Here is a 56,796-nt window from a genome sequence, read left to right on the forward strand (position 1 = left end):
TCAAGGCGCTGCGCCGGGTCAGCTTGTGCCCCTGGCGCATCGGCGCCATCACCGCCGCCGCCCTCGTCCTGCTCCACCACATGCACGACCGCACTACGTGATCAACCGGCCGGCGGACCCGCTACTGGGAAAGGCTCAGTGTCAACCTCACATGGAGTGGAGAGGCGATATGACCAAGGATGGTCGCCAGGGGCAACATTGTCGGCGACCCAGAGGCCGCCCGAGTTTTCTGCTGCGTATGCAGCAGTCAGTGCGCTAGGTGCGAAATTCACGTCCGGGCATACTCGACGTCCGCAGTTTGTGTCGCTGGCGGATGCGGCAGGAGTTGCCAGTGAGGCTGCTATGCAAGCTGCAATCAAACATATAACCACTCGCGAGATTGACGATCTCATTCGAAAGATAGTCCGCTCATTAGCCAAGTGTCTCGACCCTCATCCCATACCACTGTGGCGCTTCCACTTAGGTTGCGGTATGCCTCGGAGGAGAGTTCGCTGTTCACTTCTCCTGCCGAGTCGATGACTCGTAGTGGGTCTTGATCGACCCTGATGGCCATTTCGGCTCGGGTGTCGGAGATCAACGGCTGCGTCGCCTCCGTTATGACGATCTCACCACCGCCGTACCTAAGCCCTGCCGAATGATCTGCCTCCGTGTTGCTGGCGATCCGGTCGCACTCCTGGCACCCGCTGCTGAACTCGCGGAGGGGGGCGGCGTCCATCACCGTCGACGTCCGGTTGATGAGCGCGATGTAGTACCGCACGAAGGCTTGCGCCCCGGCGGCGTCCTGGGTGCGCGCCTCGTCGGGCATGGGCAGGTCCGCGGGCCCGAGCGGCTCGAGCGCTGCCTCGGTTTCCGGCGCGGAGGGGCTCACCTCGGGCAGCGTCCCGCTGGCCGGCTGCCCGCCCGAGCAGCCGCCGAGCAGTGCCGAGCCCACCAGCAGGCAGGCGGCCACCCGCCGCGTGCCGCGCAGAGTCACGTCGTCCCACCCCCGTGCCGCCCACCTGGTCGCCGGGAGACTACGGAGAGTCGGCGCTCCGAGCACGGACCCCTGTGGACAGGTCACCCGATCGCATGGGCGGCGGGCCCCGCGTCAGATCCGGAGGTGCGGGAGCGGCGGTCGGACCTCGCTGCCGTCGGGCCGCCGGGTGTGCCAGGTGCTGGTGCGCGGGTCGCGGCTGACGCTGAAGCCGCCCTCGTGGCAGGCGGTGTGGTGCCGTTCGCAGAGCAGGGCGCCGTTGTCGCAGGAGGTCGGCCCGCCGAACGCCCAGTGGATGACGTGGTGCACGTCGCACCACTCGGGTGGGGCGTCGCAGCCGGCGAAGACGCAGTGCCCGTCGCGCAGTTCGACGGCGCGGCGGATGGCGGCGGTGGCGGTGCGCTGGGCGCGGCCGACGTCGAGGGGCAGCCCGTCGGGGCCGGTGATGATGCGGACGACCTGTGCGTCGCAGGCCAGCCGGCGGGCCGTCTCGGGGTTGATCGGACCGGCCCAGCCGAGCTCGCCGCCGGCCACGCCGGGGGTGCCGCGGGCCGCGCACAGGGCCTGCCAGTCGATGGTGACGCGCACGTGCGCTCGTTCGCCGCGCACCGCGGGCAGCGCGCCGCCGTCGAGCGCACCGCGAGCGAGGGCGACCAGGGCGTCGGCCTGCCGCTCGGCGTGCCCGCGCAGGTCTCCGGCCGGGCGGTCGCCGTTCATGAGGGCGGTCAGCGCGGTGCGCACGACCTCCCCGCCGACCGCGTCGAGCTCACCGCGCAGGTGGACCCGCCCGTCGGTGCCGGCGGCGAGGGAGAGCCGGCGGCGGGTGTCGGCGGCGTCGTCGAGGGTGCCGTCGGGGTCGACGCCGGCCACCCAGCGGGCCACGCCCTGGGCCGTCTCGCCGGGACCCGTCCGGCGGGCGAGCTCGGCCAGGATGCGGTCGGTGACGGTGTGGTCGATGCCGGCCTCGGCCGCCTTGGCGACCCGGCGCGGGGTCATGGCCTTGGTGATCACCCGGGCGTGCGCGGCGGTGATCTCGCCGGCGGCGAAGGCGGCCGCGGTGGCGGGCATGCCGGCCAGGCGCCGGCCGGTGGAGACGATCGCGGCGGCGTCGGAGGGCGCCAGCCGGCACTGCCCGCGCAGCCAGGCCCGCATCGACACCGCGCCGTCGCGGCGGTGGGCCTCGCGGCGGTCGGCCGCGCGCACCGCGGTGGTGAGGGCGGCGGCGACCCGGTTGGCCGCGGTCACCAGCTCGCCGACCAGCTCCAGCAGCGGCCCGTCGGCCAGCTCGTCGAGGTCGAGGCCGGTCAGCTCATCGAGGGCGGAACCCAGCTCGGACATCCCGCCTCCCTCCTCCGGACTGCCACCGGTCGACCTGCCGACACGCCCACGGTAGGGGAGGGGTACGACAGAAACGCGCAGGTCAGAAGCGTGATCGGGGACCGGGGGACCGGGGGACCGGGGGACCGGGGGGCCGGGGGACCGGGGACCGGGGCCGCGGCGTCCGGGGCGGGAGGCGCCTCGCGGGAACTGCGCACCCGTCCACCTCTCGACGGGGCCGGAGGCCTGGCGGAGCGCGCACCGCAGCCGGCCCCGCGGCGCCGGGTCCCGCAGCCCGGCAGGACCGGCAGCCGGGGCCCAGCCGCTCAGGTCGCGCCCCAGCGCGGCCCCAGCGCGGCGCAAGCGCGCCCCGCGAACCTCCTCCCGACGGAACGGACCCCACGGGGCGGACACGGGAGAAGGACATGGACTCGGGCAACTGGTACGTGCGGCGGGGCCGGATCGGCCGCAGGACCTACTGGCTGCACTACGTGCTGCCGATCGCCGCGGCGTCGCTCGTCGCCGCGGTGCTGGACTTCCAGCTCGGGCTGGCGTGGTACACGACGAGCTACACCTCCGACGGCTCGTCGTTCGACTTCTCGGCCACCAGCAGCGGCGGCCCGATCCTGCTGGCGACGAACCTGCTGCTGCTCGCGCCCTCGTGGAGCGCCACCGTCACCCGGCTGCACGACCGCGGGCACTCGGCCTGGTGGCTGCTGTGGGGGCTCGTCCCGATCGTCGGCCCGCTCGTCCTCCTGATCACGGTCGGCTTCCTGGAGGGCGAGCAGGGGATCAACGTCTACGGTCGGCCACCGTGGCTCCGGGACGTCCCGGCGGCGCGGCCGCACCCGCAACCGGTCCTCCGCTGACGCAAGCGCGTCAGGCGCCCAGCCGGTCGGCCAGCTCCTCGAAGGAGGGGACCGACAGGTCGGCGTCCGGGTCCTCGGCGGGCGGCACCGGCCGCCCGCCGAACTCGTCGGGCCGGTGCACGTAGGCGGTGCGCAGCCCGCGGGCGCGCGCGGCGGCGAGGTCGTCGCCGTGCGCGGCCACCATCAGGACGGCGGACGGCGGCACCGCCAGCAGCCGCGGCACCGAGTCGTAGACCGCCGGGTCGGGTTTGTACCGCCCGGCGATCTCCGCGCCGAGCACGAGGTCCCACGGCAGGCCCGCCCGGCGGGCCAGGTCGACCAGCAGCGCCACGTTGCCGTTGGACAGCGGCGCCAGCACGAACCGGCGGCGCAGCCGCGCGAGCCCGGGGAGGACGTCGGGCCAGGGGTCGAGCCGGTGCCAGGCCAGCACCAGCTCCTCGCGGACGGCCGGCGGGGTGCCGGCCGACCCGGCGGCGGTGAGGACGGCGTCCAGGGACTCGCGGTGCAGGACGTCGAGCGGGGCGAACGGCCGCCGTCCGGACCGCACCTCCTCCAGGGAAGGCTGGTAGCGCCCGCGCCAGTCGTCGGCCAGGGCGAACGGGTCGACGGCGTCCCCCAGCAGCCGCGCGGCCTCCCGCGCGACCCCGCCGCGCCAGTCGACCACCGTGCCGAACACGTCGAAGACCAGCGCCCGGACCTCCACCGCTACAGCCCCAGCGCCGCCGACATCTCGGCCCGCAGCTGGTCCAGCTCGTCGGCGCCGCGGCCGCGCGCGGCGAGGACGCCGGCGTCGTCGTGCACGGGCACCACCGTCTCCAGGTAGGCCTTGAGCTTCGGCTCGGTGCCGCTGGGCCGCACCACGACCCGCACGCCGTCCCCGAGCAGCCGGACGGCGTCCACCGGCGGGTCCTCGTCGCGCAGGTCGGCCGCGGCCACCTCCCGGCCGAGCAGGCGGGACGGCGGCGCGGCCCGCAGCCGCTCCATCGCCGCGGAGATCAGCGAGAGGTCCTCCACCCGCACCGACAGCTGCCCGGTGGCGAACAGCCCGTGCTCCACCGCCAGCTCGTCGAGCCGGTCGAGCAAGGTGCGCCCGGTCGCCCGCAGCTCGGCGGCCAGCAGGACGAGCGCCAGCGCGGCGGAGATGCCGTCCTTGTCCCGGACCACCTCCGGGGCGACGGCGTACCCCAGCGCCTCCTCGTAGCCGAACACCAGCGGCTGCTCCGGCACCCCGGCGCGGATGATCCACTTGAACCCGGTCGGGGTCTCGGCGAACCGCACCCCGTGGGCGCCGGCGAGGGCGTGCAGCAGCGAACCGCTGACCAGGGACGCCGCGTAGGTGCCGCGCACGCCGCGGCGCAGCAGCCAGTCGGCCAGCAGGGCGCCCACCTCGTCGCCGGTCAGCCGCCGGCCCTCGCACACCACCGCGCAGCGGTCGGCGTCCGGGTCCTGGGCGATGGCGACGTCGGCGCCGACCCGCTCGGCGAGCGCGGTCAGCAGGTCGACCGCGCCGGGCTCCTCCGGGTTGGGGAACGCGACGGTCGGGAAGGCCGGGTCGGGTCCGTCCTGCTGCTCGACCGGGGAGGGCGCGGCGAACCCGGCTGCGGCGAGCACCGCGCGGGTGGTGTCGGCGCCCACGCCGTGCATCGCGGTGTAGGCCACGGTCAGCGCGGCGCGGTCGGCGGCCGGCACCCGGCCCGGGTCGAGGGCCCGCACCACCGCGGCCACGTAGTCGTCGCGGACGTCGTCCCCGAGGGTGCCCCAGTCGTCGGAGAGCGGGACCTCCCGCGCCGGGCCGACCGCGGCGATCGCGGCCTCGATCTTCCGGTCGGCCGGGGGCACCAGCTGTGCGCCGTCGGCCAGGTAGACCTTGTAGCCGTTGTCCTCGGGCGGGTTGTGGCTGGCGGTGACCATCACGCCGGCCGCGCAGCCCAGGTGCCGCACCGCGAAGGCCAGCACCGGCGTGGGCAGCGGCCGGGGGAGCACCTGCACCGCGAACCCGGCGCCGGCCAGCACGGCCGCCGACACGTGCGCGAACTCGTCCGAGCGGCGCCGGGCGTCGTAGCCGATCACCACGCCGCCCCCGGCGTGCCCGGCCCGGGCCAGCCACGCGGCCAGGCCGGCGGCGGCCCGGGTGACGACGGCGGCGTTCATCCCGGCCGGCCCGGCGCGCAGCGGCCCGCGCAGCCCGGCGGTGCCGAACGTCAGCGGGCCGGCGAACCGGCGCGCGAGCTCGTCGAGGTCCTCGGACCCGATCAGCGCCTCGATCTCGGCCCGGTCGCCGGGATGGGGGTCGGCGTCGGCCCAGTCGCGGGCACGGGCCAGCAGACTCACGAGAAGTGCTCCGCGTCGAACTCCGGCAGCGTGTACTGCCCGCCGACCAGCCGGTGCACCGGGTCGGCGGGATCGGGCGCGCCGTGCGCCTCGACGAGCGCCTCGGCGAAGACCTCCGCGTCGTCGGCCGGTTCGTAGCCCAGCGCGCGGGCGGCGGTGAGGTCCCACCAGTTGCGGGTGTTGGCCGACACGCCCCACACGACCGCGAAGCCGGGGGACGGCGCCCGCAGCGCCGCGTCGACCAGTCCGACCTGGTCGCCCGGGGAGAGCCAGGTGGCCAGCATCCGCACCGTCGTCGGCTCGGGGAAGGCGCTGCCGATCCGCAGGCAGACGACGTCCATCCCGTACCGGTCGGCGTACAGCGAGCCGAGCGCCTCCATCGCCACCTTCGACACCCCGTAGTAGGTGTCGGGCCGCGGCGGGGCGTCGACCTCGCGCAGCAGCCCGCCGTCCGGGCGCGGGGTGTAGCCGGTCGCGTGGTTGCTCGACGCGAGCACCACCCGCTCGACGCCCGCCCGCCGGGCGGCCTCCAGGGCGCAGTAGGTGCCCTCGATGTTCGCGTGCGAGATCACCGGCCACGTGCTCTCGCCGGAGACGCCGGCCAGGTGGACGACCGCCGAGGCGCCCGCGACGGCGTCGAGCACGGCGGCCAGGTCGGTGACGTCGGCGACGACCTCCTCCTCACCGGGCCGGACGTCGGTCAGCGGGGCCACGTCGAGGCTGCGCAGCGCCCAGCCGCGCTCGGGCAGCCCGCCGCGCAGGACCGTGCCGATCCGCCCTCCGGCGCCGGTCAGCAGGACCGGCCCGCTCACGGCAGCCGCCCGATCACGCGCACCAGGTACTCGCCCAGCCGGCCGGCCGCGGCCTTCCCGGCCGCCAGCACCTCCGCGTGGTCCAGCGCCTCCCCGGTGATCCCGGCGGCGGCGTTGGTGACCATGGACAGCGCCAGCACCTCGCACCCGGCGGCCCGGGCGGCGATCGCCTCCAGCGCCGTGGACATGCCGACCAGGTCCGCGCCGAGCGCCCGCAGCATCCGGATCTCGGCCGGCGTCTCGTAGTGCGGGCCGGGCAACGCGGCGTACACGCCCTCGGTCAGCGACGGGTCGAGCTCCCGGGCCAGGTCGCGCAGCCGGGCCGAGTAGAGGTCGGTGAGGTCGACGAACGTGGCGCCGACCAGGGGCGACCGGGCGGTCAGGTTGAGGTGGTCGCTCACCAGCACGGCCTGCCCGACGCGGTGCTCGGCGGCCAGCCCGCCGGCGGCGTTGGTGAGGACGACGGTGCGCACGCCCGCCGCGGCCGCCGTCCGCACGCCGTGCACGACGGCCGCCACGCCGTGCCCCTCGTAGAGGTGGGTGCGGCCGAGGAAGAGCAGCACCCGGCGCTCGCCCACCCGCACCGAGCGGATCTCCCCGCCGTGCCCCACCGCGGTCGGAGCGGCGAAACCGGGCAGGTCGCCGATCGCGACGGTGGCCGCGGGCTCGCCGAAGGCGTCGGCCGCCGGGGCCCACCCGGAGCCCATGACGACGGCGACGTCGTGCCCGTCACCGAGGGCGGTCGTGAGGTCCTCGGCCGCGCGGGCGGCGAGGGCGGCGGGGTCGGCGGGGAGGGACTCGTCCACGCCCGGACGCTAACGCAGCACCGGCCGGGCGCATCCCGGGCCGGCGCCGTCACCGCTGGTGTGAGGCAGTGCCTCACACCAGCGGCCGGACAGGTCATGGACGCCGCCGGCCGCCGGGTCGAGGCTCGGCGCACCGGATGCCGACGAGGAGGTCGCCATGACGCTCGCACCCGAACGCCCCGACAGCACCCCGATGCCCACCCCCGTCGAGTCGCCGGGCGCGGTGCACGCCCGGTTCGGCACGACCTTCGCCGACGGCTCGGAGCTGGTGCACGCCGGCGACGTGCCGTGGACGCCGTGGGGGATGCCGGGCACCCACTTCAAGCTGCTGCACGTCGACGACGACAGCTCGCTCATGGTCTTCCTGCTGCGGGTCGAGCCCGGCACCGTGGCGGCGTTGCACAAGCACTACGGCGCCGCGCACGCCTTCACGCTGCAGGGCTGGTGGGGCTACGACGACCGCTACGTCGGCGAGGGCGAGTACATCAAGGAGGCCGGCGGGATCACGCACATGCCCGTGGTCAGCCCGGAGGGCACCACGATGCTGGCCTTCGGCTACGGCCCGATCGCCGGCGTCGACGAGGACGGCACCGTGCTCGGCGTCATCGACATCGACTGGATGTACGAGGCGGCGAAGGCCAACGGCGCGGCCGACCACATCAGGCGCACGGGCGCGGCGGCGGGCTGATCGCCGTCCCCGCCCCCGGGGGCGCCCGCAGCTCGCGCACCGCCCCGAGCAGGCAGTCCACGAGCGGGTTCCGGTGGGGGTGCGGGACGACGAGGGCCACCGCCGTGGGCTCGACGTCGACGATCGGCGTGAACACCAGGTCGGCGCGCGGGTACACGTGCCGGACCGACTCCGCGGTGATGGCGACGACGTCGGAGACCGCGACCGCCTCGAGCATCTCCTCGATGCCGTGCACCGTCGGGCCGAACCGGGCGCGCGAGCCGTCGGGGCCCGGGTCCACCGACCACCAGCGCACCCACTCGGGCGGTGCCGCGTCGGTCCACGGCTGGACCACCCCGGCCAGGTCGGCGATGCGCAGCGACGCGCGCCCGGCCAGCGGGTGCCCGGCGCGCACGACCGCGACCCGGGGCTCGGCCAACACCGGCTCGACGAGCACGCCGTCCGCGGCCGGCAGGGGTGGGCGGGCGAAGGCCGCGTCCACCCGGCCGCTGACCACCGCCGCCACCTGGTCGCCCCAGCCGAGGGCGACCAGCTCGACCGATGTACCCGGGGCCCGCTCCGCCAGCCGGTCGAGGATCGGCCGGGTGAGCGGGCCGGCGACCCCGGTGAGGAACCCCACGCGCAGCACCGCCCGCCGGGCGCGGCGGTGCCGCCGGGTGACGGCGAGGGCGCGGTCCTGCACGGCCAGCAGCTCGCGGGCCAGCGGCAGGAACTCCTCGCCGGCCGCGGTGAGCCGGGCGCCGCGGTGGTCCCGCTCGAAGAGCACGCAGCCCAGCTGCTGCTCGAACCGGCGGATCTGCTGCGACAGCGACGGGGTGGCCACGTGCAGGGCGGCGGCCGCGCGCCCGTAGGTGCCCGCGTCGGCGATCGCCACGACGTAGCGCACCAGCCGCAGGTCGACGTCCACCCGGCCAGCATGCGGCGCGCGGCCCCGCCCGGGAAAGGTTCTCCCCGGGGCCCGGGACACGACCCGGCGGTCCCGGGCCGCCGAACCTAGACTCGTGGGGTGCAGATCCCCTTCCACTCCTCCGAACGCGCCAGCCTCGGCGTCGAGTGGGAGCTGCAGCTCGTCGACCGGGAGACCCGGGAGCTGACCGCCGGAGCGGTGGAGATCCTCCGCGAGATGACGCCGGAGGGGGCCGCGGAGCACCCCAAGGCCAAGCACGAGCTGCTGCAGTCGACCGTCGAGATCATCACCGGCATCTGCACCACCGTGGCCGAGGCCAAGGCCGACCTCGCGGGCACCCTCGCCGAGGTGTGCGCGGCGGCCGAGGCCCGCGGCCTCGGCGTGATGTGCGCCGGCACCCACCCCCTCACCGACTGGCAGACCCAGCAGATCTCGCCCAAGGAGCGGTACCTGCAGCTGGTGGAGAAGATGCAGTGGCTCGCGCGGCGGCTGCAGATCTTCGGGGTGCACGTGCACGTCGGCGTCCGGGCGCCGGAGAAGGCGATCCCGATCGTCAACGCGCTCACCCAGTTCGTGCCGCACTTCCTCGCCCTCTCGGCGTCCTCCCCGTACTGGGTGGGTGCCGACACCGGCCTGGCCAGCGCCCGGTCCAAGGTCTTCGAGGGGATGCCGACCGCCGGGCTGCCCTACCAGCTCTCCGGCTGGGACCGCTTCGAGAAGTACATGGACACCCTGATCAGCACGCACACCATCGAGAGCGTGCGCGAGGTGTGGTGGGACATCCGCCCGCACCCGGACTTCGGCACCGTGGAGCTGCGCATCTGCGACGGGCTGCCGACCCTCGACGAGGTCGGTGCGGTCGCGGCGCTCTCCCAGTGCCTGGTCGAGCAGTTCGACACCCAGCTCGACCGCGGCTACACCCTGCCGACGCCGGCCGACTGGGTGCTGCGCGAGAACAAGTGGCGGGCGGCCCGCTACGGCCTGGACGCCGACATCGTCGTCGACGAGAAGGGCACCGTCCGCCCGGTCCGGCAGGCGATCTCCGACCTGGTCGAGGACCTCGCCCCCACCGCCCGCCGGCTGGGCTGCTCGGCCGAGCTGGCCGACGTGGAGCGCATCCTGGCCGTCGGCGCCTCCTACCAGCGGCAGCGGGCGGCGGCGGCCGCGGCCGGCGGCGACCTGCACGCCGTCGTGGACAGCCTGCTGGCGGAGCTGCGGGGCGGCCTGCCGTCGGGGCCGGTCGCCGTCCCGTCCGGCCCGGTCAGCGGCACGGCCGGCTGCGCCGAGGGGCGAACGGCATGAGCGCCGGGGGGCGAACGGCATGACGGCCGGGGGGCAATGGGCATGACACCGGTCGTCGACAAGCTCGGCGCCGCGGTCGACGAGTGGGTCGGGGAACGGCACGCGAAGCTGGTCACCGTCCGGCGGCACCTGCACGCGCACCCCGAGCTGGCCTTCGCGGAGTTCGAGACCACGTCCTTCCTCGAGCAGAAGCTGCGCGACGCCGGGCTCGCCCCGCGCCGGCTGCCCACCGGGACCGGCCTGGTGGTGGAGGTGGGGGACGGCGACCCGGTCGTCGTGCTCCGCGCCGACATCGACGCGCTGCCCCTGGCCGATCTCAAGGACGTCCCGTACGCCTCGACCCGCGAGGGCATGTGCCACGCCTGCGGGCACGACGTGCACACCACCGTCGTCCTCGGGGCGCTCCTGGCCCTCGCCGCGCTGGACGACCTGCCGGGAACGGTGCGCTGCGTGTTCCAGCCGGCGGAGGAGACGGTGCCCGGCGGGGCGACCGAGGTGGTGGCCGCCGGCGTGCTCGACGGCGCCTCCCGCGCGTTCGCGCTGCACTGCGACCCGTCGATCCCGGTCGGCACCGTGGGGCTGCGGACCGGTGCGATCACCGCCGCCTGCGACCGGATGGACGTCGTCCTCACCGGGCCCGGGGGGCACACCGCCCGACCGCAGCTCACCGTCGACCTCGTCGACGCCCTGGGGCGGCTGATCACCGACCTGCCGGCCCTGCTCTCCCGCCAGGTCGACCCGCGGGCGGGGATGTCCCTCGTGTGGGGGGCGGTCAGCGCCGGGGTGGCGGCCAACGCCATCCCGCAGCGCGGCCAGCTCCGCGGCACCGTCCGCGTGCTGGACCGCAGCACCTGGCAGGACGCCGAGACGCTGCTGCGCGGTCTGGTCGAGCGGGTGGCGGCCACCACCGGCGCCCGGTGCGAGGTCGACTACGTGCGCGGCGTCCCCCCGGTGGTCAACGACCCGCGGTCGGTGGCGCTCATGCGGGCGGCCGCGCTGGAGACCGTCGGCAGCGAGTCGGTGCGGCTGTCCCCGCAGAGCATGGGCGGTGAGGACTTCGGCTGGTTCGCCGACGTCATGCCGATCTCCCTGGCCCGGCTGGGCACCAACGGCAAGGGCGCCCCGCTGGACCTGCACCGCGGCACCTTCGACGTCGACGAGCAGGCCATCTCCGTCGGCGTCCGGCTGCTGGCCCGGACCGCGCTGCACGCCCTCGCCGCCGACGCCGGTTCCCCGCCGCCCGGCCCCTCGCCGCACCCCGGGCGCACCGGGCGCCCCGGGCGGCGGTAGACACTCCGGGAAGACACCGCTGCCTCGCCCCGGGAGCCAACGATGACGAGCCCGCCCGAGACGGCCGGTCCCGGCGACGCCGAGGTGCCGGCCGAGCACGAGATCCCCGACGAGCTGCGGCTGGCCGACGGGTTCCCGGCCGCCACCCGCGACCGGTGGCGGGAGCTGGTGGCCGGCGTGCTGCGCAAGGCGGGTCGCGACGAGCTGCCCGACCCGGTGGAGGACGCGCTGCGGCGCACCGTGGCCACCGGTGTGAGCGTGGGCCCGCTCTACACCGCCGAGGACGCCGGTGACCTGCCGACCGCCGCCGGCGTGCCGGGCCTGGCGCCCTTCGTCCGCGGTGCCCGCCCGGGCACGGCGGACGGCGGCGTGCCCGCCGGCTGGGACGTCCGGCAGCGGCACGCCCACCCGGACGTGGCGGTCACGCGGGAGGCGGTGCACGCCGACCTGGAGAACGGCGTCACCTCGCTGTGGCTGGTGCTGGGCGAGGGCGCCGTCCCGGTCGGGGCGCTGCGGGACGTGCTCGACGGGGTGTACCTCGACCTGGCCCCCGTCGGCGTCTCCGGCGGGGTGCCGGCGGCCGAGGCGCTGCTGGCCCTGGTCGAGGGGCGCACCGACCTGGCGCCGGGCGGCTCGCTGGGGCTGGACCCGCTGGGCGAGCGGGCCGCGTCGGGCCAGGAGCGGGACCTCACCGGCCTGGCCGGCCTCGCCCGCCGCGCTCCCGCGGGCTGGCGGACCGTCGTCGTCGACGCGACCGTGTACGCCGACGCCGGGGCCTCGGCGGTGGAGGAGCTGGGCTGCTCGCTGGCCGCGGGCGTGGCCTACCTGCGGGCGCTGACCGACGGCGGCCTGGGCGTGGACGAGGCCTTCGCCGCGCTGGAGTTCCGGTACGCGGCCACCGCCGACCAGTTCACCACGATCGCCGCGCTGCGCGCCGCCCGCCGGCTGTGGGACCGGGTGGGGGAGGCCAGCGGCGCCTCCCCGCAGGCGCGGGCGCAGCGGCAGCACGCGGTCACCTCCTCGGTGATGACCACCCGGCGCGACCCGTGGGTGAACATGCTGCGCACGACGGTGGCCTGCTTCGCCGCCGGGGTGGGGGGTGCCGGCGTGGTCACCGTGCAGCCCTTCGACGCCGCGCTCGGCCTGCCCGACGCCTTCTCCCGCCGGATCGCCCGCAACACGCAGAGCCTGCTGGTGGAGGAGGGCTCGCTGGCCCGGGTGCTCGACCCGGCCGGGGGCTCCTGGTACGTCGAGCGGCTCACCGAGGACCTCGCCCGGGCCGCGTGGGCGTGGTTCACCGAGATCGAGCGGGCCGGCGGGCTGGCCGCGGCGCTGGGCTCCGGGCTGGTGGGCGACCGGATCGCCGCGGCCTGGGCGGCGCGGGCGAGCCGGCTGGCCCGGCGCGCCGACGCGATCACCGGGGTCAGCGAGTTCCCGAACCTCGCCGAGACGCTGCCGCAGCGCACGCCGGCGGCCGACCTGCGCCCCTCCGGGGGGCTGCCGCGGGTGCGCGCCGCGCAGGCCTTCGAGGAGCTGCGCGACGCCGCCGATTCCGCCGCGTCGGCGGGCACGCGGCCCGCGGTCTACCTGGCGACCCTCGGGCCCGCAGCCAGGCACACCGCCCGGGCCACGTTCGCGGCGAACCTGTTCCAGGCCGGCGGCCTGGCCACCCCGGCCGGCGACGGGGCGGGCGGGCTGGCCGGGGCCGGGACGGCGGTGGCCTGCATCTGCGGCACCGACGCCGACTACGCCGAGTCCGCCGCCGGGCTGGCCGGCCAGCTGCGGGCCGCCGGCGCGACCTCGGTCTGGCTGGCCGGCAGGCCCGGCCTCGCCGTCGACGGCGTCGACGGGTACGCCTACGCCGGGTGCGACGCCCTGGACGTGCTCCGCACCGTGCACGAGCAGCTGGGAGTGAGCCGATGAGCAGCATCCCCGACTTCGGGAACCTCGAGCTGGGCCGGCCGTCTGCCGGGGCGGCGGGCGAGGACTGGGCGAAGGCGTTCGAGGCGGCGACCGGCCGGAGCGCGGCCGAGGCGGCCTGGGAGACCCCCGAGGGCATCGTCGTCCCGCCGCTGTTCACCCCCGCCGACCTCGACGGGCTGGACTTCCTCGGCACCTACCCGGGCCTCGCGCCGTTCCTGCGCGGGCCCTACCCGACGATGTACACGACCCAGCCGTGGACGGTCCGGCAGTACGCCGGGTTCTCCACCGCCGCTGCGTCCAACGCCTTCTACCGGCGCAACCTGGCCGCCGGGCAGAAGGGCCTGTCGATCGCCTTCGACCTGCCCACCCACCGCGGGTACGACTCCGACCACCCGCGCGTGGTGGGCGACGTCGGCATGGCCGGCGTGGCGATCGACTCGATCCTGGACATGCGCCAGCTCTTCGACGGCATCCCGCTGGACCGGATGACCGTGTCGATGACCATGAACGGCGCCGTCCTGCCGGTGATGGCGCTCTACGTGCTGGCCGCCGAGGAGCAGGGCGTCGCGCCCGAGCAGCTGGCCGGGACCATCCAGAACGACATCCTCAAGGAGTTCATGGTCCGCAACACCTACATCTACCCGCCGAAGCCGTCGATGCAGATCGTCAGCGACATCTTCGCGTTCACCTCGCAGCGGATGCCGCGGTTCAACTCGATCTCCATCTCCGGCTACCACATCCAGGAGGCCGGGGCGACCGCCGACCTGGAGCTGGCCTACACGCTGGCCGACGGGGTGGAGTACGTGCGCGCGGGCAAGGCCGCCGGGCTGGACGTCGACGCGTTCGCCCCGCGGCTGAGCTTCTTCTGGGCCATCGGCATGAACTTCTTCATGGAGGTCGCCAAGCTGCGCGCCGCCCGCCTGCTGTGGGCCCGGCTCATGCGGGAGGCCGGCGCCATCGACCCGAAGTCGATGTCGCTGCGCACCCACTCGCAGACCTCCGGCTGGTCGCTCACGGCGCAGGACGTCTACAACAACGTCGTCCGCACCTGCCTGGAGGCGATGGCCGCCACCCAGGGGCACACCCAGTCGCTGCACACCAACGCCCTCGACGAGGCGCTCGCGCTGCCCACCGACTTCTCCGCGCGGATCGCCCGCAACACCCAGCTGCTGCTGCAGCAGGAGTCGGGCACCACGCGGGTCATCGACCCGTGGGGCGGGTCGGCCTACGTGGAGAAGCTGACCTACGACCTGGCCCGCCGGGCGTGGGCGCACATCGAGGAGGTCGCCGAGCACGGCGGCATGGCCCAGGCGATCGACGACGGCATCCCCAAGCTGCGCATCGAGGAGGCCGCCGCCCGCACCCAGGCCCGCATCGACTCCGGCCGCCAGCCGGTGATCGGGGTCAACAAGTACCGGGTGGACGCCGACGAGGCCATCGAGGTGCTCCGCGTCGACAACGCCCAGGTGCTCGCCGAGCAGCGGGCCAAGCTGGAGCAGCTGCGCGCCGCCCGGGACGGCGCGGCCGTCCGCGAGGCCCTGGACCGGCTCACCGACGCCGCGCGGGCCGCCGCCGAGGGGCGCCGCGGCAACGACCTGGAGGCCAACCTGCTGAAGCTGGCCGTCGACGCCGCCCGGGCCCAGGCCACCGTCGGGGAGATCTCCGACGCGCTGGAGGCCGTCTACGGGCGGCACGCCGGCCAGGTGCGCACCATCTCCGGGGTGTACCGCGACGAGGCCGGCGGCGCGGGACCGGTCGAGGAGACCCGCCGCCTGGCCGAGGCGTTCGAGGAGGCCGAGGGACGGCGCCCCCGCATCCTGGTGGCCAAGATGGGCCAGGACGGCCACGACCGCGGCCAGAAGGTCATCGCCACCGCCTTCGCCGACCTCGGCTTCGACGTCGACGTCGGCCCGCTGTTCCAGACCCCGGAGGAGGTCGCCCGGCAGGCGGTCGAGGCCGACGTGCATGTCGTCGGCGTCTCCTCGCTGGCCGCCGGCCACCTCACCCTGGTGCCGGCGCTCAAGCAGGCGCTGGCCGGCTCCGGCGCCGACGACGTGCTCGTCGTGGTCGGCGGCGTCATCCCGCCCGACGACGTCCCCACGCTGCGCGAGATGGGCGCGGCCGCGGTCTTCCCGCCCGGCACCGTCATCGCCGAGGCCGCCCAGGAGCTGCTGCGCACCCTGTCGTCCGGCCTCGGCCACGCGTGAGCCGTCCCGTCGACCTCCCGGCGCTGGCCGAGGGGGTGGTGGCCGGCGAGCGGCGCGCGGTCTCGCGCGCCATCACGCTGGTCGAGTCCCGGCGCGCCGACCACCGGGAGCGGGCGCAGGAGCTGCTCGTCGAGCTGCTGCCGCACACCGGGGGAGCGCGCCGGGTCGGCATCAGCGGCGTCCCCGGCGTCGGCAAGTCGACGTTCATCGACACGCTCGGGGTCACCCTCACCGGGCAGGGGCACCGGGTCGCGGTGCTCGCCGTCGACCCGTCGTCGGCCCGCTCCGGCGGGTCCATCCTCGGGGACAAGACCCGCATGAGCCGCCTGGCGGTCGACCCCGCGGCCTTCATCCGGCCCGCCCCGACCGCGGGCACCCTCGGCGGCGTGGCCCAGGCGACGCGGGAGTCGATGGTGGTGGTCGAGGCCGCCGGCCACGACGTCGTCCTGGTGGAGACCGTCGGCGTCGGGCAGTCGGAGACCGCCGTCGCCGAGATGGTCGACTCCTTCCTGTTCCTCACGCTGGCCCGCACCGGTGACCAGCTGCAGGGCATCAAGCGGGGCATCCTCGAGCTGGCCGACGTCATCGCGGTGAACAAGGCCGACGGTCCGGCCGCGACCGACGCCCGCAAGGCCGCCCGCGAGCTGGCCGGCGCCATCCGGATGCTGCGCGGCCACGACGAGAACTGGGACGTGCCGGTGCTGACCTGCTCCGGGCTCTCCGGCGCGGGGCTCGACGAGGTGTGGGCGAAGCTCGTCGAGCACCAGGAGCGGTCCCGGGCCTCCGGGGCGTTCGCGGAGCGGCGGCGGGCCCAGCAGGTGCGCTGGACCTGGCAGCTGGTCCGCGACGGCCTCGAGCACCGGCTGCGGTCGCACCCCGGCGTCCGGTCGGCCGCGCCGGAGCTGGAGAAGGCGGTGCTGGCCGGGGAGCTCACCCCCGCGCTGGCGGCCCGGCAGCTGCTGGAGACCTTCCTCGCCGCGCCGGAGGGCCCGCCTCTGCCGCGATCTTGAAGTCCGGGAGGCGACGCACCGGTCCGGCCCGGGGTGTCGCCTCCCGGACTCCATGATCGCCGCGGCGTCCGCAGGACCAGGGGCGGCGCCACCGCCGCCGGGGGACCCTGGTCGCGCCGGACCAACAGCCCTGGCCTGGGCTCCTGCCGGTCGGTGACCATGGCGGCACGGGCGGACACGGGGCACCCCGCGGCCGGCGCCCGTGGGGGAGATGGCCGCCATGCCGGCTCGCGCGCGCACCCGGCCGTTCCTGCTCGTCGCCGTCCTCGCGGCCGCCCTCCTGGCCGCGCCGCCCGCGCGGGCCGTGGTGTGCACGGAGACCGACCCGATCGCCCGGCTCTACTGCGAACTCGGGGGGACGGCGTCGATCCTGGGGACGCCCGTGGGCACCCCGTACGCCGTGGCCGGTGGGCGGGCCCAGGAGTACACCGCCGGCACCGTCTACTGGTCGGCGGCGACCGGGGCGCACGAGGTCCACGGCTGGGTCCGGGACACCTACCGCCGGCTCGGGGGGCCGACGGGCTTCCTGGGCTTCCCGGTCACCGACGAGCAGGCGGCGGCGGACGGGGTCGGGGCGTTCAGCCACTTCCAGGGCGGGTCGGTCTACTCGACGCCGGGCACCGGGGCGCACGAGGTGCACGGCTGGATCCGGGACCGGTGGACCGGGCTGGGCGGGGCGCGCGGGTTCCTGGGGTACCCGCTGACCGACGAGCGGCCGACCGCCGACCTGATCGGTGCCTACAGCCACTTCCAGGGCGGCTCGGTGTACTCCTCGCCGGGCACCGGGGCGCACGAGATGCACGGCGCGATCCGCGAGCGCTGGGCCGCGCAGGGCTGGGAGGGCGGCCCGCTCGGGTACCCGATCACCGACGAGTACCCGGTCACCGGCGGCCGGCAGAGCGACTTCCAGTACGGCTTCCTCCGCTGGACCGCGGCCACCGGTGCCGTGCGCACCGCGCTGCTCGCGCCCTACGAGCACGCGGGCACCTGGGTCACCCGGTTCCGGTTCAGCCGCGAGTACGGCGGGGCCACCCCGGCCGTCCCGCCGTCCGCGGTCGACGCCATGGCCGACGCCGGGGTGCGCACGCTCTACCTGCAGGCGGCCGCCGACGACCCCGCCCACCCGGAACTGCTCAGCCCGGACCTGCTCGGGCAGTTCCTCACCCGGGCGCACGCCCGCGGTCTCCGGGTCGTCGCCTGGTACCTGCCGCACTTCACCGACGTCGCCGCGGACCTGCGCCGGCTGCGGGCGATGGCCGACTTCCGGGCGTCCGGGCAAGCCTTCGACGCCATCGCCGTCGACATCGAGGACCGGACCGTGGCCGACGTCCCCACCCGCAACGCCCGGCTGGTGGACCTCTCCGCGCGGCTGGCCGCGGCCCTGCCCGACGTGACGCTCGGCGCCATCGTGCTGCCCCCGGTGGTCACCGACGTGCTCAGCCCCGCCTACTGGCCGGACTTCCCGTGGCGGCAGATCAGCGGGTACTACCAGGTCTGGCTGCCGATGGCCTACTGGACCAACCGCACCGCCGAGTCGGGGTGGCGCGACCCGTACCGGTACACCGCCGAGAACGTCGCCCGCGTGCGGGCCAACCTGGGCGAACCCTGCGCGGCCGTGGCGGTGATCGGGGGCTACGGGAGCACGGTGAGCGCCGCGGACCACCAGCAGATGGCCCGGGCCGCCGCGGACCTGGGCGCCATCGGCGTCTCCGTCTTCGACTGGACGACGACGCCCGCGGCCTCGTGGCCTCCGCTGCGCGGCTACGACGTCCGCGGCTGCTGATCGCACCGGCCCGGACCGGCCGCGATCCGGGCCGGCCGCGATCACGAAGTCCGGGAACCGCCACGCCGGTCGCGCCCGGTGTGTGGCATCCCGGACCTGGTGATCGTCGCGGCGTCCACAGGCCCAGGCCGGGTCCACAGGTCGCTCGCCGGGCCGCCGGTGCACCGGCCCGGCTCCGAGGCTGCCCGCCGTGGACTTCGCGTTCTACCGCCTCGTCGCCGCCCAGGGCGGGGTCTTCTCGACCGCGCAGGCGCTCGACCACTGCGGTGACACCGAGGTCCGTCGGCTCGTGAGGTCCGGCCGGTGGCGCCGGAGCCGGTGGCGCGGCGTCCTGGTGGACGGCGAGCTGCCCGACTCGCCGGCGCTGACGGTCCGGGCAGCGGCGCTGGCGGTCGGTGGCGACCTGGTCGCCTGCCACTCGACGGCGGCGTCCGTCCGGGGCTTCGACGTGCTCGGGAACCCGACGCTGCACTTCCTCGGGCCGGCGGCGCTCGTCAACCGGCGGCTGCCCGGGATCCAGGTGCACCCCTCCTCGCTCGGTACGGACGACGCCGTCCTCGTCGACGGGGTCTGGTGCACGCCGGCGGCCCGGACCGCGTGCGACGTCGTCCGCCTGACCCCGCCGATCGACGGGCTGGCCACCCTGGACGCCGCCCTCCGGTCGGGGACCTGCACGAAGGACCAGCTCACCGCGGCAGCGCAGGCGCAGGGCGGGCTCCGGCAGGTGGTCCGGCTTCGTGGTCTGGTGCCGTACGCGGACCCGCGGGTCGACTCCCCGATGGAGTCGCGCATGCGGTGGCGGTTCCTCGACGCCCGGCTGCCGCCGCCGGACCTGCAGGTGGCGGTCCCGGTGGGTGGCCGCAGCCGGTACCTGGACGTCGGCTGGGAACGAGAGCAGGTGGGCGCCGAGTTCGACGGCCAGGAGGCGCACATGACGCCGGAGCAGCTCCGGGACGACCGGCGCCGGCACAACTGGCTGACCGAGCACGGGTGGACGCTGCTGCACTTCACCGGTTACGACGTCTACCGCGCGCACCGGGAGATGGTGGCGGTCACCGCCCGGGCTCTGGGTCTGCCGCCCGGCTCGTGGCGATCATGAAGTCCGGGAACCGACACGCCGCTCCTGCCCGGTGTGTCGCTTCCCGGACTTCATGATGGCGGAGACGAGGCTGTGAGGTGGCGGAGGGGGTCAGGGGCCGGTCGAGCGGCACTCCCGGGTCCGCAGCTCCTCCAGGTAGTCGTCCGGGGCACCGGCGGACTCCGCGGCGTCGGCCAGCGCCCCCAGGTAGCGGGCCGAGGGCAGCCCGCCCTCGAAGGCGTCGAGCGCGTAGACGTACGCCACCAGGTCGCCGCCGAGGGTGTGCACCCGCAGGTGCAGCTTCCGGTACAGGCCCAGGTCGGCGCCCTCCCAGGCGTCGAGGGCCCGCTCGTCGGCCTCGGTCAGGTCGTAGAGCGCGACGAACACGCCGGGGACCTCGACGTCGTGCGGCGGCCGGTCGTCGGGGACCAGGGTGGCCAGGGCCCCCTCCCAGCCGTACTCCTCGGCGCCGAACGTCAGCCGCCACCCGCGGATCCAGCCGGTGCCGGTGTGCGGCGAGGCCGGGCAGCGCCGGCGCATCTGCGCGGGGTCCATGTTCGACCCGTAGGCGGCGTAGAGGCCCATCGCCGCCGAGCCTACGGGCGTGTGTCCGGGGGAACCCCGCCGGTGGCCGACGTCCGCCGCGCCGTGCGGGGAGAATGGGCGGCGCACCCGTACCCGCAGCAGCGCAAAGGACCCCCATGACCCGCATCGTGATCATCGGCGGCGGCCCCGCCGGCTACGAGGCCGCCCTGGTGGCCGCATCGCTCGGTGCGCAGGTCACCGTCGTCGAGCGGGACGGCCTCGGTGGCGCCAGCGTGCTCACCGACTGCGTGCCCTCCAAGACCTTCATCGCCTCCGCCGGCGCCATGACCGCCGTCCGCGACTCGACGTCCCTCGGCGTGCAGGGCGCGGAGCCGGCCACCGTCGGCCTGGACCTCGCCGCGGTCAACTCGCGGGTCAAGGGCCTGGCCGTCGCCCAGTCCGCCGACATCAAGGCGCGGCTGGTCGCCGAGGGCGTGCGGGTGGTCGCCGGGCAGGGCCGGCTGGCCGACGACGTCCGGGGCCTGGTGGAGCACCGCGTCGAGGTCGTCGACCGGGACGGCGCGGTGACCGGGACGCTGACCACGGACGTCGTCCTCGTCGCGACGGGGGCCGACCCGCGGGTGCTCCCCGGCGCCGAGCCCGACCACGAGCGGATCCTGGACTGGCGCGACGTCTACGACCTCGACGAGATGCCCGAGCACCTGGTGGTCGTCGGCTCGGGTGTCACGGGCGCCGAGTTCGCCTCCGGGTACCTGGAGGCCGGCGTGCCCGTCACGCTCGTCTCCTCCCGCGACCGCGTCCTGCCCGGGGAGGACTCCGACGCCGCCGAGGTGCTCGAGCAGGTGTTCCAGTCCCGCGGCGGGCGGATCGCCGAGCGCGGCCGCGCGGCCGCGGTCCGGCGCACGGAGAAGGGCGTCGTCGTCGAGCTCACCGACGGGCGCACCGTGGAGGGCTCGCACGCGCTCATGACCGTCGGCACGGTGCCGAACACCGCGGGGCTGAACCTGGAGCGCTGCGGGGTCGAGCTCACCGAAAGCGGCCACGTGGTCGTCGACCGCGTCTCCCGGACGACGGTGCCCGGCGTCTACGCCGCCGGGGACGTCACCGGGGTCTTCCAGCTCGCCTCGGTCGCCGCGATGCAGGGCCGGATCGCCATGTGGCACGCGCTGGGCGAGGCCGTCCAGCCGATCCGCCTCAAGACCGTGGCGGCCAACGTCTTCACCCACCCGGAGATCGCCACCGTCGGGGTCCAGGAGAAGTCGCTGCCCGAGGACATGCCGATCGACGTCGTCCAGCTGCCGCTGGCCACCAACGCGCGGGCCAAGATGAGCGACCTGCGGGACGGCTTCGTCAAGCTCTTCGCCCGCCAGGCCACCGGGGTGGTCGTCGGAGGGGTCGTGGTCGCCCCGGGCGCCTCGGAGCTGGTCCTGCCGATCGCGCTGGCGGTCACCAAGGGGCTGACGGTGACCGACCTGGCGCACACCTTCGCGATCTACCCCTCGCTGTCGGGGTCGATCACCGAGGCCGGCCGGCGGCTGATGGGGGCCGACGCCCTCGCCTGAAGAGGACCCCTCTGCCCCCCGCCCCTCGCAGGCTCGCGGCCGGCCCCCGCAGCGGGGCCGCCCGGGGCTGACGGGGGCCGTGCGACGGGTGTGACGGCGGGTTCGGCTGGAGTCGGGGGCGCCGGTGCCGACGGGCGCGCGGCCCGCCGATGCCAGGGGGGATGCGCACCTCCCCGACGCCCCGCCGCCGGCGCCCCCTGGGGGCCCTCGTGCTGGCCGCCGCCGTCCCGGTCGTCCTGGCCCCGGCCGGTGCGCGGGCCGACCAGGCCGAGACGGTGGTCGGCGAGGTCGTGCAGGTGTGGGCCGACACGGCCCACGACGCCGACGCCGGGGAGGGCCACGCGCACGCCGCCGAGACGCCGCTGACCTGGGTCGCGACCGAGGACGGCGGCGCGGTCCGGCTGCCCGGCGAGGCCGCCGGGCAGCTCCCGGTCGGCGCCACGGTCGCGGTCAGCGTGGGCGGGGAGGTCGCCGACGAGGCGGCCGGCGACGGCTACGAGCCGGCGCGCGACCTGCTGGCCGCCGACGTGCTGGCGGCCGCCCCGGAGGCCCCGGTCCGCACGGCCGCGGTGACCAACGAGGTGACCGTGGTGCGGGCCGTGCCGCCCGGCGGCGCGGCCGACGCCACCACGGTCCGCGAGCTGGTCGACGCGGTCGACGGCCCGGTCGCCGAGTTCTGGGCCGGCGAGACCGGCGGGGCCCTGCGCTTCGGGGTCACCGCCGCCGTCGCGGACTGGGTCCACACCAGAGCCGGCTGCGCCAGCCCGACCGCGCTGTGGGACGAGGTCGCCGCGGCCGTCGGCTTCTCCGCCGCGCCCGGCCGGCACCTGCTGGTCCACCTCGGCGGCGCGGCCGCGGCCGGCTGCAGCTGGGCCATGGCCGAGGTGGGTGCGGGGCCGGCGGCCGGTGGCCGGCTCTACATCAGCGAGGTGCTGCCCTCGGTCATCGCCCACGAGCTCGGCCACAACCTCGGCCTCGGGCACTCCTCGGCCCGGCAGTGCGACGGCGAGGTGGAGGCCGGCTCGTGCCGCACCGCGGCCTACCGCGACTACTACGACGTCATGGGCGCCTCGTGGAGCCGGCTCGGCTCGCTCAACGCCGTCCAGGCCGCCGCCCTGGGGGTGCTGCCGGACGCGGCGGTCGCCGCGGTCACCGGGGCCTCCTCCACCACGCTCACCCTCGCGCCGTGGTCCGGGGAGTCGGGCACGCGGGCCGCGCGGCTCACCGACCCGGAGGGCGTCACGTACTGGCTGGAGCACCGCGCGGCGACCGGCCGGGACGCGTGGCTCGGGACCCCGGCGGACCCGTTCGGCCTCCAGCCCGGCGTCCTGCTGCGCCGCGCGGGCCCGATGCCCGACACCTCGCTGCTGCTCGACGGCACCCCGTCGGCCGCCACCGGGTGGGACGCCGACCTGCACACCGCCCTCCCCGTGGGGGTTCCGGTGCCGGTCTCCGGCGGCGACCTCACCGTGACGGTGCAGGAGGTCGACGCCGCCGGGGCCACGGTCACCGTGACCGGCGCCCCCGTCGCCGACCCGACCACCCCGCTGCCGGAACCGGCGCCGGCCGGCCCCTCCGTGCTGGCCGCGGTCCCCGACGCGGTGGCGGCACCGGCCGCGCCCGGCGGGGGGACCGCACCCGCGGCCGGGCCGGGGCCGGCCGCGGGCACGGCCGCCGGGTCGGCCGAGGACCCCGCCGCCGGGGCGGCGGAGGACCCCGCCACCGGGGCGGCGGAGGACCGGGCCGGCGTGGACGCGGTGGCGGCCGGGGTGGCCGCCCGCGGGCCCGTGCCGGTGGAGCCGGCCGCCCTCGCCGACCCGGCGGGCGGGACCGGCCGGACGGCCCTGCTCGCCGCGGTATCGGCGCTGGCCGGCGCAGCGGTGCTGTCCGCGGTGCTCCGCACGGCCCGTCGGCGGCGCTGAGTCACAGCAAGGTCACTGCCCGTGTGTCGGACCGGCTGGATCCGGAAGTGCGGGGAGAGGGTGGCGCGGGAGCCGAGACGGGGGGCGGAGCGGTGCGGTCGTGCGGTCGACGGGGGCTGTCCGTCGGGCGGGGCGTGCTGGTCGTGGTGCTGTGCGCACTGGCGCTGAGCGGGCTGGCGGCGGTGCGCGCGGCGCCCGCGGCGGCCGGTGACCTCCCCCGCGTGGCGTGGCAGGGGGCCAACCCGTACGTGTTCGCCATCGGCGACTCGCTGCTCGAGCAGTGCCGCCAGGACTTCGGCATGGGCTGGCGCTCCCTCGGCTACATCGCCTGGCCGGGTGCGACCGCCGGGGACATGCGCGGGAGGCTGGACGGCACGGGGTCGGGCTGGCCGCGCTGGACGGTCACCGAGTCCTCCGTCGAGGAGGAGCGGCTCTGGTTCCGCGACGCCGGGTCGCTGGTCCTCGCGCTCGGCACCAACGATGTCAAGTTCGTCTCGGTGGCCGAGTGGCGGGACAACGTCGACTGGTTCATGCAGCAGTCGCGGGGCCGGCCGGTGCAGTGGTTCACCATCCACAACCCGCCCCACCAGGGCATGGTCGACGCGTTCAACCTGGAGCTGCGGCTGGCGACCGACCGCTGGCCCAACCTCAAGCTCATCGACTGGGAGGCCTTCTCGCGGGCCGACCCCGGCGTCCTGCTCTCCGACGGCGTGCACCTGGCCACCTACCGCGAGGGGTGCCAGATGGCCCGCAACCGGTTGATCCAGACCGGCGCGCCGGCCGTGCCCGGGAGCACGGCCCCGGTGGGCTGGTGGTACGAGGACACGCGCCGGACCGGCCCGGTCCGGCTCGACGGCTGGGGCGCCGGGCGCGTACCGCACCCGCAGGCGCCGGTGGCGGTCAACGTGCGCGTCGACTGGCGGCACCACGCCCGCGTGCCGGTGGACCGGCCCAGCGCCGACATCTGGGCGCAGACGGCGTCCGGCCGGGCCTTCAGCCACACCATCGGCGCCGAGCACCGCGGGCGCGTCGTGTGCCTCGACCTCGTGGACAGCCGGGGCCAGTTCACCGCGCTGGGGTGCCGCTGGGTCTGAGGAGGCCCGGCCGGCGGGGGTGCGGGGCGCGCCCCGGACTGCCGATGACGCAGCAGCCCCTTCGCACAGGAGTCCGCGTGCCCTTCCCCCGTCGCTCCCGCCCGCACCGCGCCCGGGCAGTGCTCGCCGTCCCGGCGGCCGTCCTGCTCGTGCTCACCGCACCGGCCACGGCGTCCGCCGGGGACGAGACCCCCGCGCCCACGGCCCCGCCCTCGTCCGCCCCGGCGGAGGAGGCCGCGACCGGCGGCGGGGACGCCGGGGACCCCACCGGGGCCACGACCCCCTCGTCCGCCGCGCCCGCGCCCACGGAGGCCCCGGGCGCCGCCGACCCCGCGCCCACCGCGGACCCCGCGCCCACCGCGGACCCCGCCCCGGCCGCGGACCCCGCCCCGGCCGCGGACCCCACCCCGACCGCCGGGGTGACCGAGGCCGGCGGTCCCGCCGGGACGCCGACCGTGCCGAGCGCGCCGGGGACGACGGTCGTGGGCGAGCTGGTCGTGGCCTGGCCCGAGCACGAGGACCCCGACGAGGCCCGCGAGCACGCCCACGAGGGGCCGCTCACCTGGGTCGAGACGCCCGCGGGTGCCAGCGTGCGGCTCCCGGTCGACGACCTCGCCGGCTTCGTCGGGGAGGAGGCCACCGCGGCGGCGGAGACCGGGCCCGCGCTGCCGGCCGGGGCCACCGTCGAGGTGGTGCTCGGCCGGGAGGTGACCGACGAGCCGGCCCGGGAGGACGGGCTGGCCCCGGCCCGGGACGTCCTGGCCGCCGAGGTCGTGCAGGAGGCGGAGCCGGCGCCGCAGGAGCCGGTGCTGCCCGCCGCCACCGTCACCAACGAGGTGACAGTGGCGATGGTCGTGCCGGCCGGGGGCCAGCAGGACGCCATGACGCTGGACCGGGTGGTGGCCGCCGTCGACGGGCCCGTGGCCGACTTCTGGGCCGAGCAGAGCAGCGGGGCGATCCGGCTCGGGGTCACCGCCCAGCACACCTGGCGGGAGGCCGACGCCGGGTGCTCGACGCCGTCCGCGCTGTGGGCCGAGGTCGCCGCCGCCGTCGGCTTCACCGAGGGCCCCGGCAAGCACCTGCTGCTCTACGTCAGCAGCACCCCGGCCACCCAGTCCAGCTGCGCCTACGGTCTGGCCACCGTCGGGAGCTCGCCGGCCTCGGGCGGCCGCCTCTACGTGCGGGGAACGGGCACCTCCGTGCTCGCCCACGAGTTCGGCCACAACTTCGGGCTCGGGCACTCCTCGGCCCTGCAGTGCGACGCCGCGGTCGAGAGCGGCCGGTGCGAGCTGCAGGGTTACCGCGACCTCTGGGACGTCATGGGCGTCTCCTGGGACGAGCTCGGCTCGCTCAACGCCGCGCAGGCCGCGCGGCTCGGGCTCCTGCCGGCCGAGGCCCAGCAGTCCCTCGCGGTCCCCTCCTCGCCGGTCGCGCTGACCCTGGCCCCGCTGGCCGGGGGCACGGGGACCCGCGCCGTGCGGCTGACCGACGAGAAGGGCGTGGCCTACTGGCTGGAGCACCGGGCGCCCACCGGCCGGGACGCCTGGCTGGCCACCGCCGCCAACCGCTACGGCCTCGACTCCGGGGTGCAGCTGCGGCGCGCGGCCGGTCAGCCGGACACCTCGGTCCTGCTCGACGGCACGCCGTCGGCCTACGCCGGGTGGACGGGGGACACGCGCGTCGCCCTGCCGGTCGGCCGCGCGGTGGACGTCTCCGGCGGCGACCTGCGGATCACCGTCGAGGGCGTGTCGGCCGCCGGGGCCCGGGTGCGCATCACCCGCGGGGTGCCCCCGACGGTCCCGGCCACGGCGATCAGCACCGCCTACGACCGCTCCGGGGGGCCGGACGGCCCGCTCGGGTACCCGACGTCCGCGGAGAGCTGCGGGCTGGCCGGTGACGGCTGCCGCCGCACGTTCGAGCGCGGCGCGATCTTCTGGTCACCGCGCACCGGGGCGCGACTGGTGCACGGCGCGATCCACGACGAGTGGAAGCGCCGCGGCGCCCACCGCAGCGCCGTGGGCTACCCCGTGACCGACACGCTGTGCGGGCTGGTCGCCGACGGCTGCTACCAGGGCTTCCAGAAAGGGTGGTTCTTCACGAGCAGGGACACCGCGCCGGCGGTCGTCCTGGGCGGCATCCGGGAGCGGTGGCAGGCCCTGCGCTCGGAGAACGGGGTTCTGGGCTACCCGACGGGTGACGAGCGCTGCGGCCTGGCCGGCGGGGGCTGCTGGCAGAGCTTCACCGGCGGCGCACTGGTCTGGTCCCCGGCGACCGGGGCGCGCGTCGTGCGCGCGGGCATCCTGCCCCGCTGGACGAGCTCCCGGACCGCGGCCGCCGGCTACCCGGTGAGCGACACGATGTGCGGGTTGCCCGACCGGGGGTGCTACCAGGTCTTCCAGGGCGGCTCGCTGTACGCCAGCGCCGGGTCCGCGGCCAGCGTCGTGCGCGGCGGCATCCGGGAGCACTGGCAGCGCACCGGGTCCGAGTACGGGCCGCTGGGCTACCCGGCCGGCGACGAGCGGTGCGGGCTGCGCGGCGGAGGCTGCCGGCAGCAGTTCACCGGCGGGGCGGTCGTCTGGTCGCCGGTGCTCGGCGCCCGGGCCCTGCGCGGCGGGGTCCTCACCCACTGGGACGCCACCGGCGGCCTGGCCGGCGTCGGCCACCCGCTCACCGACACCACCTGCGGCCTGCGCGACGGCGGGTGCTACCAACTCTTCGAGCGGGGCTCGATCTACGACAGCGCCCGCACCCCGCCGGCCGTCGTCCGCGGCGCCGTCCGCGCGCGCTGGGAGGCGGCGCGGCTGGAGAACGGGCCGCTGGGCTACCCGACGGGTGACGAGCGGTGCGGGCTGCGCGGCGGGGGCTGCCTGCAGGACTTCAGCGGCGGCACGGTCGCCTGGTCACCGGCGGCCGGGGCGCACTCGGTCACCGGGGAGATCCGGTCCTCCTGGCTGGCGGCCGGCGGCCAGGACGGGAGCCTGGCCTACCCGGTCGGGCAGCCGTTCCGCTCGGGGGACGACGTCGTCGTCCAGCACTTCCAGGGCGGCACCCTCACCTGGTCGCTGGGGGAGGGGCTGGTCCGCCGCACCTGACGGGCGGGGGCGCGGGGGACGGCGGTGCGGTGACGCCGTCCCCCGCGCCGGTCAGCCCTCGTCGCCGATGGTGCAGATGACCGCGCCGCTGCCGACGGTGGCGCCGACCTCGGCGGACAGCCCGGTCACCGTCCCGGCCTTGTGCGCGGTGATGGGCTGCTCCATCTTCATCGCCTCGAGCACGACCACGAGGTCGCCGGCCTCGACGCTGGCGCCGTCCTCGACGGCGACCTTGACGATGGTGCCCTGCATCGGGGAGGTCAACGCGTCGCCGGAGGCCGCCGAGCCGCCGTGGCCGCCGCCGCGCCTGCGCGCCGTGGCGCCGCCCGCACCGGCCGGGGCGCCGCCGGCGGCCAGCCCGGCCGGCAGCGAGACCTCCAGCCGCCGCCCGCCGACCTCGACGACCACGGTCTGCCGCGGCTCCTCCTCCGCGCCCTCGGCCGGGACGGCGACCCAGGGCTCGACCCGGTTGTCCCACTCGGTCTCGATCCACCGGGTGTGCACCGTGAACGGCTCGGTGGTGAAGGCGTCGTCCCGGACGACGGCGCGGTGGAACGGCACGACCGTGGGCATGCCCTCCACCACCAGCTCGTCCAGGGCGCGGCGGGCCCGCTGCAGCGCCTCGGTGCGGGTGGCGCCGGTGACGATCAGCTTGGCCAGCATCGAGTCGAAGGCCCCGGCGACCTCGCCGCCGGTCTCGACGCCGGAGTCCCAGCGCACGCCCGGGCCCTGGGGGATCTCCAGCCGGGTGACCGGGCCGGGGGCGGGCATGAAGTTGCGGCCGGCGTCCTCGGCGTTGATCCGGAACTCGATGCTGTGCCCGCGCGGGGTCGGGTCCTCGGTGATCTCCAGCGGCAGGCCCTCGGCGATGCGGAACTGCTGGCGGACCAGGTCGATGCCGCTGGTCTCCTCGGAGACGGGGTGCTCGACCTGCAGCCGGGTGTTGACCTCGAGGAAGGAGATCGACCCGTCGGTGCCGACGAGGTACTCGACCGTGCCGGCGCCGTGGTAGCCGGCCTCGGCGCAGATCGCCTTGGCCGAGGAGTGGATGCGGGCCCGCTGCTCGTCGGTCAGGAAGGGGGCGGGGGCCTCCTCGACCAGCTTCTGGTTGCGCCGCTGCAGCGAGCAGTCGCGGGTGCCGACGACGACCACGGTGCCGTGCGTGTCGGCCAGCACCTGCGCCTCGACGTGCCGCGGCTTGTCCAGGAACCGCTCGACGAAGCACTCGCCGCGGCCGAAGGCCGACACCGCCTCGCGCACCGCGGAGTCGAACAGCTCGGGGATCTCCTCCAGCGTGCGGGCCACCTTCAGCCCGCGCCCGCCGCCGCCGAACGCGGCCTTGATCGCGACGGGCAGGCCGTGCTCCCGGGCGAAGGCGACGACCTCGTCGGCGCCGGAGACCGGGTCGGTGGTGCCCGGCACCAGCGGGGCGCCGGCGCGGGTGGCGATGTGCCGGGCGGCGACCTTGTCGCCGAGGTCGATGATCGACTGCGGCGAGGGGCCGATCCAGGTCAGCCCGGCGTCGATGACCGCCTGGGCGAACCCGGCGTTCTCGGACAGGAAGCCGTAGCCGGGGTGGACGGCGTCGGCGCCGGACCGCTTCGCGGCGTCGAGGACCTTGTCGATCACCAGGTAGGAGTCGCCGGGCGTCGTCCCGCCGAGCGCGAAGGCCTCGTCGGCGGCCCGGACGTGCAGCGCGTCCCGGTCCGGCTCGGCGTAGACGGCGACGCTGGTCAGCCCGGCGTCCCGGCACGCGCGGGCGACCCGCACGGCGATCTCTCCGCGGTTGGCGATGAGGACCTTCTGCACCACGCCTCCTCTGTGGGGAACCGATCGGAGGGTAGTGCGTGCCGCCCGGGCGGCCCTCGCGGTGTCCGTGGCCGGGGGGTGTCGACCGGGGGGCCGGGGCGCCGGCCGGCCGCTAGCCTTCCGCCATGCTGGCCGCCCACCGGTTCCTGCTCACCCGCCTCCCCGGGGTGTACTTCCACCTCCGCAACGTCGGCCGGAAGGTGGTCGGCACGCGCCGGAACCAGCGCCGCCTGTTCGCCGAGCTGGTGCGGCCCGGGGACCTGGTCTTCGACGTCGGGGCCAACATCGGCGAGTTCACCGGCGCGTTCCGCGACCTCGGGGCGCGGGTGGTCGCCGTCGAGCCGCAGCCCCGGCTGGGGGACCACCTGCGCCGGCGCTTCGGCTCCGACCCGGACGTCACCGTGGTCGCGACGGCGGTCTCCGACCACCCGGGCGAGGCCACGCTGTACTGCACGACGGCCGACGCCCTGGCCACGCTGGAGGAGGCGCGGGCGGAGGGCGCCGGCGGACCCGGTGCGGAGCTGGAGTGGAACGACACCATCGTCGTCCCGCTGCAGACGCTGGACGCCCTCGTGGCCGAGCACGGCACCCCGGTCCTGGTGAAGATCGACGTCGAGGGCCACGAGCACGGTGTCGTCCGGGGGCTGGCCTCGGCCCGCCCGAGCGTCTTCTTCGAGGTCAACCGGCCGGGGGCGTTCGACGTGCTCGAGACCCTGGCGGCACGGGGGTACGGCGAGTTCTACGTCCGGGTGGCCGAGCGCCCCGACTGGGTGTCCCGCCGGCCCATGACCGCGGCGGAGGCCACCGACTGGCTGCGGGCGTCCACCGACGACTGCGACTGCCTGGCGCTCGCGCCGGGGGCCGGCCCCGACCGCCGTCCGGCGCCGGCTGCCGGCTGACACGAACCCCGGCTCGGCATCGTCGTCCCCCTCCAGGACATCCCTGCCGCCGGAACGGCCGGCAGGGGGACGGCGAAGCCCCGGGGCGGCCGGCTACCGGCGCCAGAGGTCGGTGAGGGAGAGCCCGCGCTTGGCCAGCTGGGTGCGCAGGGTCGCCAGGGACAGCCCCACCACGGCGGCCGGGTCGCCGTCCACCCGCCGCACGAAGGGCGCGCCGAGCCCGTCGAGGGTGAAGGCCCCGGCGACGGCCAGCGGCTCCCCGGTGGCCAGGTAGGCCTCGAGCTCCCGCGGTGTCGGCTGGGCGAAGTGCACGGTCGTGGAGACGACGGCGACGTCGCGGCTGACCACCCTGCCGTCCTGGACGTCGAACAGCGCCTGCCCGGTGTGCAGCACCCCGCTGCGGCCGCCCATCCGCTGCCACCGGTCCCGGGCCTCCTGCACGTCCGCCGGCTTGCCCATCGGCCGGCCGCGGAACTCCAGCAGCGAGTCGGCGCCGACGACCAGCGCGTCGGTCTCCCGCGCGGCCACGGCCCCCGCCTTGGCGGCCGCGAGCAGGGCCACCTGTTCGCCGACCCGGGGTGCGCGGACGGCGGACTCGTCGACCTCGCTGACCACCACCTCGGGTGCCAGGCCGGCCTGCCGCAGAAGGGCCAGGCGGGCCGGGGACGCCGAGCCCAGGACCAGCCGGCGGACCCCGCTCACGCGTTCCACCCGGAGGCCCGCCAGCCGCCCGGGCCGGCGTGCAGGGCCCGCCGGTGGGCGTGCCCCGCCCAGCCCCACGCCCCGACCGGTGCCGGGCGGCGGCGCGGGCGGGGACGGGCGAGCGCGGCGAGGACGACGGTGAGGGCGGCGAGCTCCTCCGCCGAGGGTTCCCCGCGGAGGACCCGCAGGAGCGGGCGCTGCGGTGCGCTGTCGTTCATCGGTGCCAATCGTTCGGGACGAGCCGCGGGAGCGGTCGTGAGGAGCGGGGGCCCGGAGGGTCCCCCGACGAACGACGTGCAGCGGCTCCGCGCACGCCGGGGACGCTCCCTGGCCGCGGTGGTCGTCCGGAGGACGACGATGTCACAGCGGGATGTTGCCGTGCTTCTTCGGCGGCAGGGTCTGGCGCTTGTTGGCCAGCAGCCGCAGGGCCTTGGTGATCTCGACCCGGGTCTCCGAGGGGCGGATCACCTGGTCGACGTAGCCGCGGTCGGCGGCGATGTAGGGGGACAGCAGGGCGTCCTCGTACTCGGTGATCAGCTCGGCGCGGCGGGCCTCGGGGTCGGCGGCGTCGGCGAGCTCGCGCCGGTAGAGGATGTTCACCGCGCCCTGCGCGCCCATGACGGCGATCTGCGCGGTTGGCCAGGCCAGGTTGAGGTCGGCACCCAGGTGCTTGGAGCCCATGACGTCGTAGGCGCCGCCGTAGGCCTTGCGGGTGATCACGGTGATCTTGGGGACCGTGGCCTCGCCGTAGGCGTAGATCAGCTTGGCGCCGCGGCGGATGATGCCGTCCCACTCCTGCTGCGTGCCGGGCAGGAAGCCGGGCACGTCGACGAAGGTCAGCACCGGGACGTTGAACGCGTCGCAGGTGCGCACGAAGCGGGCGGCCTTCTCGGAGGCGTCGATGTCCAGGGTGCCGGCGAACTGCGTGGGCTGGTTGGCGACCACGCCCACCGGCCGGCCCTCGACCCGGCCGAAGCCGACCACGATGTTGGGCGCGAACAGCGCCTGCACCTCGAGGAACTCGCCGTCGTCGAGGACGTGCTCGATCACGGTGCGCATGTCGTAGGGGGTGTTGGCCGAGTCCGGGATGAACGCGTCGAGCTCGGCGTCGGTGTCGGTCAGCGCCCCGGGCAGCGCGGTGGCGGCCGGGGCCTGCTCCACGGCCGGCAGCGGGTCGAGGTTGTTGGACGGCAGGTAGGACAGCAGCGCCTTGACGTAGTCCAGCGCGTCGGCCTCGTCGGCGGCCAGGTAGTGCGCGACGCCGGACTTGGTGTTGTGCGTGCGCGCCCCGCCGAGCTCCTCGAGGGTGACGTCCTCACCGGTGACCGTCTTCACCACGTCGGGGCCGGTGATGAACATCTGGCTGGTCTCGTCGACCATCACCACGAAGTCGGTGAGCGCCGGGGAGTACACGTGCCCGCCCGCGGCCGCGCCCATGACCAGCGAGATCTGCGGGATCACCCCGGAGGCCAGCACGTTGCGCTGGAAGATCTCCCCGTAGAGGCCGAGGGAGACCACCCCCTCCTGGATCCGCGCGCCGCCGCCCTCGTTGATGCCGATGACCGGGCAGCCGTTGCGCATCGCCAGGTCCAGCACCTTGACGATCTTCTCGCCGTAGACCTCGCCGAGGCTGCCGCCGAACACGGTGACGTCCTGGGAGAAGACGCAGACCGGGCGGCCGTCGACGGTGCCGTAGCCGGTGACCACGCCGTCGCCGAACGGCCGCCGGTCGGCCATGCCGAAGTTGGTGGAGCGGTGCCGGGCGAACTCGTCGAGCTCGGTGAACGAGCCCGGGTCCAGCAGCGCCTCGATCCGCTCGCGGGCGGTCATCTTCCCGGCGGCGTGCTGCTTGGCCACCGCCCGCTCGGAGCCGGCGTGCGTGGCCTCCTCGACCCGCCGCTCGAAGTCGGCGAGCTTGCCCGCGGTGGTGTGGATGTCGATGTCGTCGGGGACGTGGTCGCCCGCGCTCTCGAGTTCGGCCGCGCTCACGGGTGGGTCCTCCTCGCTGGCGCTCGTGGGGCCGCGAATCGCGGCACTGACGTCCGGGGGTGAGCTCGCCAGCCGGCTCACGGGTTCCGTAGCGTAGGGGAGTGCCGGAAGCGACGCCGTCCCCCTCGGCAGGTCCCGCCCGCCCGCCGCTCGACGGGCCGGCCCTCGCGGCGGAGCTGACCGGCGGCAGCCGGCTGTGGCGCTCGCTGGAGGTCACCGAGGAGATCGGGTCCACCAACGCCGAGCTGCTCGCCGCCGCGGCCGACGACGCCGAGGAGGGCGCGGCCCTGGTGGCCGAGCACCAGGCGGCCGGCCGCGGGCGGCTGGACCGGGTCTGGGTGTCCCCGCCGCGTGCCGGGCTGACCGTCTCGGTGCTCCTGCGCCCCGACGTGCCGGCGGCCCGGCGCGGGTGGTTGCCCCTGCTCACCGGGGTCGCCCTCGCCGAGGCGGTGACCGGGTCGACGCCGGTCCGGGCCTCGCTCAAGTGGCCCAACGACCTGCTCGACGCCGACGGGGCGAAGCTGGCCGGGATCCTCGCCGAGGCCGCCTCCGGCGCGGTCGTGGTCGGGGTGGGGCTCAACGTCTCCACGCAGGCCGGCGAGCTGCCCGAGGGCGGGACGTCGCTGGCGCTGGCCGGTGCGGGGCCGGTCGACCGCGGCGCGCTGCTGCTGGCCTTCCTTCGCGGGCTGGAGCGCCGCTACCTCGACTGGGTCGCCGCGCTCGGCGACCCGGTGGGCACCGGGCTGGCCCGCGACTACCTGGCCTGGTGCTCGACCGTCGGCGCCGAGGTGGAGGTCACCCTGCCCGACGGCTCGGCGCGCGCGGGCACGGCGGAGTCGGTCGACTGGGACGGCCGGCTGGTGGTCCGGGGCCCGGAGGGGACCGTGGCGCTGGCCAGCGGCGACGTCCGCCACGTGCGGACACGCGCGCCCGGCTCCTGACCCCGGGGCCGGCGCCGGGCGATCCTGTCGGGCGTGCCCTACCCCGACAAGCTGCTGGCCGACGACGAGGAGGTCGTCCGGCACCTGCACCCGCACTGGTCCACCGTGGCCCGTCCGCTGGCCCTCCTCTTCCTCGTCGTGGGCGGGGCCTCGTACGCGGCCGCGCTCGTCCCGGCCGGCGACGCCCAGGGCGCGACCCGGCTGGTCCTGCTCGGCGTCGCCGCCGCCCTCGTGGCCGTGTTCGTGGCCGGCCCGCTGCTGCGCCGGCGGTGCACGCACTACGTGATCACCACCCACCGGCTGCTGTTCCGGGAGGGCGTGCTGTCCCGGCACGGCCGGGACATCGGCCTGTCCCGGATCACCGACGTCTCCTACCGGCAGACGCTGTGGGAGCGGGTGCTGGGCTCCGGCACGCTCACGATCGAGTCGACCGGCGACGCCGGGCCGACCGTCCTGCACCGCATCCCGGACAGCGACGGCGTCGCGCAGCTGCTCGCGCACGTGGTCGAGGAGGACGCCGACCGGCGGGCGTGGCCCGGCGCCGGGCACCCGACCGCCCGCCTCTGACGCGCGCCGTGACGGATCCGTCACGGCGTGCCTGGCCGGTTCTGTCGCACCCCCGACCTACCTTCTGCGCCCATGCGGCTGCTGCACACCTCCGACTGGCACATCGGCCGCACGCTGCACGGGGCCGACCTGCTGGCCGAGCAGGAGGCGGTCCTCGGCTCGCTGGCCGACGTCGTCGCCGCCGAGTCGGTCGACGCGGTCCTCGTCGCCGGTGACGTCTACGACCGCGCGGTGCCCTCCGCCGACGCCACCGGCGTCCTGGACCGGGTCGTCGGGCGGCTGCTGGCCGCCGGCGCGGCCGTCGTCCTCACCCCGGGCAACCACGACTCGGCCCGCAGGCTCGGCACTTTCTCCGGGCTGCTGGCCGCGGCCGGGCTGCACGTCCGGGCCGACACCCGGCGGCTGGACGAGCCGGTGCTCCTGGCCGACGAGCACGGCCCGGTGGCCGTCTACGGGGTGCCGTACCTGGAGCCCGAGCTCGCCCGGCACGAGCTCGGCGGGGGTGGGCGGGAGAGCGGTCCGCGCAGCCACGAGGCGGTGCTGGCCGAGGCGGTGCGGCGGGTCCGGGCCGACCTCGCGGGGCGGCCCGGCGCGCGCTCGGTCCTCATGGCGCACGCGTTCGTCGGCGGCGGCGTCCCCAGCGACAGCGAGCGCGACATCTGCGTCGGCGGGGTCGACCTCGTGCCGGCCGGCGTCCTCGACGGGGTCGACTACGTCGCCCTGGGCCACCTGCACCGGCCGCAGACCCTCACCCCCCGGCTGCGCTACAGCGGCTCGCCGCTGGCGTACTCCTTCGGCGAGGCGGGCCAGGACAAGCAGGCCTGGCTGGTCGACCTCGACGCCGGCGGGCTGGCCGGCGTCCGGGCCGTGCCGCTGCCGGCGCCGCGCCCGCTCACGGTGCTCACCGGCGCGCTCGAGGAGCTGCTCGCCGACCCCGCGCACGCCGCGGTGACCGGGCACTTCGTCTCGGCGCGGCTCACCGACCCGGTGCGGCCCGTCGACCCGATGCGCCGGCTGCGCACCCGGTTCCCGCACTGCGTGCACCTCGAGTGGACCGGTGGCGGGGCCCGCGACGGCCGCAGCTACCGGGAACGCCTGCACGGCCGGGGCGACCTCGAGGTGGCCGGCGAGTTCGTCGGCCACGTCCGGGAGGGGGTGGGCGCCACGGCCGGCGAGCGGGAGCTGCTCGCGCGGGCGCTCGGGGCGGCCGGCCGCGAGGAGCGCGCCCGGTGAGGCTGCACCGGCTCAGCATCAGCGCCTTCGGCCCCTTCGCGGGCACCGAGACCGTCGACGTCGACGCCGTCGCCCGCGACGGGCTGTTCCTGCTCTGGGGGCCCACGGGCGCGGGGAAGACGACGGTGCTCGACGCGGTGGTCTTCGCCCTCTACGGCACCGTGCCCGGCGCCCGGGGCGAGGAGAAGCGGCTGCGCAGCGACCACGCCGGCGCGGGAACCCGCACCGAGGTCAGCTGTGAGCTCACCCTCGCCGGCGAGCGGCTGCTCGTGGTGCGCCGGCCGGAGCAGACCCGGCCCAAGAAGCGCGGCACGGGCGAGACCACCGAGCAGGCGCGGCTGACCGTCGCGCGCCTGCGGGACGGCGGCTGGGAACCGGTCAGCACCCGCATCGACGAGGGGTCGGAGTACCTGCGGCAGCGCCTGGGCCTGTCGGCCGAGCAGTTCTGCCAGGTCGTGCTGCTCCCGCAGGGCGACTTCGCGCGGTTCCTGCGGGCCGAGCCCGAGGACCGCTCCCGCCTGCTGCGCACCCTCTTCGACGTCGACCGCTTCGCCCGGGCCGAGGAGTGGCTGGCCGGCGAGCGGAGGGCGGCCGAGGAGTCGGTGCGCGCCGACCGGCACCGGATCAGCACGCTGCTGCACCGGGTCGCGCAGATCGCCGACGAGGAGGTCCCCGAGGCCCTCGCGCCGGAGCTCGTCGGCGCCCGGTCCGGGGCCGGTGTCGACGGCTGGGTGGCGGGCGTGCGCGCCCGTGCCGCGGCCGAGCTGACCCGGGCGGGGGAGGCGGCCGGGGCGGCCGGCGCGCGCGCCGCGCAGGCCGACGCCGCCCTCGCCGCCGCCCGGTCGCTGGCCGACCGCCACGCCCGCCGGGGACGCGCCCGCGCCCGGCTCGCCGAGCTGGCCACCGAGGCCGAGCAGCTGGCCCCGCAGCGCCGGCGGGCCGATGCCGGCCGGCGGGCCGAGGCCCTGCGGGACGTGCTCGAGGCCGCCGGCCGCGCCGCCCTCGACGCCGAGGCCGCGACCCGCGCCCGCGAGGCGGCCACCGGGGCCTGGGCGCAGCTCGGCGGGGGGCGGGTCGCCGAGGCCGACCTCGCGCGCGCCCTCCGCGACGAGTCCGCCGCCGCCCGCGCCCTCCTCCCCGACGTCGACCGCGCCGACCGGCTCGCCCGGGAGGTGGACCGGCTCGCCGCGGTGGTGGGGGACCTGACCGGGCGGTGCGCCACCGGGGCGGCCGAGGCCGACGCGTGGCCCGGGCGGGTGGCGGCCGCGCAGGAACGGGCCGGGGCCGCCGCCGCGGGGGCCGCCCGGCTGCCGGGGCTGGTCGCCGCCGAGGAGGCCGCCCGTGCCGCGCTGACCGCCGCCGTCCGGGCCGAGGAGGTGGCCGGGGCGCTGCCCGCCGCGCAGGCGGCGGCCGCCGGCGCCCGCGAGGCCTGGCTCACCCGCCGCGAGCGGCTGGTGGAGGTGCGCACGGCCCGGCTCGACGGCATGGCCGCCGAGCTCGCCGCCGGGCTCGCCGACGGTGCGGCCTGCCCCGTCTGCGGGGCGACCGAGCACCCCGCGCCGGCCCGGCCGGCCGGCCGGCCCGTGTCGGCCGAGGACGAGGAGCGGGCCCGCGGGTCGGTGGACGCCGCCGAGGGGACCGCCGCGGCCGCCCGGCACCGGCTCGAGGAGCTGGAGCGCGACCTCGCCGTCCTCCGGGCCCGTGCCGGTGACGGGTCCGTGCCCGAGCTGCGGGCGCGGGCCGAGCGCGCCACCACCGAGCGGGCCGAGGTCGCGGTGCTCGCCGCGGACGCCGAGCCCGCCCGCCGGGGGCTCGCCGACCTGGAGCGGCGGCGCGCGGCCGCCGCGGCCGCGCTGGCCGCCGGCCGGGAGGAGTTGCAGCGCGCCGGTGCCGAGCACGCCGCCCGGTCCGACGAGCTGCGGGAGCTGACCGACCGGCTCGAGGCCGCCCGCGGCGAGGACCCCCACCTGCGCGCCCGCGTGGCCCGGCTGACCCGCGCCGCGGAGCGCTGCGAGGCGGCCGTCGCGGCCGCGGCCGACGAGCAGCGCGCCCGGGCCGCGGCCGACACCGCCCGGCGCACCGCGGCGGAGCGGGCGGCCGCGGCCGGCTTCCCCGACGTGCTCGACGCCTCGGCGGCCCTGCTCCCCGACGGCGCGCTGGCCGCGCTCGACCGGCGCATCCGCGAGCACGAGGCCGCCCGGGCCGCCGCGGCCGCCGCCCTGGCCGACCCCGAGCTCGCCGACCTCCCCGACCCGCCGGACGTGACCGCGGGCGAGCGGCGCTGCGCCGAGGCGACCGCCGAGCGCGAGGCGGCCGTGGCCGCCCTCGAGCAGGCCCGGCGGCGCACCGGGGCCCTGGACCGGCTCGCGGGGGACGTCGTCGCCGCCGAGATCGAGCTCGCCGACCGGCTGGCCGCCGCCGGCCGGGTCACCGCCCTCGCCGACCTCGTGGCCGGCCGGGGCGCCAACACGCTGCGGATGCGGCTGCAGTCCTTCGTGCTCGCCGCCCGGCTGGAGCAGGTGGCCGAGGTCGCCAGCCGGCGGCTGCAGGAGATGTCCGGGGGCCGCTACACCTTCCTGCACAGCGACGCCGCGGCTCGCCACGGCGCCCGCAGCGGTCTCGGCCTCGACGTCCTCGACGAGTACACCGGCACCCGCCGGCCCACCAAGACGCTCTCCGGAGGAGAGAGCTTCATGGCCTCGCTCGCCCTGGCGCTGGGCCTGGCCGACGTGGTCACGGCGGAGGCGGGCGGCGTGCAGGTGGACACCCTCTTCGTCGACGAGGGCTTCGGCACGCTCGACGCCCAGGCGCTCGACGCGGTGATGACGGTGCTCGACGAGCTGCGCCGCGGCGGGCGCACCGTGGGGGTGATCAGCCACCTGGAGGAGCTGCGCACCCGCATCCCGACCCGGCTGGAGGTGGTGGCCGGCCGGCACGGGTCCCGGCTGGCCGGCTGACGCGGGCCCCGGGCGGGCCGGCCGGGTGACGCGGGCCGGCGGGTCAGCCGGCGGGGGCGGGGGCCGCCTCCCGGGCCGGCGCAGCCGCCGGCAGCGCCCGGGCGGGGAACACCCAGCGCCGGTAGGCCAGGAACCGGATGACCGTGCCCAGCGCGATGGAGCCCACGTTGGCCACCTGGAGCACCAGGGCGGCCTCCTGGCCCAGCGGGTACCGCACGAGGGCCACGATCGCCAGGCCCAGCAGGAGCGTCGCCCCGTTGACCAGCGCGAAGAGCAGGGACTCCCGGCGCAGGCCGGTCCGGGACCGGTGGGAGAACGACCAGAACCGGTGCCCGAGGAAGGCCACCGTGGTGCTCACGAGGGTGCTGGTCAGCTTGGCCGTCACCGCCCCCACGCCGGCGGTCGCGTAGAGGACCTGGAAGAGCACCAGGTCGCAGGCGAACGCCGCTGCGCCCACCACCCCGAACGCCGAGACCTCCTTGAGCAGGAGCCGCCACGTCGAGCGCAGGCGCTGACGGAGGGCGGGGGGCGGGGACACCCCGGCGAGTCTAGGGAGCCGGACGCGCTTCCGGTGTCGCCGCGGTGCGGCCGGGACGCACGGGGCGCCGGCGGTGGCCGGGACCACGGGGGAGCGGTGCGCGGGGCGGCGCTAGCCTCGCGGTCACCATGGCAGCAGCTCTCGACCCCGCGACCGGGCTGCCGGTGGTCGCGATGGTGGGCGGCGGGCAGCTGGCCCGCATGACCCACCAGGCGGCCATCGCCCTCGGTCAGTCCCTCCGCGTCCTGTCCACCGGGCCGGCGGAGTCCGCCGCGCTCGTCGCCGCCGACGTCCGGCTCGGTGACCACCGCGACCTCGCCGCGCTGACCTCGCTGGCCGCGGGGGCGACCGTGGTCACCTTCGACCACGAGCACGTCCCCACCGAGCACCTGCACGCGCTGGAGCAGGCCGGGCACCGGGTCGCGCCCGGGCCGCGGGCGCTGGTGCACGCCCAGGACAAGCTGGTGCTGCGCCGGGCCCTCGCCGAGGCCGGCGAGCCGCAGCCGGCGTGGGCCGAGGTCCGCTCGGCCGGCGACGTGGAGCGGTTCGCCGCCGGCACCGGGTGGCCGGTCGTCGTCAAGACGCCCCGCGGCGGCTACGACGGCAAGGGCGTCTTCGTGGCCTCCGACGCCGCGGAGGTCGCCGACCTGCTCGCCGCGCACGGCACCCTCCTGGTCGAGGAGCGGGTGCCGCTGGTCCGGGAGCTCGCGGCCGTCGTCGCCCGGTCGCCCTACGGGCAGGTCGCCGCCTGGCCGGTCGTGGAGACCGTCCAGCGCGACGGCGTGTGCCACGAGGTGCTCGCCCCCGCGCCCGGCCTGGACGACGAGCGCGCGACCGCCGCGCAGGAGCTGGCGATCCGCATCGCCGAGCGCACCGGCGTGGTGGGCCTGCTCGCCGTCGAGCTCTTCGAGACCGCCCACGGCGTGCTGGTCAACGAGCTGGCCATGCGCCCGCACAACTCGGCGCACTGGACGATCGAGGGCTCGCGCACCAGCCAGTTCGAGCAGCACCTGCGCGCGGTGCTCGACTACCCCCTGGGCGCCACCGCGATGACCGCCCCGGTGGTGGTGATGGCCAACGTGCTGGGCGGGCGCGCCGCCGCGCCCGGCTGGACCGGCCCCGGCCTCGACGAGCGGGTGCACCACCTCATGGCCCACTGGCCGGACGTCAAGCTGCACTGGTACGGCAAGGGGCAGCGGCCGGGCCGCAAGCTCGCCCACGTGACCGCGCTCGGCGACGACCTCGCCGCGGTGCGGGCCCGGGCCGCCGCCGCCGCGCGCTACCTCGCCGACGGTGAGATCGACCCCGCCTTCGCCTTCGCCCCCGAGGAGGACCCCCGTGGCTGACCCGCGCGGCGACGGCCCCCTGGTCGGCATCGTCATGGGCAGCGACTCGGACTGGCCGGTGATGGAGCCGGCCGCGGCCGCGCTGGCCGAGTTCGGCGTGCCCCACGAGGTGCACGTCGTCTCGGCCCACCGCACGCCGCGGCGGATGCTGGACTACGCCGAGGCCGCCGCCGGGCGGGGGCTGCGGGTCGTCATCGCCGGGGCCGGGGGCGCCGCCCACCTGCCCGGTATGGTCGCCGCGGCCACGCCCCTGCCGGTGATCGGCGTCCCGCGGCCGCTGGACCGCCTCGACGGCCTGGACAGCCTGCTGTCGATCGTGCAGATGCCGGCCGGCGTGCCGGTGGCCACGGTCTCGATCGGCGGCGGCCGCAACGCCGGGCTGCTCGCCGTCCGCATCCTCGCCGCGGCCGACCCGGGGTTGCGGTCCGCGGTCGAGCGCTTCCAGGCCGACCTGGCCGACTCCGTCGTCGCCCGCGACGCGGCGCTGCAGGAGCGGCTCGCTTCACCCTGACGTCCGGTGCGTCCTAGCATCTACCCGTGAGTAGCACTGGGCTGTACGCGCTGACCGAGGAGCACGACGAGATCCGGGCGGCGGTCCGGGGCCTCGCCGAGAAGGAGATCGCCCCGCACGCCGCCGAGGTGGACGCCGAGTCGCGCTACCCGATCGAGGCGCAGAAGGTGCTCACGGCGGCCGGGTTCCACGCCACGCACATCCCCGAGGCCTACGGCGGGGAGGGCGCCGACCCGATCGCGACCTGCATCGTGATCGAGGAGGTCGCCCGCGTCGACGTCTCGGCCTCGCTCATCCCGGCGGTGAACAAGCTCGGGTCGATGCCGATCATCCTGTCGGCGTCGGAGGAGCTCAAGCACAAGGTGCTGCCGTCGATCGCCTCGGGTGAGGCGATGATCAGCTACGGGCTGTCCGAGCGGGAGGCCGGCTCGGACGCCGCGGCGATGAGGACCCGGGCCCGGCTCGAGGGCGACTCGTGGGTGCTCAACGGCACGAAGGCCTGGATCACCAACTCCGGGGTCTCGTCCTGGTACACGGTCATGGCCGTCACCGACCCGGAGAAGGGGGCGAACGGGATCTCGGCGTTCGTCGTCCACCGCGACGACCCGGGCTTCGCCGTCGGCCCCAAGGAACGCAAGATGGGCATCAAGGGCTCGCCCACCTGCGAGCTGTACTTCACCGACTGCACCATCCCGGCCGACCGGATCATCGGCGAGCCGGGCACCGGCTTCAAGACCGCGCTGCGCACGCTCGACTTCACCCGGCCGACCATCGGCGCCCAGGCCGTCGGCATCGCGCAGGGCGCGCTGGACGCCGCCGTGGAGTACACCCGCGAGCGCAAGCAGTTCGGCAAGGCGGTCAGCGACTTCCAGGGCGTGCAGTTCATGCTCGCCGACATGGCCATGCAGATCGAGGCCGCCCGGCACCTGGTCTACGTCGCGGCCGCCCGCGGCGAGAACGGCGGCCCGGACCTCGGCCGGCTGTGCGCGGCGGCCAAGGCCTTCGCCTCCGACGTCGCGATGAAGGTGACCACCGACGCCGTGCAGCTCTTCGGCGGGGCCGGCTACACGCAGGACTTCCCGGTCGAGCGGATGATGCGCGACGCCAAGATCACCCAGATCTACGAGGGCACCAACCAGGTCCAGCGCATGGTGATCGCACGGAGCCTCCTGAAGTAGCGCGTCGACCGGCGCCCCTGCCGGGCCGGAGTCGTCCGGGTGGTCGAGTGCGAGCACCAGGTCGCCGAGGACCCGCTCGGCGACCTGCCCGGCGGGAGCGCGCCCGCCCACACCCCCGTACCGCGTCCCCGGAGGTCCCGTGCGTCGTCTGCTCGTCATCGGCATCGGGGCCGGTGACCCGGACTTCGTCACCGTCGGCGCGGTCGCGGCGCTCAACGAGGTCGACGTCTTCCTCGTCCTCGACAAGGGGCCGGCCACCGCCGACCTCACCGCGGCCCGGCGGGCGGTCTGCGAGCGCTTCATCACCCACGACCGGTGGCGGCTGGTGGAGCTCTCCGACCCCGAGCGGGACCGCCGGACGCCGGCCTACGTGCGCGCCGTCGACGACTGGCGGGACGAGCGGGCCGCGCTGCTCGAGCAGGCGCTCACCGAGGAGGTCCCCGACGGCGGCACCGCGGGGTTCCTGGTGTGGGGGGACCCGTCGCTCTACGACGGCACGCTGCGGGTGATCGGGACGATCGCCCGGCACGGCTCCCTGGACCTCGAGTGGGAGGTGATCCCCGGCATCACCAGCGTCCAGGCGCTCACCGCCCGCCACCGCGTCCTGCTCAACCGGGTGGCCGGCGCGGTGCACCTCACGACCGGCCGGCGGCTGGCGCAGGGCCTGCCCGACAACGCCGACGACGTCGTGGTCATGCTCGACGCCGACCTCGCCTGCCGGGCCTACGCCGACCAGGACCTCGACATCTACTGGGGCGCCTACCTCGGTACCGAGGACGAGATCCTGGTCTCGGGGAAGCTCGCCGACGTCGTCGACGAGATCGCCGAGAAGCGCGCGGCGGCCCGGGCGCGCAAGGGCTGGATCATGGACACCTACCTGCTGCGCCGTCCCGGCGCGGAGGCCTGAGCCAGCCGGGTGGTGCACCCGCCGGCACCGGCGGCCGTCCGTGGGGGCAGCGCCCCGGTCCCCGCCGCGCGGGCGCACGGCAGCGCGAGGGTCCCCGGCCGCCACCGCCCGCCCGCCGGCCGGCAGGAGCCCCCCGCCGCACACGTGCCGGGCCGGCGCAGGGGCGTCGGGGGAACCGCCGCCGTCCCGCGCCCGGCGGCCGCGCGTCCGGCCGCGCGGACCCGCTGCCGGCGCCGCAGCGCGCGGGTCAGCACGCCGTGCTGCGGGGAGAGCAGCAGGGCGAGCACGAAGCAGCAGGTGGCGACCACGCCCATCGCCCCGCCGATCGAGGCGTCCAGCGCGACCGCGCCGGCGTAGCCGCTGACCGCGGCCACCCACCCCACGGCCACCGAGACGGCGATCATGACCCCCAGCCGGTCGGTGAGCAGGTGCGCCGTGGCCGCCGGGACGACGAGCAGGGCGATGACGACGATGGCCCCGACCGCTTCGAAGGCGGTCACCGCGGTGGCGGCCACGGCGGTGAGCAGCACCCGCGCGACCACGGTCGGGTCGACGCCGGTGGTGCGGGCGAAGCCGGGGTCGAACGTGGCGACCTTGACCTGCTTCCAGAACGCGACCAGCAGCAGCAGGTCGACCAGCGCCACCGCCCCGATGGCCACCACCGACTGGGGGACCGCCACGGCGCCGAGCACCAGCGTCCGGAACGGCACGAACGCGATCTGCCCGTAGATCGTCGAGTCCAGGTCGAGGTGGATGTCGGCGGCCCAGCGGTCCACGCCGAGCAGGCCGAGGGAGAACAGCGCCGGGAAGACCAGCGCGATCGCGGCGTCGGCCCGCACCAGCCCGGTGGAGCGCAGCGCTTCCAGGGCGAGGACGCAGACGACGCCGAACGCGGCCGCGCCGACGATCACCGGCAGCGTCGCCCGGGTCCCGAGGACCAGGTGCACGAGCACGATGCCGGGCAGCACCGAGTGCGACACCGCGTCCCCGACGAGCGCCTCGCGCCGCAGGACCAGGAGCGGGCCGAGCAGCCCGCAGGCGGTCGCCGTCAGGCCCGCGGTCAGGACGATCGCGACGGCGGGGCTCACCGGGCACCTCCCGCGACCGCCGGGGCCGTCCCGCCCAGCGCCCGCAACCGCTCGACCGCCTCGGCGCCCAGGCTCCCGGCCAGGTCGTCGGGATCCGGCTCCCGGGCGTCGCCGACCGCCACCTCTGCACCGTGCTCGAGCCAGGCCCACCACAGCTCGCGGCGGGCGAGCACGGCGGTCGCGGCCCCCTGCCCGGCGGCGGTGAGCGACCAGCCCGCGCCGGTGGCGCGCACGAGCCCGTCGCGGCGCAACCGGCGCAGCGTCCGGCGCACGGCCCGCGAGGGCCGGCCGGCGCCGAGGGCGGACGCGGCGACCGGCGCCGGCCCGGCGGCCGCGACGTCGACGAGCACGCCCTCGCGCTGCCGCCGCCGGCGATCGCGGCGCAGGCGGCGGGCGTGCCAGAGCACGCCCCGCCCGGGGGCGAGGGACAGCGCGAGCAGCACGACGCCGGCCCCCAGCAGGACGACGACCGGCCCGGTGGGCGTCCGCGTCGCGGTCGACAGCAGCGAGCCGGCGGTCCCCACGGCGGCTCCGACGACGCCCGCGACGACGAGCATCGTGGCCAGCCGGCCGGTGACCTGCCGCGCGGCCACGGCCGGGACGACGATCATCGCCACCATGAGGATGGCGCCGACCGTCCGCAGCCCGACGACGACCGCGACGACCAGGAGCACCGTCGAGACCAGTTCGAGCAGCCGGATCGGCAGGCCCGTCGACCGGGCGAAGGCGGCGTCGAACAGCACCACCGTGAGCGGCCGGTGCAGCAGCGCGAGCACCACGACCGTGCCGGCGGCGAGGGCGGCGAAGAGCGTGACGTCGGCCTGCACCAGCCCCGCGGCCTGGCCGAACAGGTAGTCCTGCAGCCCGGCCTGGCCGGCGTCGCCGGTGGCGGCGATGTGGGTCAGCAGCACGATGCCCAGCGAGAACGAGCCGGAGAGCACGACGCCGATGGCGGTGTCGGGGCGGACCCGGCTGCTGCGCTCGAGGGCCAGCACCAGGACCGCCGCGAGGGTGCCGGCGACCGCCGCGCCGACGAGCAGCGACACGGTGTCCTTGACCCCGGCGAGCAGGAAGGCGACGGCCACCCCGGGGAGGGCGGCGTGGGACAGCGCGTCGCCGACGAGGGTGCGGCGGCGCAGCACGGCGAGCACCCCCACCAGGCCGGCCAGGAGCCCGAGCACGGCGGCACCGGTGGCCACCACGGCATCGGTGTAGGGCAGCGGCAGCGCGTCGATCAGCGCGTCCACGCCGGCTCCTCCTCCCGGCCCGCGGCACCGCCGGGGACGCCGGCGGCGCCGTAGGCGCGGCGCAGGTTGGCCGGGGTCAGCGCCTCGGCCACCGGGCCGCAGGCCACGGCCCGCACGTTGAGCAGGAGGGCGTGGTCGAAGCGGGCCCGGACCGTGCCGAGGTCGTGGTGGACGACCACGACGGACCGCCCCTCGTCGCGCACCGCGGTGAGCACGTCGAGCAACGCGGCCTCGGTGCGGGCGTCGACGCCGGCGAAGGGCTCGTCCATGACGAGCAGGGGCGCCTGCTGGGCCAGCGCGCGGGCGAGGAAGACGCGCTGCCGCTGGCCGCCGGACAGCTGGCTGATCTGGCGGCCGGCGAAGGCGGTCATGCCCACCCGGTCGAGGCTCTCGTCGACGACCGGTCGCTCGCTGCGGCGGACCCGCCGGAACCAGCCGGCCGCCCGGTAGCGGCCCATCTCGACGACCTCGCGGACGGTGATCGGGAAGTCCCAGTCGACCGCGTCCCGCTGCGGGACGTAGGCGACCCGGTCCAGCGCCGCCCGGGCGGGACGCCCCTCGACCAGCGTCCGGCCGGAGTCGGCCGGGAGCAGCCCGAGCGCGGCCTGCAGCAGGGTGGACTTGCCGGCCCCGTTGGGGCCGACGACGGCCGACAGGGTCCCGGCGGGGACGGTGGCGTCGACGTCGGCGAGCACCGGCCGGCGGCCGTAGCTGACCGTCAGCCCCCGCACCTCCAGGGCCGGGGGGCGCGCGTCCGCGGCGCTCACCGGGTCAGCCCCTCGACGATCAGCTGCGCGTTGTGCCGCACCGCCCCCGCGTAGTAGCCGGTCGCCGTCCCCGGGTCGCCGAGCGCGTCGCCGAACAGCTCACCGCCCACCTCGGTCGGCCTGCCCTGCCGCTCGGCGGCGGCCAGCACGGCCGAGATCGTCTGCGGCGGCACGCTGGACTCCAGGAACACCGCGCCGAGGTCGGCCGCGGCGACGGTGCGGGCGACCCGCTCGACGTCGGCGGTGGTCGCCTCCGCCGCGGTCGACCTGCCCTGCACGGCGGCGACCTCCAGGCCGTAGGCGCGCGCCAGGTAGGAGAAGGCGTCGTGCGAGGTGACCAGCACGCGGGAACGCTCCGGCACCTGCGCCACCAGCGCCTCGACCTCGGCCTCGAGCGCCTCGAGCTCCGCGGTGGCGTCGGCCAGGTTCGCCGCGTAGACGTCGGCCGAGCCGGGGTCGAGCTCGGTCAGCCCGTCGGCGACGGCGCCGGCCGCGAGCGCCCACAGGTCCGGGTCGAACCAGATGTGCGGGTCGTGCTCGCCCCCGCCCACCGCGATCAGCTGCTCGTCGGGGACGGCGTCCCCGACGGCGACCACGGGCACCGTCCGGCCGATGCCGGCGAAGACCTCGTCGAGCTTCCCCTCGAGCTCCAGCCCGTTCCACACGACGATGTCCGACCCGGCCAGGGTCCCGACGTCGCCGGCGCCGGCCTCGTACAGGTGCGGGTCCACGCCCGGGCCCATGATCCCGGTGACCTCGACGCGGGCCCCGCCGATCCACCGGACGAGGTCGGTGTGCCAGTTGGTCGTGGTGGTGACCTGGATCGGCCGGGAGCCGATGTCGCCGGTGCCGGCCCGGGCGTCGGCGGCCGCGCAGCCGGCCAGCAGGAGGGCGGCGAGGGGGAGGAGCGCGGGCAGGGTCCCGGGGTGCCGCGGTGGCGGGTCGGGACGTCGTCGTCCGAAGAGGGTCACGGGTGCCTCCGGTGGCGCTCGGCAGCTCAGGTGTGCCTGTCCTTCCCGCTGCCGGTGGCCCGTCGGTGCCGGGGCCTGGCCCCGGCGGGCCGACCTCGCGCCCCTCCGCCCGAGCGCGGGGTCACCCCGGCGGTGCGGCGGACGGCCGGCCCTCCGCGTCGCCGGGGGCGCCGGGCGGGTCGTCCGGTGCGTCCTCCGGCGTCCGCCGCACCTCCCGCCGCCACCCCTGCACCGCGGCCGCGAGCACCCCGGCGACCGGTACCGCGACGAACAGCCCCAGCAGCCCGAACGCGGAGGCGGCGCCGGTCGTCAGCAGCAGGACGACGAGCGGGTGGAAGCTGATCGCCCGGGACAGCAGCAGCGGCGCCAGCAGGTTGCCCTCGATCTGCTGCACCAGGATGACGATGAGCAGGGCCCACAGCGCCGTCACCCAGCCGCTGGTGACCCCGGCGACCGCCACCGCCACGGCGCCCGCGATCGTCGCCCCCACCAGCGGCACGTAGCCGAGCAGGAAGGTCAGCGCGCCGATCGGCAGGGCCAGCGGGACGTCGAGCAGCCACAGGCCGAAGCCGATGAGGACGCCGTCGATGAAACCGGTGGCGGTGGCCGCGTAGAACCAGGCGCCGGCGGTGCGCAGGCCGGCGCGGAAGGCGGCGTCGGTCGGGGCGCGGTGCTCCACGGGCAGGGCGCGGACGAACTGCCGCCAGAGCCGGTCGCCGCTGGTGAGCGCGAAGAGGGTGAAGAACACGGCGATCAGCAGGACGGTGGCCACGTTGCCGACCGCGTTCAGCCCCGAGGCCGCGGCACCACCGAGGCCGCTCATCGCGGTGCCCACCGACGACTCGAGCTGGTCGAGGACCTGGTCCAGCCCGGCGTTGTCCAGGTCGGCGGTCCGCTGCTGGACCCAGGCGGTGACCGAGTCGACCGCGGCCGTGCCGGCGGCGACCAGGCCGGGCCACGCGCCGATCAGCTGGAACACGAGGAAGACCAGGACGCTGACGAAGAAGGCCAGGTAGGCGAGGACGCAGAGGATCGCGGCCAGCACGGCCGGGACGCCGTGCACCCGCAGCCACCGGGCGATGGGCCACAGCATCGCGACCTGGGCCACCCCGAGCATCGCCGCGGCCGCGACGAACTGGACCTGGAGCAGCAGCCAGATCGCCCCGACGGCGGCCAGGCCGATCACCAGGGCGCGCCCGGCGATCGTCGCCTCGCGCTGCAGCAGCGTCAGCCGGCCGGCCGTCGGCGGCGGCGTCGCGGGCCGGGCCCCGTACGCGTACGACCGGACGGGGCCGCGCCGGGGTGCGGCACCGCCGCCGGCCGCACCCGGTGCCGGCTCGGCCATCCCTGCCTCCCGTCCGCTCGGCCCGGCGGCTCCCGCCCGGGCGTGCCCCCTCGTGGGGGCCCATCCTGGCCCCCCGACCGGTCCGGTGACCGGTGCGCCCGCCCGGGTCGCCCCGCGGCCGGGGAGCACCGGGGGAGGGCGGGACGCCGGCGCCCGGGCCGGGGTGCGGTCAGCGGCCTACGGTCGGGGCATGTCCCTCACCCGCGGCACCGGACCGCTCGCCCGGCCCTCCGCCGGCCGGCTCAACGCCGACCTGTGGTCGGTCGCACCCGCCCACGCGCTGTACCTGCACCCGGTGCAGGAGCGGGTGCGCGGCGTGCTCGGCGGCCGCACGGTGGTCGACACGACCGGCGCGTCGCTGCTGCACGAGACCGGTCTGCTGCCCCGCTGGTACCTGCCGGCCGACGACGTCGCCCCCGGCCTGCTGAGCCCGAGCGCCACCCGGACCACCTGCCCGTTCAAGGGCGAGGCGAGCTACTGGCACCTCGAGGTCGACGGCTCCCGGGTGGAGGACGCCGCCTGGTCCTACCCCGACCCGGTGGACGGGTGCCCCCCGCTGGCCGGGCTGGTCTCCTTCCACCTGGAGGGGCTGGACACCTGGTACGTCGAGGACGAGGAGCTGCTGGGGCACCCCCGGGACCCGTTCCACCGGGTCGACGCCCGCCGCTCCTCGCGGCACGTGGTGGTGCGCGTCGGTGGCGAGGTGGTCGCCGAGACCCGGTCGCCGGTCGCGGTCTTCGAGACGGGGCTGCCGACGCGCTGGTACGTGCCCGAGGAGGACGTGCGCGACGGCGTCCTCACCCCGAGCGGGGCCACGACCGTCTGCCCCTACAAGGGGGTGGCCACCTACGAGCACGTCGCCGTCGGCGGACGGCGGTACGACGACGTCGCCTGGTGCTACCGGGAGCCGCTGCTCGAGGCGCTGCCCGTCGCCGGCCACCGCTCGTTCGACGGCGAGGGCGTGCGGGTCGAGGTCACGACCTGACGGAGGCCCTCGCCCTCCCGGGGCCCGCGGCGGGGCCGCGCGGTCAGGCCAGGGAGAGGAAGAGCTTCTCCAGGCGGGCGCGGTCGACGCCGTTCTCCGAGGTGATGCACTGCTCGAGCCCGGTGGCGATGATCGCGAAGCCGGCCTTGTCCAGCGCCCGGGAGACGGCCGCGAGCTGGGTGACGACGTCCTCGCAGTCCCGCCCGGACTCCATCATGCGGATCACCCCGGCGAGCTGGCCCTCCGCGCGCCGCAGCCGCTTGACGACGTCGCCGACCACCTGGGTGTTCTCCAGCTGCATGGGTTCATCCTCCCCCGTCGGGTGCACACCCGGGTCGGTACCGGACCCGGTGCAGCGCCGCGGGTCGGCGGGTCATTCCCGGGCTGCTCAGGCCGGTGCCGCGGTGCGGGCTCCGCGGCGGCCGGCGTGCCGCAGCGGGCACCGTGGCACCAGGGCCGCGCACCCGGCGAGCGCCACCGCCATCCCGGCCAGGGCGATCAGCGCGGGGACCCGGAGGCCGTCCGGGGCCTGCTGCACGAGCACGAAGGCGCCCATCGCCAGGACGAACCAGCCGAAGGCCTGGCGCAGGGCGTCGGCGTGGATGCGGCCCACCAGCCGGGCCCCGACCAGGCTGCCGGCCACGGCGGCGACCGTGACCGCGCCGGTGAGCACCCAGTCGATCGGCACGGTGGTCAGGTAGCCGGCCAGGCCGGCGGAGGACTTCATGGCGATGACCAGCAGCGAGGTGCCCACCGCCACGCCCATCGGCAGCCCGCCGAGCAGGGCGAGGGCCGGGACGACCAGGAAGCCGCCGCCCGCGCCGACCAGCCCGGTGACCAGGCCGACCACGACCCCCTCGGCCAGGACCGGCAGCACCGGCAGCTCGGCGTGGGCCCGGGAGGGGTCGATCGCCTCGCGGCCGCGGATCATGGCGAACGCGGTGGCGATCATCATGAGCGCGAAGGCGACCAGGAGCACGGTGCCGGGCAGGTGGCCGCCGATGAACCCGCCGGCGAACGCGCCGGCCATGCCGGCCAGCCCGAACAGCAGGCCGGTGCGCCAGCGCACCCGGCCGGCGCGGGCATGCCCGACCACGCTCACCGCCGCCGTGACGCCGACGACCACCAGCGAGGCGGCGATCGCCTCCTTGGCGTCCATGCCGGCCACGTAGACCAGCAGCGGGACCATGAGGATCGACCCGCCGCCGCCGAGCAGCCCGAGGGCCAGCCCGACGACGACGGCCAGGCTGACGGTGAGCGCGATCAGCACCGGTCACCGCTCCCTGGTCAGCCGGTCCAGCGCCGAGCCGGTGGGCCGGGCACCGCGCTTGTTCCACGGCATCCGTGCCAGGGCCGCCCCCATGGCGCAGGTGTTGGACACGGCGGCGAACACCAGGCCGCCGCCGACGAGGCCCGACAGCCACGTGGCCCTCGGCGCGACGGTGCTGCCGAGGATGCCGGCCAGCACCAGCGAACCAGCGGCCAGGCGGACCTGGCGCTCGAGCTCCCAGGCCTGCCGGCCGCGGTCGACCGCCCCGCCGGTGGCCTCCCAGCCGGTGAGGCCGCCGGACAGGACAGTGCTGTTGGGGAGCCCGAGCACGTCGTGGGCCTGGCCGGCGCGCCGGCCGGAGCGGCAGACGAGGACGACGTCGTGGTGGTCGTCGAGCACCTGGCGGAGGCGGTCGAGCGAGCCCTTCAGCTCGTCGAGCGGGACGTTCACCGCGCCGGGGATGTGGCCGGCCTCGAACTCGACCGGGGTCCGGACGTCGATCAGGGTCGGGGCCGGGCCGGCGCCGTCGCCGAGGCGCTCGGCGAGGGTCGGGGCGTCGACGGTGCGGGTCATGCGCTCTCCTCGGGGGTCTTGCCGGTCAGGGGGAGGCCGGCGGGGCCGGCGTTGTCGAAGGAGTCGTCGACGGCGACGACGTCGACGCCGTGGGCGTCGAGCAGGGCGGCGACGACGCCGGCGCGGTAGCCGCCGGCGCAGTGCACCCAGACCTCGCCGTCCGGGACCTCGTCGAGGCGGTGCAGCACCTCGTGGACCGGGATGTGGGTCGAGCCCTCGAGGTGCGCCTCGGCGCGCTCGGTGTCGCGGCGGACGTCGAGGACGGCGGTGCGCGGATCGCGGCGCAGCTGCGCGGCGAGGTCGGCGAAGGTCGCCGTCCGGTAGCTCGCCAGCGGCTCCCCGCCGGACCAGTCCTCGGGCTTTCCGGTGGCCATCGCGGCCGGCCGGTCGATGCCGACGCGGACCAGTTCGCGCTGGGCCTCGGCGACGTCCTCGGCGGTCTCGCCGAGGAGTGTGACCGGCGTGCCCCACGGGAGCAGCCAGGCCAGGTAGGTGACGAACTGCCCGTCCAGGCCGACGTTCACCGAGCCGGCCAGGTGCCCGGCCGCGAAGGCGGTGCGGGTGCGCAGGTCGACCACCCACTCGCCGGCCTCGATGCGGCGGCGCAGCTCGGCGGGGTCGGCCGGCGCGGGCGGGGAGAGGTCCACGTCGGCCGGGCCGGCGCTGTTGAGCGGCGCCATGTGCGCGTAGTAGGCCGGGTAGGCGTCCAGGCCGGCCAGCAGGTCGGAGACGTAGCGATCCTCGTCGCTGGTGAGCGCCGCGTTGGCCAGCTTCTCCTGGCCGATGGTGCTCGCGGTGCCGCCGGACTGCGTGGCCGAGCAGAAGCTGCCGAAGCCGTGCGTCGGGTAGACGGCGGTGGCGTCGGGCAGCTCGGTGGCCAGCCGGCGGGCGGAGTGCCACTGCGCGCGGGCCAGCGCCTCGGTGGAGTCCGGCCCCAGCAGGTCGGGGCGGCCGGTGGAGCCGTGGAGCAGGGACCCGCCGGTGAAGACCGCCACCGGCCGGTCGCCGTCGGAGAGCGCGTAGGACAGGTGGGTGTGGGTGTGGCCGGGGGTGAGCAGCACCCGCACGCGCATGCGCGCCCCGACCCCGACGACGTCGCCGTCGCGCACGCCGACGCGGTCGAAGGAGACCGCGTCGTCGGCGTTGAGCAGGTACTGCGCGCCCGTCGCGCGGGCCAGCTCGTACCCGCCGGTGACGTAGTCGTTGTGGATGTGCGACTCGAAGACGTGGGTGATCCGCACCCCGGCGGCCTGCGCCAGGGCCAGCACGCGGTCGGAGTCGCGCTGCGGGTCGACCACGAGGGCGACCTCGCCGTCGTGGGCCAGGTAGGTGCGGTCACCGAGTCCCGGCGTGTCCAGGGGCAGGACGGTGATCGTCATCGGAGCTCCTCTCGGGGGGGTCTCGGGAGCGGCATCGGTGGTCGTGCATACCCCTAGGGGTATGTGGGCGCCAACCGTACCAGCGCCGCGAGCATTCTCCCGGGGGTATCTACGCGGGGCACGCGGCGACGTGGGCCTCGAGCACCGCACGGGGGTAGGGGCGTGGTTGGTCCGGTGCCCTGCGATACCCGGAGGCCCGTCCGGGTACGAGGGGGTCGGAGGTGGTGCCCGATGACGGAGTCCGCCCCGCACGCCCACCCGGTCGACCCCGTCCGCGTCACCCACGCGCGGGCCAGGCTGCCCGACCGGGAGGAGGTCGCCCGGCTCACCGGCGTGCTGAGCCTCATGGCCGACCCCACGCGGGCGCGGATCCTGTTCGCGCTGGACCTGGTCGAGGAGCTCTGCGTCGGCGATCTCGCCCTGGCGCTGGACGTCAACGAGGACGCCGTCGGGTACGCGCTGCGGCTGCTGCGGACGGCCGGGCTGGTCGTCAACCGCCGGCAGGGGCGGGTGGTCTTCTACCGCCTCGCCGACGGGTTTCCCGCACCGCTGCGCGACGACTGCCTGCGCCGGCTCGCCGTGCTCGCCGGCGACGCGGATCCCGGGGGCGGGTGATGCGGTCGGGCGCCGCCGGGCTGCGCACCGGCGGGTGCGACCATACCGTCGACACACCCGTACGGTCGTCCGGGTGTGTCGACGGCGACGGCCCGGGGGAGCCGGATGACGACCCGGTGACGTCTGCCGGGCCGGGGGTCGCCCTCCACGTCGGGGGTAGGACGCGACCCGTCCGGGTGCCAGGACGGCGGCGGGGTGCCGCCCCCGGGGTGACGAGGAGGCGTCGGTGATCGCACTGCTGAGCCTGCTCGGCCTCGCCGGCGCGCTGGTCGTCACGCTGTACGGCGCCTCCAGGGTGCTAAGCGCACCGGTGGCGCGGGTGCTGCCCTACGAGTCGGGGATGCTGCCGCAGCAGCACGCCGTCTCCCGGTACCACGCCCGCTGGTACGCCGTGACCATCCTCTTCCTGGCCTTCGACATGGAGATGGTCTTCATGTACCCGTGGGCCGTGGTCGTCGCCGACATGGGCGCGACGGCCGTGGTCGAGATGTTCGGCTTCCTCCTGGTGCTGCTGGTCGGCGTCGTCTACGTCTGGCGCGAGGGGGCCCTGCGGTGGACCTGACCACCCGGCTGCGCGCCTGGGCCCTCGCCCGCCCGCGGGTGCTCGTCGTCGACCCGCCGGGCAGCGATCCGCTGCGCTGGGCCGTCGAGGAGGAACTCGACCGGCGCGGCTGGCCGCGGGCCGCGGTGCCGGCGGGGACCGACGTCCTGCTCGTGCTCGGCGAGCCGGGGCCCGGGCTCGCCGCGGCGGTCGACGTCCTCTGGACCCAGGTGCCGGCCCCCCGCCACCGGGCCCGGTTGCTCGCCGGGGCGGAGGTCGCCGCCGCGCTCGACGCCGCACGCGCCGCGCTGCTCGCCGGCGGCGACGCCGACCGGCCCGATCCCGAGGCGCTGCTCGGCAGCGGCGAGGAGGACGGGGACGAGGACCCCGGTGCGGACGACGGCTCCGACGAGGACGCAGACGAGCCCGACGGGGACCACGGGGGCATGGACCACGGGGGCATGGACCACGGGGGCATGGAGGTCGCCGGCCTGCCGATGGCGCAGACCGGGCCCGACCGGGACGGCCTCGAGCTCGACGTCCTGGCGGTGAGCCTGGGGCCGGTGCTGCCCGCCTGGCCGACCGGGCTCGTCCTGCGCGCCGAGGTCCAGGGCGACGTGGTCACCGGCGCCGAGCTGTCCTGGACCGACGACCCGCCCCAGGCCGCGGACCCCGACCCGCAGCGGCTGGCGCTGGACCGGCTGGCCCGCCTCCTGGAGGTCGCCGGCTGGCCGGCGGCCGCGCGCGACGCCCGGCGGGCGCGCGACGGGCTCGGCTCGGCGGACCCCGACCGCGTGGTCGCGGCCGGCGCCCTCGCCGCCGCGCTGACCCGGCGGGTGCGCCGCTCGCGCACCCTCGCCTGGTCGCTGCGCGGCGCCGGCCGGCCGGCGGACGAGCCGGGCGAGGGCGTGCTCGACCTCGTCCGGGACTGGTGCGCCGCCGCCACCGGCGACGCGCCACCGCCCGCGGGGGCGCCGCTCGACGCGCTCGCCGGCCGCCTGGAGGGCGCGGAGCTGGGCAGCGCCCGGCTGCTCGTGGCCGCGCGGGCGCCGGCTCCCGTCCCGGTGGGGGCCGACCGTGGGTGAGACCGCGACGCTCGCCGACGCCTGGGGCGCGGTCCCCGCGGCCCTCGTGGTCGTGGCGGTCGCGCTGGCCCTGGGCTGGGCGGTCACCGCGACCGACCGCGCCGTGCTCGCCGGCGGCGGCCCGGTGCCCGGGCCCGGGCGCGACGCCGCCCGCCTGCTGCTCGAGCAGCGGCGCACGACCCCGGCCCCGGACCGGCTGCTCTGGCGGCTGGGCTGCGCCGGCGTGGCGGTGCTCGCGCTGGCGTCGTGGGCCGTCGTCCCCCTGGGCTCGCGGAGCCTGTGGTCGACCAGCGCCGACCTGGTCTGGTTCAACGCCGCCGAGGCCGTGCTGTGGGCCGCGGTCTGGCTGGTCGGCTGGGGCCCCAACGCCTTCGCCGCGCTGACCGGCGGGTACCGGTTCCTCGCGCAGGGGCTGGCCTACGAGCTGCCGCTGATGTTCGCGCTCATCACGGCAGGGCTGGCGGCCGGTTCGCTGCGCACCACCGACGTCGTCGCCGCCCAGGCCGGCCTCTGGTTCGTGGTCACCATGCCGGTGGCCTTCGTCGTCTTCCTGGCCGCCGCCGCGGCCTTCGCCTTCTGGGGCCCGTTCGACGCCCCGGCGGGCACGGACGTCGCCGGTGGGGTCACCTCCGAGCTGTCGGGTGTCGACCGGCTGCTGGTCTCCGCCGGACGGGCGGTGTTCCTGGGTGCCGCGGCCGCGATGGCCGTCGCCCTCTTCCTCGGCGGGGGAGCGGGGCCCTGGCTCCCCGGGCCGGTCTGGCAGCTGGTCAAGACCCTCGCCGTCGTGGCGCTGCTGGTCCGGGCCGGGCGGCGGCTGCCGCTGCTGCGCCCCGACCGGGCCGTCGAGGTCGCCTGGGTGGTCGTGATCCCCGTCGTCCTGCTGCAGGCGCTGGTCGTCGCGGTGCTCGTGCTGGCCGGGTTCTACGGGTGAGGGAGGAGTCGTGCTGACCGCATCGACCGGGTGGCTGCTGGCCGCCGCCGCGGTGCTCGGGGTGCTCTCGGTGGCCTCCGGGGTCGCGGTCTTCGTCGTGGACTCGATGGCCCGGGCCACCTTCGCGCTGCTGGGCTCGTTCCTGGCCGTCGCCGCGGTGCTCCTCGCCCTCGACCTGGCCTACCTCGCGGTGGTGACCGCGCTGATGATGACGATCGAGATGGCGATCATGGCCGTCTTCATGATCGCTTTCATGATGAACCCGGCCGGCCTCGTGCCGATGTCGATGGTGCACAACACCAGGGGGTCGGCGGTGGTCGGCGCGGGGGCGTTCGTCGTCCTGACCGCCGGGATCTGGCTGGTCGACTGGCCCGTGCGGCGGACGGCGGTGCCCGCCGACCCCACCCGCCAGCTCGGCGAAGCGCTCATGGGCAGCCACATGCTGGTCATGCTGGGGATCGGCGTCGCGCTGTTCGCCACGATCCTGGCCGGCACGCTCCTGGCCACCGCCCGCGGGCGCTACGACCGCTTCGGCCCCGACCTCACCGCCCACCGGCCCGCCGACCCCGTGCGCGGGGGGCTGGCCCGGTGAGCGCGGAGGTGGTGCTCCAGGTGGTGCTGACCGTCGCCGCCGGCCTGGTGGGGGTCGGGCTGTTCGGCGCCCTCTCCCAGCAGACGGTGGTCATGGTCATGATGGGCCTCGAGCTGGTCCTGAACGGGGTGCTGCTGGCCGGGGGCGCGGCCTGGTACTTCCTCGCCCCCGGGCTGCCCGACGCCCAGGTGCTGGTCGTCGTCGTGCTCGTGGTCATGGCCGTGGAGATGGCCATGGGCTTCGCGGTCACGATCGCGCTGTACCGGTCGCGGCAGGTCGAGATGATCGACATGGCCGCGGACCTGCGCGGATGACCGG

At 76.6% G+C, this 56,796-nt stretch carries 51 protein-coding genes and 1 pseudogene; 30 read left to right on the forward strand and 22 right to left on the reverse strand.

Annotated elements, in window-relative coordinates; translation table 11 throughout:
- Positions 1–101, forward strand: a pseudogene (locus tag D0Z06_RS08560) (IS5/IS1182 family transposase); the annotation flags it as partial.
- 287 nt (positions 102–388) lie between these two features.
- Here the strand turns inward: D0Z06_RS08560 and D0Z06_RS08565 are convergent.
- A complete protein-coding gene (locus D0Z06_RS08565) occupies positions 389–973 on the reverse strand; it encodes a DUF6318 family protein (protein WP_117376964.1) in 585 nt (194 codons plus the stop codon).
- Between the two features lie 114 nt (positions 974–1,087).
- Positions 1,088–2,311, reverse strand: a complete 1,224-nt coding sequence (locus tag D0Z06_RS08570) for an HNH endonuclease signature motif containing protein (RefSeq protein ID WP_117376965.1) — start codon at positions 2,309–2,311, stop codon at positions 1,088–1,090.
- Positions 2,312–2,715: 404 nt separating this feature from the next.
- On the opposite strand from D0Z06_RS08570, the gene D0Z06_RS08575 reads away from it, so the two are divergent.
- Positions 2,716–3,159, forward strand: a complete 444-nt coding sequence (locus tag D0Z06_RS08575; RefSeq protein ID WP_117376966.1) for a DUF805 domain-containing protein — start codon at positions 2,716–2,718, stop codon at positions 3,157–3,159.
- A 10-nt stretch (positions 3,160–3,169) separates the two neighbouring features.
- Here D0Z06_RS08575 and D0Z06_RS08580 read toward each other — a convergent pair whose 3' ends face one another.
- From D0Z06_RS08580 to D0Z06_RS08595, 4 genes are read right to left on the reverse strand one after another with little or no spacing between them, the layout of a single operon-like run.
- Positions 3,170–3,862, reverse strand: a complete 693-nt coding sequence (locus D0Z06_RS08580; RefSeq protein WP_117376967.1) for a haloacid dehalogenase type II — start codon at positions 3,860–3,862, stop codon at positions 3,170–3,172.
- A 2-nt stretch (positions 3,863–3,864) separates the two neighbouring features.
- Entirely contained in the window at positions 3,865–5,490 is a 1,626-nt protein-coding gene (locus tag D0Z06_RS08585) for a phospho-sugar mutase (protein ID WP_117376968.1), read from the reverse strand.
- Entirely contained in the window at positions 5,487–6,302 is an 816-nt protein-coding gene (locus tag D0Z06_RS08590) for an NAD-dependent epimerase/dehydratase family protein (RefSeq protein ID WP_117376969.1), read from the reverse strand. Before D0Z06_RS08590 ends, D0Z06_RS08585 begins: the two co-directional genes overlap by 4 nt.
- Positions 6,299–7,108, reverse strand: coding sequence for a purine-nucleoside phosphorylase (locus tag D0Z06_RS08595; protein WP_117376970.1), 810 nt, complete (start codon positions 7,106–7,108; stop codon positions 6,299–6,301). The genes D0Z06_RS08590 and D0Z06_RS08595 overlap by 4 nt, the downstream gene beginning before the upstream one ends.
- A gap of 157 nt (positions 7,109–7,265) precedes the next feature.
- Here D0Z06_RS08595 and D0Z06_RS08600 point away from each other — a divergent pair, with 157 nt between their 5' ends.
- A complete protein-coding gene (locus D0Z06_RS08600) occupies positions 7,266–7,796 on the forward strand; it encodes a 2,4'-dihydroxyacetophenone dioxygenase family protein (RefSeq protein WP_117376971.1) in 531 nt (176 codons plus the stop codon).
- Here D0Z06_RS08600 and D0Z06_RS08605 read toward each other — a convergent pair.
- Positions 7,768–8,703, reverse strand: a complete 936-nt coding sequence (locus tag D0Z06_RS08605) for a LysR family transcriptional regulator (protein WP_158579919.1) — start codon at positions 8,701–8,703, stop codon at positions 7,768–7,770. The genes D0Z06_RS08600 and D0Z06_RS08605 overlap by 29 nt on opposite strands.
- Before the next feature lie 99 nt (positions 8,704–8,802).
- Here D0Z06_RS08605 and D0Z06_RS08610 point away from each other — a divergent pair, with 99 nt between their 5' ends.
- The 7 genes from D0Z06_RS08610 to D0Z06_RS08640 all read left to right on the forward strand — a co-directional run bounded on the left by D0Z06_RS08610 (position 8,803) and on the right by D0Z06_RS08640 (position 19,317).
- On the forward strand, positions 8,803–10,005 hold the full coding sequence (locus tag D0Z06_RS08610) for a glutamate--cysteine ligase (RefSeq protein WP_117376972.1): 1,203 nt from the start codon (positions 8,803–8,805) through the stop codon (positions 10,003–10,005).
- Between the two features lie 42 nt (positions 10,006–10,047).
- Positions 10,048–11,295 (forward strand): amidohydrolase, encoded by a 1,248-nt coding sequence (locus D0Z06_RS08615; protein WP_117377140.1) that lies wholly within the window; start codon positions 10,048–10,050, stop codon positions 11,293–11,295.
- Positions 11,296–11,337: 42 nt separating this feature from the next.
- A complete protein-coding gene (locus D0Z06_RS08620) occupies positions 11,338–13,218 on the forward strand; it encodes a methylmalonyl-CoA mutase family protein (RefSeq protein WP_117376973.1) in 1,881 nt (626 codons plus the stop codon).
- The gene (scpA, locus tag D0Z06_RS08625; protein ID WP_117376974.1) at positions 13,215–15,425 is read left to right on the forward strand and encodes a methylmalonyl-CoA mutase; all 2,211 of its coding nucleotides are present in this window, start codon (positions 13,215–13,217) and stop codon (positions 15,423–15,425) included. Before D0Z06_RS08620 ends, scpA begins: the two co-directional genes overlap by 4 nt.
- Positions 15,422–16,435 carry a methylmalonyl Co-A mutase-associated GTPase MeaB gene (gene meaB / locus D0Z06_RS08630; protein WP_117376975.1) on the forward strand — a complete coding sequence of 338 codons (1,014 nt, stop codon included), beginning with the start codon at positions 15,422–15,424 and terminating at the stop codon, positions 16,433–16,435. The genes scpA and meaB overlap by 4 nt, the downstream gene beginning before the upstream one ends.
- A gap of 220 nt (positions 16,436–16,655) precedes the next feature.
- On the forward strand, positions 16,656–18,218 hold the full coding sequence (locus tag D0Z06_RS08635) for an LGFP repeat-containing protein (RefSeq protein WP_158579920.1): 1,563 nt from the start codon (positions 16,656–16,658) through the stop codon (positions 18,216–18,218).
- Between the two features lie 190 nt (positions 18,219–18,408).
- Positions 18,409–19,317, forward strand: a complete 909-nt coding sequence (locus D0Z06_RS08640) for an endonuclease domain-containing protein (protein ID WP_117376977.1) — start codon at positions 18,409–18,411, stop codon at positions 19,315–19,317.
- Positions 19,318–19,407: 90 nt separating this feature from the next.
- Here D0Z06_RS08640 and D0Z06_RS08645 read toward each other — a convergent pair whose 3' ends face one another.
- Positions 19,408–19,881, reverse strand: coding sequence for a gamma-glutamylcyclotransferase (locus D0Z06_RS08645; RefSeq protein WP_117376978.1), 474 nt, complete (start codon positions 19,879–19,881; stop codon positions 19,408–19,410).
- Positions 19,882–19,997: 116 nt separating this feature from the next.
- Here D0Z06_RS08645 and D0Z06_RS08650 point away from each other — a divergent pair, with 116 nt between their 5' ends.
- From D0Z06_RS08650 to D0Z06_RS08665, 4 genes are all read left to right on the forward strand, one after another.
- Positions 19,998–21,404 carry an NAD(P)H-quinone dehydrogenase gene (locus D0Z06_RS08650; RefSeq protein ID WP_117376979.1) on the forward strand — a complete coding sequence of 469 codons (1,407 nt, stop codon included), beginning with the start codon at positions 19,998–20,000 and terminating at the stop codon, positions 21,402–21,404.
- A gap of 161 nt (positions 21,405–21,565) precedes the next feature.
- Positions 21,566–23,326 carry a reprolysin-like metallopeptidase gene (locus D0Z06_RS08655; RefSeq protein ID WP_158579921.1) on the forward strand — a complete coding sequence of 587 codons (1,761 nt, stop codon included), beginning with the start codon at positions 21,566–21,568 and terminating at the stop codon, positions 23,324–23,326.
- A 134-nt stretch (positions 23,327–23,460) separates the two neighbouring features.
- Positions 23,461–24,420 (forward strand): SGNH/GDSL hydrolase family protein, encoded by a 960-nt coding sequence (locus tag D0Z06_RS08660; RefSeq protein WP_117376981.1) that lies wholly within the window; start codon positions 23,461–23,463, stop codon positions 24,418–24,420.
- A gap of 77 nt (positions 24,421–24,497) precedes the next feature.
- Positions 24,498–27,512: a hypothetical protein gene (locus tag D0Z06_RS08665; protein ID WP_117376982.1), complete on the forward strand. Its 3,015-nt coding sequence runs from the start codon at positions 24,498–24,500 to the stop codon at positions 27,510–27,512.
- Between the two features lie 51 nt (positions 27,513–27,563).
- On the opposite strand, the gene D0Z06_RS08670 is transcribed toward D0Z06_RS08665, so the two are convergent.
- A complete protein-coding gene (locus tag D0Z06_RS08670) occupies positions 27,564–29,321 on the reverse strand; it encodes an acetyl/propionyl/methylcrotonyl-CoA carboxylase subunit alpha (RefSeq protein WP_117377141.1) in 1,758 nt (585 codons plus the stop codon).
- A gap of 125 nt (positions 29,322–29,446) precedes the next feature.
- On the opposite strand from D0Z06_RS08670, the gene D0Z06_RS08675 reads away from it, so the two are divergent.
- Complete coding sequence (locus D0Z06_RS08675; RefSeq protein ID WP_117376983.1) at positions 29,447–30,220, forward strand: FkbM family methyltransferase; 774 nt, start codon at positions 29,447–29,449, stop codon at positions 30,218–30,220.
- A gap of 93 nt (positions 30,221–30,313) precedes the next feature.
- Here the strand turns inward: D0Z06_RS08675 and D0Z06_RS08680 are convergent, their stop codons facing one another.
- The 3 genes from D0Z06_RS08680 to D0Z06_RS08690 all read right to left on the reverse strand — a co-directional run bounded on the left by D0Z06_RS08680 (position 30,314) and on the right by D0Z06_RS08690 (position 32,911).
- Positions 30,314–30,922 (reverse strand): Maf family protein, encoded by a 609-nt coding sequence (locus tag D0Z06_RS08680; protein ID WP_117376984.1) that lies wholly within the window; start codon positions 30,920–30,922, stop codon positions 30,314–30,316.
- Positions 30,919–31,140, reverse strand: coding sequence for an acyl-CoA carboxylase subunit epsilon (locus D0Z06_RS26905; RefSeq protein ID WP_117376985.1), 222 nt, complete (start codon positions 31,138–31,140; stop codon positions 30,919–30,921). The genes D0Z06_RS08680 and D0Z06_RS26905 overlap by 4 nt, the downstream gene beginning before the upstream one ends.
- A gap of 142 nt (positions 31,141–31,282) precedes the next feature.
- The gene (locus D0Z06_RS08690; RefSeq protein ID WP_117376986.1) at positions 31,283–32,911 is read right to left on the reverse strand and encodes an acyl-CoA carboxylase subunit beta; all 1,629 of its coding nucleotides are present in this window, start codon (positions 32,909–32,911) and stop codon (positions 31,283–31,285) included.
- Between the two features lie 101 nt (positions 32,912–33,012).
- Here D0Z06_RS08690 and D0Z06_RS08695 point away from each other — a divergent pair, with 101 nt between their 5' ends.
- From D0Z06_RS08695 to D0Z06_RS26910, 4 genes are all read left to right on the forward strand, one after another.
- On the forward strand, positions 33,013–33,852 hold the full coding sequence (locus D0Z06_RS08695) for a biotin--[acetyl-CoA-carboxylase] ligase (protein WP_117376987.1): 840 nt from the start codon (positions 33,013–33,015) through the stop codon (positions 33,850–33,852).
- A gap of 33 nt (positions 33,853–33,885) precedes the next feature.
- Entirely contained in the window at positions 33,886–34,419 is a 534-nt protein-coding gene (locus D0Z06_RS08700) for a PH domain-containing protein (protein ID WP_117376988.1), read from the forward strand.
- Positions 34,420–34,491: 72 nt separating this feature from the next.
- Positions 34,492–35,652: an exonuclease SbcCD subunit D gene (locus D0Z06_RS08705; protein WP_117376989.1), complete on the forward strand. Its 1,161-nt coding sequence runs from the start codon at positions 34,492–34,494 to the stop codon at positions 35,650–35,652.
- Positions 35,649–38,609, forward strand: a complete 2,961-nt coding sequence (locus tag D0Z06_RS26910) for an AAA family ATPase (protein WP_117376990.1) — start codon at positions 35,649–35,651, stop codon at positions 38,607–38,609. Before D0Z06_RS08705 ends, D0Z06_RS26910 begins: the two co-directional genes overlap by 4 nt.
- Before the next feature lie 43 nt (positions 38,610–38,652).
- Here D0Z06_RS26910 and D0Z06_RS26240 read toward each other — a convergent pair whose 3' ends face one another.
- Positions 38,653–39,147, reverse strand: coding sequence for a GtrA family protein (locus D0Z06_RS26240; protein WP_117376991.1), 495 nt, complete (start codon positions 39,145–39,147; stop codon positions 38,653–38,655).
- A 128-nt stretch (positions 39,148–39,275) separates the two neighbouring features.
- Between D0Z06_RS26240 and D0Z06_RS08720 the strand changes: the two genes are divergently transcribed.
- The 4 genes from D0Z06_RS08720 to cobF all read left to right on the forward strand — a co-directional run bounded on the left by D0Z06_RS08720 (position 39,276) and on the right by cobF (position 43,089).
- A complete protein-coding gene (locus D0Z06_RS08720; RefSeq protein WP_117376992.1) occupies positions 39,276–40,493 on the forward strand; it encodes a 5-(carboxyamino)imidazole ribonucleotide synthase in 1,218 nt (405 codons plus the stop codon).
- On the forward strand, positions 40,486–41,004 hold the full coding sequence (gene purE, locus D0Z06_RS08725) for a 5-(carboxyamino)imidazole ribonucleotide mutase (protein ID WP_233517542.1): 519 nt from the start codon (positions 40,486–40,488) through the stop codon (positions 41,002–41,004). The genes D0Z06_RS08720 and purE overlap by 8 nt, the downstream gene beginning before the upstream one ends.
- 26 nt (positions 41,005–41,030) lie before the next feature.
- The gene (locus D0Z06_RS08730) at positions 41,031–42,182 is read left to right on the forward strand and encodes an acyl-CoA dehydrogenase (protein ID WP_117376993.1); all 1,152 of its coding nucleotides are present in this window, start codon (positions 41,031–41,033) and stop codon (positions 42,180–42,182) included.
- Positions 42,183–42,321: 139 nt separating this feature from the next.
- A complete protein-coding gene (gene cobF / locus D0Z06_RS08735) occupies positions 42,322–43,089 on the forward strand; it encodes a precorrin-6A synthase (deacetylating) (RefSeq protein ID WP_117376994.1) in 768 nt (255 codons plus the stop codon).
- Here the strand turns inward: cobF and D0Z06_RS08740 are convergent.
- The 5 genes from D0Z06_RS08740 to D0Z06_RS08760 all read right to left on the reverse strand — a co-directional run bounded on the left by D0Z06_RS08740 (position 43,056) and on the right by D0Z06_RS08760 (position 48,507).
- On the reverse strand, positions 43,056–44,177 hold the full coding sequence (locus D0Z06_RS08740) for a metal ABC transporter permease (RefSeq protein ID WP_199522211.1): 1,122 nt from the start codon (positions 44,175–44,177) through the stop codon (positions 43,056–43,058). The genes cobF and D0Z06_RS08740 overlap by 34 nt on opposite strands.
- Positions 44,174–45,424: a metal ABC transporter permease gene (locus tag D0Z06_RS08745; RefSeq protein ID WP_199522212.1), complete on the reverse strand. Its 1,251-nt coding sequence runs from the start codon at positions 45,422–45,424 to the stop codon at positions 44,174–44,176. Before D0Z06_RS08745 ends, D0Z06_RS08740 begins: the two co-directional genes overlap by 4 nt.
- Positions 45,412–46,191 carry a metal ABC transporter ATP-binding protein gene (locus tag D0Z06_RS08750; RefSeq protein WP_117376995.1) on the reverse strand — a complete coding sequence of 260 codons (780 nt, stop codon included), beginning with the start codon at positions 46,189–46,191 and terminating at the stop codon, positions 45,412–45,414. Before D0Z06_RS08750 ends, D0Z06_RS08745 begins: the two co-directional genes overlap by 13 nt.
- On the reverse strand, positions 46,188–47,162 hold the full coding sequence (locus D0Z06_RS08755) for a metal ABC transporter solute-binding protein, Zn/Mn family (protein WP_199522213.1): 975 nt from the start codon (positions 47,160–47,162) through the stop codon (positions 46,188–46,190). The genes D0Z06_RS08750 and D0Z06_RS08755 overlap by 4 nt, the downstream gene beginning before the upstream one ends.
- Positions 47,163–47,283: 121 nt before the next feature.
- Positions 47,284–48,507, reverse strand: coding sequence for an AI-2E family transporter (locus D0Z06_RS08760; protein ID WP_117376996.1), 1,224 nt, complete (start codon positions 48,505–48,507; stop codon positions 47,284–47,286).
- A 190-nt stretch (positions 48,508–48,697) separates the two neighbouring features.
- On the opposite strand from D0Z06_RS08760, the gene D0Z06_RS08765 reads away from it, so the two are divergent.
- Positions 48,698–49,492: a DUF427 domain-containing protein gene (locus D0Z06_RS08765; RefSeq protein ID WP_233517543.1), complete on the forward strand. Its 795-nt coding sequence runs from the start codon at positions 48,698–48,700 to the stop codon at positions 49,490–49,492.
- Between the two features lie 43 nt (positions 49,493–49,535).
- On the opposite strand, the gene D0Z06_RS08770 is transcribed toward D0Z06_RS08765, so the two are convergent.
- From D0Z06_RS08770 to D0Z06_RS08785, 4 genes are all read right to left on the reverse strand, one after another.
- On the reverse strand, positions 49,536–49,793 hold the full coding sequence (locus D0Z06_RS08770; protein ID WP_117376997.1) for a metal-sensitive transcriptional regulator: 258 nt from the start codon (positions 49,791–49,793) through the stop codon (positions 49,536–49,538).
- A gap of 87 nt (positions 49,794–49,880) precedes the next feature.
- Positions 49,881–50,762: a sulfite exporter TauE/SafE family protein gene (locus D0Z06_RS08775; RefSeq protein ID WP_117376998.1), complete on the reverse strand. Its 882-nt coding sequence runs from the start codon at positions 50,760–50,762 to the stop codon at positions 49,881–49,883.
- 3 nt (positions 50,763–50,765) lie between these two features.
- Positions 50,766–51,335: a rhodanese-like domain-containing protein gene (locus D0Z06_RS08780; RefSeq protein ID WP_117376999.1), complete on the reverse strand. Its 570-nt coding sequence runs from the start codon at positions 51,333–51,335 to the stop codon at positions 50,766–50,768.
- Positions 51,332–52,714 carry an MBL fold metallo-hydrolase gene (locus tag D0Z06_RS08785; RefSeq protein ID WP_117377000.1) on the reverse strand — a complete coding sequence of 461 codons (1,383 nt, stop codon included), beginning with the start codon at positions 52,712–52,714 and terminating at the stop codon, positions 51,332–51,334. The genes D0Z06_RS08780 and D0Z06_RS08785 overlap by 4 nt, the downstream gene beginning before the upstream one ends.
- Before the next feature lie 231 nt (positions 52,715–52,945).
- Between D0Z06_RS08785 and D0Z06_RS08790 the strand changes: the two genes are divergently transcribed.
- From D0Z06_RS08790 to D0Z06_RS08815, 6 genes are all read left to right on the forward strand, one after another.
- Positions 52,946–53,329, forward strand: coding sequence for an ArsR/SmtB family transcription factor (locus D0Z06_RS08790; RefSeq protein WP_117377001.1), 384 nt, complete (start codon positions 52,946–52,948; stop codon positions 53,327–53,329).
- 226 nt (positions 53,330–53,555) lie between these two features.
- On the forward strand, positions 53,556–53,891 hold the full coding sequence (locus D0Z06_RS08795) for an NADH-quinone oxidoreductase subunit A (protein ID WP_117377002.1): 336 nt from the start codon (positions 53,556–53,558) through the stop codon (positions 53,889–53,891).
- Entirely contained in the window at positions 53,882–54,955 is a 1,074-nt protein-coding gene (locus D0Z06_RS08800; protein WP_117377003.1) for a hypothetical protein, read from the forward strand. Before D0Z06_RS08795 ends, D0Z06_RS08800 begins: the two co-directional genes overlap by 10 nt.
- A complete protein-coding gene (locus D0Z06_RS08805; protein ID WP_117377004.1) occupies positions 54,948–55,886 on the forward strand; it encodes an NADH-quinone oxidoreductase subunit H in 939 nt (312 codons plus the stop codon). Before D0Z06_RS08800 ends, D0Z06_RS08805 begins: the two co-directional genes overlap by 8 nt.
- Before the next feature lie 10 nt (positions 55,887–55,896).
- Positions 55,897–56,478, forward strand: coding sequence for an NADH-quinone oxidoreductase subunit J (locus tag D0Z06_RS08810; protein WP_117377005.1), 582 nt, complete (start codon positions 55,897–55,899; stop codon positions 56,476–56,478).
- Positions 56,475–56,792: an NADH-quinone oxidoreductase subunit NuoK gene (locus tag D0Z06_RS08815; RefSeq protein ID WP_199522214.1), complete on the forward strand. Its 318-nt coding sequence runs from the start codon at positions 56,475–56,477 to the stop codon at positions 56,790–56,792. Before D0Z06_RS08810 ends, D0Z06_RS08815 begins: the two co-directional genes overlap by 4 nt.
- Positions 56,793–56,796 lie beyond the last annotated feature (4 nt).

This window comes from Geodermatophilus marinus (genome assembly GCF_003428645.1).
In the GTDB taxonomy this organism is placed as follows: domain Bacteria; phylum Actinomycetota; class Actinomycetes; order Mycobacteriales; family Geodermatophilaceae; genus Geodermatophilus.

Excerpts from the sequence above, each read along its gene's own strand:
- D0Z06_RS08570 (WP_117376965.1), bottom strand. The coding sequence starts at position 2,311 with ATGTCCGAGCTGGGTTCCGCCCTCGATGAGCTGACCGGCCTCGACCTC.
- D0Z06_RS08575 (WP_117376966.1), top strand. The coding sequence starts at position 2,716 with ATGGACTCGGGCAACTGGTACGTGCGGCGGGGCCGGATCGGCCGCAGG.
- D0Z06_RS08600 (WP_117376971.1), top strand. The coding sequence starts at position 7,266 with ATGACGCTCGCACCCGAACGCCCCGACAGCACCCCGATGCCCACCCCC.
- D0Z06_RS08615 (WP_117377140.1), top strand. The coding sequence starts at position 10,048 with ATGACACCGGTCGTCGACAAGCTCGGCGCCGCGGTCGACGAGTGGGTC.
- D0Z06_RS08620 (WP_117376973.1), top strand. The coding sequence starts at position 11,338 with ATGACGAGCCCGCCCGAGACGGCCGGTCCCGGCGACGCCGAGGTGCCG.
- scpA (WP_117376974.1), top strand. The coding sequence starts at position 13,215 with ATGAGCAGCATCCCCGACTTCGGGAACCTCGAGCTGGGCCGGCCGTCT.
- D0Z06_RS08635 (WP_158579920.1), top strand. The coding sequence starts at position 16,656 with ATGCCGGCTCGCGCGCGCACCCGGCCGTTCCTGCTCGTCGCCGTCCTC.
- D0Z06_RS08645 (WP_117376978.1), bottom strand. The coding sequence starts at position 19,881 with ATGGGCCTCTACGCCGCCTACGGGTCGAACATGGACCCCGCGCAGATG.
- D0Z06_RS08650 (WP_117376979.1), top strand. The coding sequence starts at position 19,998 with ATGACCCGCATCGTGATCATCGGCGGCGGCCCCGCCGGCTACGAGGCC.
- D0Z06_RS08655 (WP_158579921.1), top strand. The coding sequence starts at position 21,566 with ATGCGCACCTCCCCGACGCCCCGCCGCCGGCGCCCCCTGGGGGCCCTC.
- D0Z06_RS08675 (WP_117376983.1), top strand. The coding sequence starts at position 29,447 with ATGCTGGCCGCCCACCGGTTCCTGCTCACCCGCCTCCCCGGGGTGTAC.
- D0Z06_RS26905 (WP_117376985.1), bottom strand. The coding sequence starts at position 31,140 with ATGAACGACAGCGCACCGCAGCGCCCGCTCCTGCGGGTCCTCCGCGGG.
- D0Z06_RS08705 (WP_117376989.1), top strand. The coding sequence starts at position 34,492 with ATGCGGCTGCTGCACACCTCCGACTGGCACATCGGCCGCACGCTGCAC.
- D0Z06_RS08720 (WP_117376992.1), top strand. The coding sequence starts at position 39,276 with ATGGCAGCAGCTCTCGACCCCGCGACCGGGCTGCCGGTGGTCGCGATG.
- D0Z06_RS08760 (WP_117376996.1), bottom strand. The coding sequence starts at position 48,507 with ATGGCCGAGCCGGCACCGGGTGCGGCCGGCGGCGGTGCCGCACCCCGG.
- D0Z06_RS08765 (WP_233517543.1), top strand. The coding sequence starts at position 48,698 with ATGTCCCTCACCCGCGGCACCGGACCGCTCGCCCGGCCCTCCGCCGGC.
- D0Z06_RS08770 (WP_117376997.1), bottom strand. The coding sequence starts at position 49,793 with ATGCAGCTGGAGAACACCCAGGTGGTCGGCGACGTCGTCAAGCGGCTG.
- D0Z06_RS08780 (WP_117376999.1), bottom strand. The coding sequence starts at position 51,335 with ATGACCCGCACCGTCGACGCCCCGACCCTCGCCGAGCGCCTCGGCGAC.
- D0Z06_RS08785 (WP_117377000.1), bottom strand. The coding sequence starts at position 52,714 with ATGACGATCACCGTCCTGCCCCTGGACACGCCGGGACTCGGTGACCGC.
- D0Z06_RS08790 (WP_117377001.1), top strand. The coding sequence starts at position 52,946 with ATGACGGAGTCCGCCCCGCACGCCCACCCGGTCGACCCCGTCCGCGTC.